We start from the raw sequence: 56103 nt of genomic DNA on the forward strand, positions 1-56103 counted from the left end.
TGAGCATCGGTGTGGCGCTGTGCGGTTCGGTCGCGGGAGCCGCGTTGGTGGCGGGTGCGGACTTCGCCGATGCCAGCCGTCCGCTGTGGTGGATCTGCGCGGGTCTCGGGGTGTTGATCATCGTGCTGGCTTTCTACTCGACGTCGGGCCGGGCGCTGCGCTCCGCGGACCGGCTCGCACCGCTGGTGGCCGCCGATGTCACGTAACCCGTTGGCGGACGATGTCTGGCGGACGATGGCCGCCTTCGTGATCGACAACCGCGACAGCTGGAAGCGCGCGGCCATCGAACAGGCGGGACTGCCCTTCAGCCGGATCCGGATACTGCGCCGGCTGGGCCGCCGGCCGATGACGGTCAAGGAGCTGGCGCAGGCGGCGACCATCGACGCACCCGCCGCCACCGTCGCGGTCAACGACCTGGAGTCGCGCGGACTCGTTGTGCGGCAGGTGGATCCGGCTAATCGGCGGTGCAAGGTCGTATCGCTCACCGACGCCGGACGCGCCCTCGTCGACACGATCGACACGGTCGACGACCCCGCCCCCGACGTGCTGGCGGCGCTGGAGGCCGACGACCTCGCCGCGCTGAAGCGGATCCTGACCGCCCTCTGCGCGAAATAGCATTCCTGGTCGCGATCGCGGCGGTTTCGCAGCCGTGGCTTCTCACTCGGCGCCCAGCACCGCCATCGCGGCGTTGTGCCCACCGATGCCCGACACCGCTCCACCGCGGCGAGACCCCGAGCCGCACAACAGAACCCGGTCGTGGGCGGTCGCCACGCCCCAGCGGCGCGCCGGCGTGTCGAGCGGTTCGTCGTCCTCGGCGAACGGCCACGACAACGCGCCGTGGAAGATGTTGCCGCCCGTCATGCCCAGCAAGTGCTCGAGATCGGCCGTCGTCTTCGTCTCGATGCACAGCCTGCCCGACGCGTCCTCCAACAGCACATCGTGAATCGGTTCGGCAAGAACAGAATTCAGCGAGCTCAAGGCCGCCGACGTCAACGCGTCGCGCATCCGGTCCGGGTCCCCGGTCGACACGAGTCCATGCGGGGTGTGCAGTCCGAACACCGTCAGCGTCTGAGCGCCGGAGGCACGCAGTTCGTCGGACAGGATCGACGGGTCGTTGAGCGAGTGGCAGTAGATCTCGCACGGCAACGGGTCGGGCACCACGCCGTGGTCCGCCCGCATGTAGGCCGTATCCAGTTGGCTGTACGTCTCGTTGATGTGGAACGTCCCGCCGAACGCCTGCTCGGCGGTGACGCTGTCGTCGCGCAGCCGCGGCAGGCGGCGCAGCATCAGGTTCACCTTCACCTGCGCGCCGGCGGTCGCCGTGGGTGCGGGTTCGCCCATCAGTTCGGCCAGCACGCTCGGCGTCACGTTGGCCAGCACGACGTCGCCGTGCACGGTGTGCTCGGCGCCGTCCTTACGGTAACGCACCGCCCCGTCCGGATTGACCGCGTAAACCTCTGCGTTGCAGACGATCTCGGCGCCATATCCGGTGGCGGCCGCGGCGAGTGCACCCGTCACCGCGCCCATGCCGCCGACCGGCACGTCCCAGTCGCCGGTCCCGCCGCCGAGCAGGTGATACAGGAAGCAGACGTTCTGCCGCAGCGACGGCTCCTCGAGTCGGGCGAACGTCCCGATCAACGCGTCGGTGGCCATCACGCCGCGCACCACGTCGTTGGTCACGGCGTCGGTGATGGCGTGGCCGATCGGTTCGTCGACCATCAGCCGCCAGGCCGCGTCGTCACCCGCTAGCGCGCGCGCCTGGGTTCTGGTGACCAGGGGCGCCAGCAGCGTCGGCCACAGCCGCTGGGTGACGACGCCGCAGCGGCGGTAGAACTCAGCGAAGCCGGCCTCGTCGTCGGCGGCGCCGATCGCACCGAACGTCGACGACGGGCCGATCAGCAGGCCGGTCCGGCCGTCGGTGGCCGGGTCGGGGGTGTAGGACGAGTAGCGCCTGCGCACCAGCCGGACGCGGGCGCCGAGGTCGTCGACGATGCGCCGCGGCAGCAGGCTGACCAGGTAGGAGTAGCGCGACAGCCGCGCGTCGACACCGTCGAACGCGTGCGCGGACACCGCCGCCCCGCCGACGTGGTCGAGGCGCTCCAACACCAGGACCCGGCGGCCCGCCTTGGCCAGATAGCCGGCTGCCACCAGGCCGTTGTGCCCGCCGCCGACGACGAGGGCGTCGTACGTGCTCAGTTCAGGTAGCCCTCGACCTCGTCGGGCGGTCGCACCTCCGCGTCCTGCGGATTGCCGCCGGTCTCGCGCAGCGCGCGGCGCTGCCGCAGCAGGTCCCAGCACTGGTCGAGTTGCACCTCGACGGCCCGCAGCCGCTGATGCTCCTCGGACTCGTCGATCTCGCGGTTCTGCAGCTTGCCGCGCAGTTCCTGCTCTTCGGCGACGAGCCGGTTGACTTGATCGAGGATGTCTTGGTCTTCAGCCACGAGTCCAGTCTGCCCGACTACCGTGAGTGCGGTGACTTCCTCTTCAGGACAAAAGCCCGAGATCGAATTTCCCGACGGCCCGCCGCCGAGCGGACTGACCATCACCGATCTGGTCGTCGGCGACGGCGCCGAGGCGGTACCCGGCGCCAACGTCGAAGTGCACTACGTCGGCGTGGAGTACGACACGGGCGAGGAGTTCGACAGCTCGTGGAACCGCGGCGAGTCGATCGAGTTTCCGCTGCGCGGGCTCATCCAGGGCTGGCAGGACGGCATCCCCGGCATGAAGGTCGGCGGCCGCCGACAGCTGGTCATCCCGCCCGAGCAGGCCTACGGCCCGGCCGGTGGTGGTCATCGCCTGTCCGGCAAGACTTTGATCTTTGTCATCGACCTGCTGGCCACCCGCTGACCCATCTCCGCCGAACGGTGATTACCGCGCGAAAAATCGCCAGAAAATCGAGCGGTAATCAACGTTCGGCGCAGAAGTTACTGATGGCCGGGCAGCCGCAGCAGCAGCCGCGCGCCGCCCAGCGGGCTGGCCTCCAATGACGCGGTCCCGCCGTGCAATTCGGCCTGCTGGGCGACGAGCGCCAGCCCGAGACCGGACCCCGAATGCGACGCCGTCGACCCGCGGGAGAAGCGTTCGAACACGATCGTGCGCTCCTCCTCGGGGATCCCGACTCCGTTGTCGTCGACGGCGATCTCCACGCCTTCGCGGGAGCTGACCGCCGACAACTGCACGCGCGTCGCGCCGCCGTGTTTGACCGCGTTGGCGATCGCGTTGTCGACCGCCAACCGCAAGCCCGCCGGCAGCCCGACGATGATGATCGTCGGCGCGGGCACCAGCGACACGTCCAGGTCGGGATACACCCGGATCGCGTCGTGCGCGGCGCGGTCGAGCAGTTCGGTGATGTCGACGGGCACGTGGTCGTCGGCCGTCGACAGTTCGCCCTGCGCCAGCCGCTCCAGTGCGCCCAGCGTCGCCTCGATCCGCGACTGCGTGCGGATGACGTCGCCGACGACCTCCTTGCGCTGCTCCTCGGGCAGGTCGAGCGTCGAGAGGACCTCGAGGTTGGTGCGCATCGCGGTCAGCGGCGTGCGCAGTTCGTGTGCCGACACCGACGCGAAGTCGCGTGCCGACGCCAGCGCCGCCTTGGTGCGGTCCTGCTCGTTCCACACGCGTTCGAGCAACCCCTTGACCGCCTCGGCGATCTCGACGGCCTCGGTCGCGCCGCGCACCTCGACGTCGGGATCGGCGTCGCCGGCTTCGATCTGCCGGGTCTGCTGCGCCAGCCGTTTGAGCGGTCGGACCGCCAGCGCGGCCAGCATCCAACCGAACACCGTCGCCGCGCCGACGGCGAACACGCAGATGATGATCACCCGGCGGTGCAGGTTGTTGGTGTCGGCGATGGTCGCGTCGTAGGTGGCGCCGACGGCCACCGACATCGGCCCCGGATAGTAGGGGATGTCGACCGTGCGGACGCGGTAGCGCACACCGTCGACGTAGGTGTCGGCATAGCCCGGATCCAGTTGCGGCAGAACGACATCGGAGTTCGACGTCACCTCGTCGCCGTGATACACGGTGACGACGGCGTCCTGGTTGTTCGGCGATTTGGGGATCTCGTCGAGGCCCCGCGGCAGCAGCGGGATCACGAAGCCGGCGGCTTCGTCGAGGCGACGGTCCAGGCGTTCCTTGCGGTCGTTGGTGATGCCGATCCACACCACGGTGCCGACGATGATGACGACGATCGCGGCGCCGATCGCGGTGGCCAGCGCCACGCGGGTGCGCAGCGACGGGGTCCGGCGGAAGATCCGCGACAGCAGGTTCATGTCCTCACTGCGTCCGCAGCACGAATCCCACTCCACGCACAGTGTGCAGAAGTCGCGGCGCGCCGCCGGCCTCCAGCTTGCGGCGCAGGTACCCGATGAACACGTCGACGACGTTGGTGTCTGCGGCGAAGTCGTAGCCCCACACCAACTCGAGCAGCTGAGCCCGCGACAGCACCGCGGTCTTGTGCTCGGCCAGCACCGCCAGCAGGTCGAACTCGCGCTTGGTCAGGTCGACGTCGACGCCGTTCACGCGCGCGCGACGGCCCGGGATGTCGACCTCGAGCGGGCCGACCTGGATGGTTTCCGACGAGAACGTCGCCGTCGACCCGCGCCTGCGCAGCAGCGCCTTGACCCGGGCCACCAGTTCGGCCAGAACGAAGGGTTTGACCAGGTAGTCGTCGGCGCCTGCCTCCAGGCCGGCTACGCGGTCGTCGACCGAACTGCGGGCCGAGAGCACACAGACCGGGACGTCGTTGTCCATCGCGCGCAGCGCGGTGACCACGCTGACGCCGTCGAGCACGGGCATGTTGATGTCCAGGACGATCGCGTCGGGCCGGGTCTCGGTCGCGCTGCGCAGCGCCTCGGCACCGTCGACGGCGGTGGACACGTCGAACCCGGACAGCCGCAGCCCACGCTCGAGCGAGGCCAGCACGTCGGGGTCGTCGTCGACGACGAGTACCCGGGGCGAACCACCAGAACTGTCCATGTAGGCAATATTGCCTGATGCGCTCCGGGAACTGCGGGAGGCCGCCGGTCAGGTCCGATCCTCGATCGGCCGCTGCAACCGCCTGACTTCGTCCGTCAACTGCCGCACATCGGCCCGCAGCTGCTCGACGTGAGCGGCCGTCGCCACCCGATTTCGTGAATCCGCCTCACCCACGCGCTCGACGATCCAGGAGGCGATGGTGCCGGTCAGTGTGCCGATCAGCGCGAGACCACCCGCCATGAGCAACACGGCGACGAGCTTGCCCTGCGTGGTCTCGGGAACCAGGTCGCCGTAACCGACGGTGGTGAAGGTGGTGATCGACCACCAGACCGCCTGCCCATAGTTCTTGATCTCGCCCGGCCCGGGGCGTTCGGCTTCGAGCACCGCCAGGGATGCGACGAAGATCAACAGCACTGCCGATGAGATCGCGTAGATGACCACGCGCCCCCTGATGGCGTTCCCGACGGCTTTCTGGAGCGCGCTGAGCAGGACCACCAACCGGAGCAGGCGCAGAGGCCGCAACAGCGGCAGCGCGACGATCGCGAGATCGACAAGGTGACGGACGAACCAGCGCGGCCGATCGGTGGCCAACGCCAGCCGGACGAGGTAATCGACGACGAACACCACCCAGGTGACCGCCGTGATCACCGCCACCGCGGTCTTGACCGCACCGTGCGGTTGAGCCAGGACATCGACGGCGTAGGCGAGCAGGAAAGCGAGTGCGACCGCCGCCAGCGGCCACTCGGCGTGCTTCTCCCAGCTGTGCAGCTTGTTCGGCAGTTGCATAGGAGAAGTCTCTATCAGCGTTGACCTCATCCATTGTTGAGGTCCTACGGTGAACGAATGAGTATCGAGACCGTCGCCCGCCAGACGCTGTACCGGCAGACGCGCGCACGCGGCGGGGACCTGCGCTCGCTTCTGGATCGGGCGCTGCTGCGTCGCATCTGGCGCTTCGCGGGCCGCCACCACGCGCGGTTACGCGGGTTCGTCGCGGTCAGCGTCGTCGGCGCGCTGCTGGCCGTCGCGACCCCCGTGCTGGCCGGCAAGGTGATCGACGCGATCACCGGCGGGTCGACCCGCACCGTCGTCCTGCTCGCCGCCGTCATCGCGGCCGTCGCGCTCGCCGAGACCGCCACCTCCCTGGCCACCCGCTGGCTGTCGTCCACGATCGGGGAAGGCCTGATCGTCGACCTGCGCACCGCGGTGTTCGACCACGTGCAGCGCATGCCGGTCGCGTTCTTCACCCGCACCCGCACCGGCGCCCTGGTCAGCCGGCTGGGCAACGACGTGATGGGCGCGCAGCGGGCGTTCTCCGACACGCTGTCCGGGGTGGTGGCCAACCTGGTCACGCTCACGCTGACTTTTGTGGTGATGCTGTCGATCTCATGGCAGATCACGCTGCTGTCGCTGGTGCTCGTGCCGCTGTTCATCGTGCCCGCCCGCCGCATCGGCGCGGCGATGGCCCGGCTCTCGCGCGAGGCCGCCGCCCACAACGCGACCATGAACACCCAGATGACCGAACGGTTTTCGGCGCCCGGCGCGACGTTGGTCAAGTTGTTCGGCAACCCCGCCACCGAGTCGCGCGAGTTCGCGGTCCGCGCAGGCCGGGTGCGCGACATCGGCGTCAAGACCGCGATGCTGCAGTCGGTGTTCATGAACTCGTTGACGCTGATGTCCGCGCTGGCGTTGGCCCTGGTGTACGGGCTCGGCGGGGTGCTCGCGATCGGCGGCCATCTGCAGGCCGGCGCGATCGTGTCGTTGGCTCTGCTGCTGACCCGGCTCTACGCGCCGCTGACCGCGCTGGCCAACGCGCACGTCGAAATCGCCTCGGCGCTGGTCTCTTTCGAGCGGGTCTTCGAGGTACTCGACCTCGAACCGCTCATCCAGGAGAAGCCGGACGCGGTCACCGTGCCTGCCGGTCCGGTGTCGGTCACCGTCGACGACGTGCGGTTCTCCTATCCGTCGGCGGACAAGGTGTCGCTGGCCTCACTCGAAGAGGTCGCCGAGCTCAGCGAGAGCGACGTGCGCGCCGGTGACGAAGTGCTGCACGGCATCTCGTTCACCGCGCAGCCGGGCCAGATGGTCGCGCTGGTCGGGTCGTCGGGTGCGGGCAAGTCGACCATCGCGTCGCTGATCGCCCGTCTGTACGACGTCGACTCCGGCGCGATCACCCTGAACGGCGTCGACGTGCGCGACGCGTCGTTCGCGTCGCTGAAGGAGACCGTCGGCGTCGTCACCCAGGACGGGCACCTGTTCCACGAGTCGATCCGCGACAACCTGCGGCTCGCGACCCCCGACGCCGGCGATGACGACCTGTGGCGTGCACTCGAGCGCGCCCGGCTGGCCGACGTGGTCGCCGACATGCCCGACGGCCTCGACACCATCGTCGGCGAACGCGGCTACCGGCTCTCCGGCGGTCAGCGCCAGCGGCTCACCATCGCCCGGCTGCTGCTCGGTCGCTCCCGGGTCGTCGTGCTCGACGAGGCCACCGCATCGCTGGACTCGGAGTCCGAGGCCGCCGTGCAGCAGGCGCTCGCCGAGGCGCTGGCCGGGCGCACGTCGATCGTCATCGCCCACCGGTTGTCGACGGTGCGGGCCGCCGACCAGATCCTGGTGGTCGAGGACGGTCGCATCGTCGAGCGCGGCACCCACTTCGAGCTGCTGGCCGCCCGCGGCCGCTACGCCGATCTGTACGAGACGCAGTTCGGCAGCCAGGAGGCCGCCGCCTGAGGGGCATGGCTCGCCGGTTGGCGATGGTGTCACACCCCGGGTGTACTGGTGATAGAGCAGCTAAGGAATTCGGGTACACCACCGCAGCGTTGTTCGGAGGTTGCGTGTGACCGAGGGTGGATGGAGGTGGCGATGAACCTGGATTCCTCACCGGCCATCGCCCGACCGCCGAGCCGCCCGCGGCCGAGTTCGGACTTGTGGCGGATGTTGCCGTACCTGCTGCCGTACCGCGCGCGGTGGATCGCGATGGTCACCGTTGCGATCGCGAGCCTCGGCGCCACCATCGCCATCCCGCTGATGACCAAGGCCGTCATCGACGGCCCGGTGCGCCATCAGGACCCGAAGGGCCTGTGGCTGCTGGGCAGTGTCGCGATGGGCGTCGGGATCTCCGAGGCGGTGCTGTGGTTCATCCGGCGGTGGCTGGCCGCGCGCGCGACGATGGGCGTCGAGGCCGACATCCGCAAGGACCTCTACGCGCGGCTGCAGATCCTGCCGATGTCGTTTCACGGGCGCTGGCAGTCCGGCCAGCTGCTGTCGCGAATCATGAACGACCTGGGCACGATTCGCCGGTTCATGTCGTTCGGCATGCTGTTCCTGCTTCTCAACGGTCTGCAGATCACGGTGGTGACCGCGATCCTGCTGGTGATGTACTGGCCGCTGGGCGTGGTCGTGGTGATCTCGATCGTGCCGATCACGTTGACGGTGTTGCACTTTCAGCAGTCCTACACGCGGCTGTCGCGGCTGGCGCAGGACCAGGCCGGCCACGTCGCCACCCACGTCGAGGAGTCGGCGCTGGGCCTGCGGGTGGTGAAGTCGTTCGGCCGCGAGGACTACGTCTACGACCGCTTCGACGAACAGCTCACCAACCTCTATGAGACACAGATCGACCGCGTGTCGGTGTCGGCGAAGTTCTGGACGCTGCTCGAGGTCATCCCGAACCTCACGCTGATCGTGGTGCTCGGGTTCGGCGCCTACGCCGCGGGCGAGGGCCACGTCACGATGGGCACGCTCGTCGCGTTCATCACGATGATGCTGTCGCTGGTCTGGCCGATCGCCTCGCTCGGCTTCCTGCTGTCGATGACCCAGGAATCGTTCACCGCCGCGAACCGGATCGCCGAGATCTTCGACGCCGAAAGGGAACTGGCCGACGGCCCGGTGGCCGAGGCGCCCCGCGGCGGGCGACTCGAACTCGTCGACGTCGGGTTCCGCTTCCCCGATTCCGAGGACTGGGTGCTGCGGCACGTGAACCTCACCGTCGAGCCGGGGGAGACGGTGGCGCTGGTCGGTGCGACGGGCTCGGGCAAGTCGGTGCTGACCGCGCTGCTGTCGCGGCTCTACGACGTCACCGAGGGCGCCATCCTCATCGACGGCCGCGACATCCGCGAGCTGTCGCTGTCGGCGCTGCGGCAGGCGGTCGCGACCGCCTTCGAGGACCCGACGCTGTTCTCCATGTCGGTGGCCGAGAACATCCGGCTCGGCAGGCCCGACGCCTCCGATGACGAGCTCGCCGAGGCCATCGACGTCGCCGCCGCGCAGTTCGTCCACGACCTGCCGTTCGGCCTGGACACCCGCATCGGCGAACAGGGCATGAGCCTGTCCGGCGGTCAGCGGCAACGCTTGTCGCTGGCGCGCGCGATCCTGGCAGCGCCCAAGATCCTGGTGCTCGACGACACGCTGTCCGCGCTCGACGTGCACACCGAGGCCGTCGTCGAGGAGGCGCTGCGCCGGGTGCTGCACGCCGTCACCGGCATCGTCGTCGCCCACCGCGCGTCGACGGTGCTGCTGGCCGACAAGGTCGCGCTGCTCGCGGGCGGCACCATCACCCACGTCGGCACCCACGCCGAGCTGCTGGCCGACGTGCCGCAGTACCGGTTCCTGCTGGCCGCCGACGACGAACTCGACGATGGCAGCGAACGCGCCTGCGACTGGGAGGACGACGACGAACGCAGCCGCCTCGAGCACCTCGTCGAGGAGAATGAGCCCCGCCGCTACGTCACCTCGGAGGCCGAGCGCCGATGACGACCACGGATTGGCGCGGCAAGTACGAGGAGCACTCCGACGATCTGCCGATCGACGAGAACCTGCCCCGGCGCCGCGAGGCCCGCGCACTGCTGGGCTCACTGCTGCGGCCGTACCGCCTCACGATCGGTCTGCTCGCGCTCGTGGTGGTGGTGGAGAACGCCGCGCGGCTGTCGGTGCCGATCCTGGTGCAGCGCGGCATCGACCGCGGCATCCCACCCATCGTCGACGGCGGGTCGGCGCGCACGCTGATGACGATCGTCGGCGTGCTGGCGGTCGTGGTCGTCGTGCAGGCCACCAGCCGGATGTTCTTCCTGCGGCGGTCGGGCCGGATCGGACAGAAGGTGCTTCTCGAGTTGCGCCGCAGGGTCTTTCGGCACTTCCAGCGCCTCGACATCGCATTCCATGAGCGCTACACGTCCGGGCGCGTGGTCAGCCGGTCCACCAACGACGTCGAGGCGATCCAGGACATGCTGGAGACCGGCTTCGACAGCCTGATCACCGCGGTGCTGACACTGTTCGGCACCGCGATCCTGCTGATCACGCTGGACTGGCGGCTCGGGCTGATGTGCCTGACCGCGTTCCCGGTGCTGGTCGCGCTGGTGTGGTGGTTTCGCAAGGAGTCGGCGCGCACCTATCGACGCGTGCGGGAGAGCGCCGCGCTGGTGATCGTGCAGTTCGTCGAGACGATGACGGGCATCAAGGCCGTGCAGGCCTACCGCCGCGAGCCGCGCAACCAGCAGATCTTCGAAGACATCGCCGATCGGTACAAGGACGACAACGAGCGCACGTTCCAGCTGCTCGCGATCTTCATGCCCGGGGTCAAACTCGTCGGCAACCTCACCACCGGCGTGGTGCTCCTCTACGGCGGCTACCGGGTGCTGGGCGGCGAGATGACGATCGGCACGCTCACCGCGTTCCTGCTGTACCTGCGGATGTTCTTCGAACCGATGCAGGAGATCTCGCAGTTCTTCAACACCTTCCAGTCCGCGGCCTCGGCGCTGGAGAAGCTGGCCGGTGTGCTGGCCGAGCGGCCGGGCATCGAGGACCCCCAGCGGCCCGTCGCGTTGCACGACGTGCGCGGCGAAATCGCCTTCCGCGACGTGCGTTTCGAATACGTCGCGGGCCGGCCGGTGCTGCCCGGCCTGACGCTGGAGGTGCCCGCGGGGCAGACCGTCGCACTGGTCGGCACCACCGGCGCCGGCAAGACCACGATCGCCAAGCTGATCGCCCGGTTCTACGACCCCACCGAAGGCGCCGTGACGTTGGACGGCGTCGACCTGCGCCGCCTGTCGCAGAGCGACCTGCGCCGCCACGTCGTGATGGTCACGCAGGAGAACTTCATGTTCGACGGCACCATCGCCGACAACATCCGCTTCGGCCGGCCGCAGGCCAGCGACGCCGAAGTCACCGCGGCCGCCGCGGCCGTCGGCGCCGACCGGTTCATCGCCGCGCTGCCCGACGGCTACGACACCGACGTCGCCAAGCGCGGCGGCCGATTGTCGGCCGGGCAGCGGCAACTCGTCGCGTTCGCGCGTGCCTTCCTCGCCGACCCCGCGGTGCTGATCCTGGACGAGGCGACGTCCTCGCTCGACATCCCCAGCGAGCGGATGGTGCAGCGAGCGCTGGAAACCGTACTGGCACAACGCACCGCGCTGGTGATCGCCCACCGGTTGTCGACGGTGCAGATCGCCGACCGCGTGCTGGTGCTCGAACACGGCCGCATCGTCGAGGACGGCGCCCCGCAGGACCTCATCGGCCGCGACGACGGCCGCTACGCCGCGCTGCACCGGGCGTGGGTGGAGTCGCTGGCCTAACCGTCGGCCAGCAGCGTCTCGAGCTTGGCGTTCATCGCAGGCAACTGCGAGGTGAGCATCGAGACGATCCGCTCCCGCGCCCGCGCGCTGACGTTGGCCGTCACGTGGTGCAGCGCGTTAAGTCGGGCAGCGTCGACCCACGCCAGCATGTCCGGGTCGGAGAACCACCGCATCTGATTGCGGTTGAACGCCAACGTCATCCGCAGCCAGTCGACGGGTTCGTGCGGATAGGGCACCGGCTCGCAGAACGAATTCCTGGTCTCGTCGTCCGGATACGCCGCCTCGACGTGGGCGATGACGGCCGCGCTGAACGCCGGCTGGCAGGTCCGCACGGTCTGCAACGCGATGCGGTCACCGTCGAACACCGGGACCGGTGGCTCGCTGCCCAAACCGTCCGCGCTGCAATCGATGTAGAGCACCGAGCCCTCCACGTCGCGGACGCCGCCGTCGAGGGTCATGCGGCCCGGTTCGACCGACGCGACGCGGCCCATCCGCACGACGTCGGTGATGCGGCGCAGCTCGGCGAGCTCGGCCGCCGACAGGATCGCGCAGCGGTACATCGTCGGTTCGACGGAGGTGTCGATGCGGTGCAGACATCCGCCGGCCTCCAACCGGTCGAACAGGTCGCGCAGCGACTCGGCCTCCTGCACCGCGGTCAACTGGTTGCCGAAGTCGCGCATCACCGCCTGCGCGAACTGCCTGCCCGGTTGGACCGCGCCGCGGTCGAGCACCCACGACTCCCGCGGCTTGACCCACGTCACCCGCTCCGGCGCAACCCCGTTGCGCAGCAGCCACAGACACGAGTCCATCGCGGTCTTGCCCGCTCCCACAACGACATAGCGGTCCCGCGGCTCGGCGAACCCCGGCACGTCGTTGGGCGCCACCACGTCCACACCGGCCGCGACCGCGTACGCCGGTGGCCGCATCGACGGCACGACGATCTCGGTGTGGCTGGTCACCACGCGGCGCGCGATCACCTCGATCGGATCCCCGTCGGCGCCGCGCACCCGGCCGTCGCCGAGGTATTCGCTGCCCGGCAGGTAGGTCACCCGGCCGGTCGGCAGCAGGTGCTCGCGCATCACTTCGTCGAAGTAGCCGCACACCTCGGCGCCGCTGGCCAGTTCGTAAAAGCCTGCGTTGAGCCCGGATTCGTCGATGCTGTCGCTGCCCAGGTGCAGCGAGTTGACCCCGTAGTACGCCGACGGCTGGTGCAGTCGCACGAACGGGTACGCCGTCGTCCAGTGCCCGCCGGGCCGGTCGTTGCGGTCGACCACCACGACGGTCGCGTCGGATTCGCTGACCAACGTGTCGGCGAAGGCCAGCCCCATCGCACCCGCCCCGACGACCAGATAGTCGGCTTCGATCGTCGCCGCCATTCAGCGCACACCATCGAAGAAGGCGGCGACGTCGGCGACGAACAACTCCGGCTGCTCGAACGCCGCGAAGTGCCCGCCGCGCGGCATAGTCGTCCAGTGGGTGAGGTGATAACTGCTCTCACACCACGAGCGCGGCGACCGCAGGATCTCCCTGGGGAATGACGCGACCCCGGTCGGCACCCGCACCGGCTTGCTGCCGCCGAACGAGGAGAAGCTCTCCCAGTACAACCGCGCCGACGACGCGCCCGACGCGGTCAGCCAGTACAGCATCACGTTGTCGAGCATCTCGTCGCGGTGCAGCACGCTCTCCGGATGCCCGTCGTTGTCGGTCCACGACCAGAACTTCTCGACGATCCACGCCAGCTGCCCGACGGGCGAGTCCACCAGCCCGTAACCCAGCGTCTGCGGCCGGGTGGACTGCTGCTTGGCGTACGCGTTGTCCCACTTGCGGTAGTACTCGAGGCGTTCGATCGCGGCCAGTTCCTCCTCGCTGAACTCGGTGTGCCCCTTCGGTGGGGCGCCCATCGGCATGTTGAGGTGGATCGCGACGCACGCGCCGCCGATGCGACCGAGCTGCGTGGTCACCGCGGAGCCCCAGTCGCCGCCCTGTGCCCCGTACCGCTCGTATCCCAGCCGGCGCATCAGCGCGTCCCAGGCCGTCGCGATGCGTTCGACACCCCAGCCGGTGCGGGTCGGTTTGCCGGAGAAGCCGTAGCCCGGCAGCGACGGGCACACCACGTCGAACCCGCGTTCGGTCAACGGCTCGATGACCTTGTGGAATTCCACCACCGACCCCGGCCAGCCGTGGGTGATCAGCAGCGGAAACGCGTCCGGCCGCGGGGACCGCTGGTGGATGAAGTGGATGTCGAGGCCGTCGAGCTCGGTGGTGAACTGGTCGAACCGGTTCAGCGCGGTTTCGCGTGCGCGCCAATCGTATTCGTCGGCCCAGTACCGGGCGAGGTCGCGGGTGTAGGCCAGCGGGATGCCCTGGCTCCAGTCGTCGACGCACTCGGCCTCCGGCCAGCGGGTGCGGTGCAGCCGGGTCCGCAGGTCCTCGAGGTCGGCGTCGGGCACGGCGATGCGGAACGGGGTGACGGAGGCCATGCCCGGATCCTGTCACGGGGATGAGTTCCGGCGCTGCGAGGAGTCCGTATCTGTGTGACATTCATGGGTGTGATCGGACGACGGGTGTGCGCCGCGCTGGCCGTGGGCTCAGCGGGCCTGCACGCCGCCATGCTCGGGCACGCCGGGAGCGCCGCCGCGACCGGTCTGCTGGCGGTGATGATCGCGGCCTGCCTGTACTGCGCCCGCGACCTGTGGCGCGACGGGCGCGCCCGCGCCTGGGTGATCGTCGCGCTGATGAACCTGGCGATGATCGCGCTGCACCTGCCGGGCCCCGCCCACCACCACGGCGCGGAGGTCACCGCGCAGCCGTCGACGCTGATGGCCGCCGCCACGCTGGTCGCGCTCGTCGAGGCGGCGGCCGCGGCGGCCGTGCTGTACGCGCGCAGCCGCGGTCAGTACGCACGCCTCACCGGTACACCAGACCGCTGAGCCGGCGCGCCACCGCGCGACGCACACCCGGAAGCCGGCCCGCCAGCCAGATCACGGCGTTGCGAAGAGGCCGCACCGCCGGCGGAAGGGTGGCCAGCCGCGTCAGCCGGTCGGTCATCGCCACGACGTCACGGGCGATCGGGCGGCGGGACGCGGCGTAGTCGTCGAGCACCGTCTCCGGTGCGCCGCCGAGCGCAGCGGCCAGCGCGTCGGCGACCGCAACGGCGTCCTGGATCCCCAGGTTCATGCCCTGCCCGCCTGCCGGGCTGTGCACGTGGGCGGCGTCGCCGGCCAGCAGCAGGCGACCGGCCCGGAAGCTGTCGGCAACGCGGTGGTGGATGCGGAACCGCGAGCCCCAGATCACCTCGGACACAACCAGTTTCGCGGTGCCAATCCGGGTGTCGAGGAGCTGCTGCACGAACTCGGCCGACGGCTCGGCGGGCGCCTCGGCGACGGGCGCGACGATGCGGTGCACGCCGTCGGGCAGCGGCGCCACGACCGTCAGCCCCTCCTTGGCCCAGTACAGGATCACCTCGTCGTGCGGTGCGGTGCCGGCCAGCCGGACGTCGGCGAGCACGAACGACTCGTCGTAGGTGTCGCCCTCGAACCCGATGCCGGCCTGCTCCCGCACGACGCTGTGCACGCCGTCCGCGCCGACGACGTAGCGGGCTCGAATCGCGTCGCCGTCGTCGAACACGGCGGTCACGCCGTCGGCGTCCTGGCTGATCGCGGTGGCGGTCTTCGGGCGCACAACCGAGCCGCCGAGTTCGGTCAGCCGGTCGATTAGCAGCCGCTCGGTCGTCGACTGCGGGACCATCAGCGAGTACGGATAACTGGTCGGCAGCGGGCTGAAATCGACCGGGATCAGCGTGCGGCCGCGGTCGCGGATCGTGAACCGCGGCGCCGCGATGCCTTCCTTCACCAGCCGGCGCGCCACGTCGAGGTCTTCGAGCACCTCGAGCGTGCGCGCGTTGACGACGGCGGCCCGCGATGTGTTCGCCCCCGCCGCCTGATGGTCGACGACGGTCGCGGCGATCCCGCGCGCGGCCAGCGCAACCGCGGCCGCCAACCCGGTCGGACCTGCGCCGATGATGAGGACGTCGGTGTCGTTCATCTCTGCTCCTTCTCAATGCCAACGCTTGTTGGCATCCACGATGCGCCTCTATGCGGCGTATGTCAACAGTTGTTGGCCTACACTTGTTGGCATGCGGAGATCTTCGGCGGAAACCAAGGCGGTCATCCTGGCGGCGGCGCGGGAGCGGTTCGCCACGAGCGGGTTCGAACGCGCCACGATCCGGGCCATCGCCGCCGACGCGAACATCGACCCGTCGATGGTGATGCGGTACTTCGGCAACAAGAACCAGTTGTTCGCCGCTGCCGCCGAGTTCGACCTGCAGATTCCCGACCTCACCGACGGTGATCGAGCAGACGTCGGCGGCCGCCTGATCGCCCACTTCATGAACCGCTGGGAGCGCGACGAGGCGCTGGTGGTGCTGCTGCGTTCGAGTGCGACGAATGACGATGCCGCGCAACGAATGCGGGAGATCTTCGTGGGCCAGTTGCTGCCGGTGATCGCGAAGCTCAACCCGGTGGCGCCGGAGCGGCGGGCGGCGTTGATCGCGACGCAGACCCTCGGGTTGGCGCTGTGCCGCTACGTGCTGGCGCTGCCTCCGCTGACGGCGATGACGCACGACGAGGTCGTCGCGTCGCTCGGCCCGACCCTGCAGCGCTATCTGGACGCCCCGTGACACTCGACCGCGCGGGCTCGCATGAACCGGTCGATCAGCGGGCATAGCTAGGCCATGAGTGAGGACGCCGGCCGCGCGCCGCAGGAGAACCCGCAGAAGGACCGGTCGCACTGGGTCACCGGTGACGAGCCGATGACCGGCCCGCAACGCAGCTACCTGAGCACGCTGGCTCAAGAGGCGGGCGAAGAGGTGCCCGAGAACCTGACCAAGGCGCAAGCCTCGGAGATGATCGACCGCTTACAGCACCAGACAGGACGGAACCAGTCATGATCTCGGCCGATGATGTGCGGGTCCTGATGGGATCCGAGGAGAAGAACGCGGTGCTCGTCGTCATCGAGGGTCGCGTCGAGGTGATCGGCGCGGGCCGGCTGGCCTCGCCCGACTACCGGGGCGCCCTCGAGGTGGTGTCCCGCGAGGACCTCGTCGGCCGGATCGGCGAGTCGCCGTCGGACCGCGAGATCGAGGAGCAGGCGGCACAGCTGGACACCGCGGTCACCGAACTCGGCGGTTAGCGGCTCACAGTCCGATGCGCCGGTAGCGGTCCAGCCGGGCGCGCAGCCGCTCGGCGTCGGGCACCGAACGCAGCGCGTGCAGCTCGTTGGCGATCACCGCAGACAGCCGGTTGGTGAACTGTTGCGGTTCGTCGGCGGCGTCCGGGTGCTCGGGCACGACCACGTCGACGATGCCGTCACGTAGCAGGTCCGCCGACCGAATACCCTGTGCCGCAGCCAGTTCCGGAGCATGGTCGAGGTCACGGTAGACGATCGCGCTGGCGCCCTCGGGCGGCAACGGGGCCAGCCAGCCGTGCAATGCCGCCAGCACCCGGTCGGCGGGCACCATCGCCAGCGCGGGACCTCCGCTGCCCTGGCCCAGCAGCACCGACACCGTCGGCGTGTCCAGCGTGACGAGCTCGGCCAGGCAGCGCGCGATCTCGCCGGCCAGCCCGCCCTGCTCGGCCTCGACGGTCAGCGCCGGCCCGGCCGTGTCGATCATCAACACCAGCGGCAGCCGCAATCCGGCGGCCAACGCCATGCCGCGTCGCGCCTCCAGCAGCGCCGCCGGTCCGACCATCCCGCCGACCACCCGCTGCTGGCCGACCACCACCGCGGGTTGCCCGCCGAACCGCGCCAGCGCCAGCAGCGTCGTGGCCGCCTCGCCTGATCCGGTGCCCGACAGCAGAAGCCGCTCCGTCGTGCCGTGTCGCAGCACATACCCGACGCCGGGGCGGTCCGGCCGGCGCGACGCCTCCACCGACTCCCACGCGGGCACGTCGGGCAGCGGGCCGAGTTCGGGCAGCGCGGGCGGCGGCTGCGGCGGATCGGCGACGACGGTCAGCGCGCGGTGCAGCGTCTTGCGCAGGGATTCGAGGGGCACGACGCCGTCGATCACGCCGTGCCGGTGCAGGTTCTCGGCGGTCTGCACGCCCTCGGGGAACGGCTCGCCGTACAGGTGCTCGTAGACCCGCGGCCCGAGGAACCCGACCAGCGCGCCGGGTTCGGCGGCGGTGACGTGACCGAGTGAGCCCCACGACGCGAACACCCCGCCGGTGGTCGGGTGGCGCAGGTACACCAGATACGGCAGGTGCTCGCGCTTGTGCAGTTCGACGGCCGCGGCGATCTTGACCATCTGCAGGAACGCGACCGTGCCCTCTTGCATGCGGGTGCCACCCGAACTCGGCGACGCCAGCAGCGGCAGCCGTTCGGCGGTCGCCCGGTGCACCGCCGCGGTGATCCGCTCGGCGGCGGCCACCCCGATCGAACCGGCGAGGAAGTCGAACTCGCACAGCACCAGCGCCACGCGCCTGCCGAACACGGTGCCCTCACCGGTCACCACCGACTCGTCGAGGCCGGTCTTGTCCGCCGCCGCCGCCAGCTCGCGCCGGTAGCGCTCACCTGCGCCGACATCGAGCGGCGGACCGTCCCAGCTGCGGAACGAGCCCGCGTCGAGCACGGCGTCGCGCACCTCGAGGGCACCGATCCGGCTCACCACAGCAGCCTATATAGGCTGGCGGAATGATTGGTGTGACCCGTGACGGCCACGTGCTGACCCTGGAGATGCAACGCGCCGAGCGACGCAACGCCCTCAACGTCGAACTGGTCGACGCGCTCCGCGAGGCGGTCGAGAAGGCCGCCGCCGAGGACGTCCGCGCCATCGTGCTGACCGGAGCCGGCCATGTCTTCTCCGCGGGCGCCGACCTGTCCGATCCGTCCGGGGTGGCCGAGCAGCTGCCCGACAAGGCCAAAGACCTCAACGTCGCGATCGACAAGGCACCTGTGCCGGTCATCGGCGCCATCAACGGCCCCGCGATCGGGGCAGGCGTCATCCTGTCGATGATCTGCGACCTGCGGGTCGTCGCGCCCGACGCCTACTTCCAGTTCCCGGTCGCCAAATACGGTCTGGCGCTGGACAACTGGAGCATCCGGCGGTTGACGTCGCTGGTCGGTGCCGGCCGCGCGCGGGGCATGCTGCTGGCCGCCGAGCGGCTCACCGCCGACGACGCGCTGCAGACCGGGATGGCCAACCGCATCGGCACCCTCGCAGACGCGCAGGCGTGGGCTGCCGAGATCGCCGGGTTCGCACCGCTGGCGCTGCAGCACGCCAAGCGGGTGCTCAACGACGACGGCGCCTACGAGGACCCGTGGCCCGAGCACCAGGAACTGTTCGACCGGGCGTGGGCCAGTCAGGACGTCATCGAGGCCCAGGTGGCGCGGATCGAGAAACGGCCGCCGAACTTCAAGGGCGCCTGATGATCCGCAGCGCGCTCCGGCTCGGCCTCGGCACGGCGTCGCTGCTGGCCGGAGGCTGGGTGCTGCGCGCGCTGCAGGGCACTCCCGCGTCGCTCGGCGCGTCGCCCACCGACATCGAGGCGGTCGCGCGGCGCTCGCCGAACTACCGCGACGGCGTGTTCAACAACCTCGAGCCCGCGTCGATGATGAGCATCGAGGCCGAACAGCAGCGCCTGCTCGTGCGCGAACTGCTCGGTTCGCGCGGCGTCACCCGGCCGGCCGGATCGATACCGGTCGTCACCCCGGCGGCGACCGACCCGACCGCGCGGGCGTCGGTCTGCTGGTTCGGGCACTCCTCGGCGCTGATCGAACTCGACGGCTACCGGGTGCTCGCCGACCCGGTGTGGAGCCGCCGGTGCTCCCCGTCGCAGGCCGTCGGCCCGGAACGCATGCACGAGGTGCCCGCGCCGCTGGAGGCGCTGGCCGCCGTCGACGCGGTGGTGGTCAGCCACGATCACTACGACCACCTCGACATGGAGACGATCGTCGGCCTGGCACGCACCCAGCGCGCGCCGTTCGTCGTGCCGCTGGGGATCGGCGCGCACCTGCGCAAGTGGGGGATACCGGAGAGCCGCATCGTCGAGCTCGACTGGCACGAGAGCCACACCATCGGTGAGCTGACGGTGGTCTGCACGCCGGCGCGGCACTTCTCGGGCCGGCTGCTGACCCGCAACACCACGCTGTGGGCGTCGTGGGTCATCCTCGGGCCGCGGCACCGGGCGTTCTTCGGCGGCGACACCGGTTACACGAAGAGCTTCGCCCAAATCGGTGCCGAGCACGGACCTTTCGACGTCACGCTGTTGCCGATCGGCGCCTATCATCCCGCCTGGCCGGACATCCACATGAACCCCGAGGAGGCGGTCCGCGCGCACCTCGACGTCGCCGAACCCGACCGCGGCCTGCTGGTGCCGATCCACTGGGCGACGTTCCGGCTGGCCCCGCATCCGTGGGCTGAACCGGTCGAGCGCCTGCTACGCGCGGCCGACGCCGAAAAAGTCCAGGTGATCGTGCCCAAGCCGGGGCAGCGCGTCGATCCGGACGCTCCGCCGGCATCCGACCCGTGGTGGCGGTTCTGAGCTACCGTTCACGTCATGAACGCACTGGCCCGGTGGGCCGCCGCAGGGCTGTTGCTGGTCGCGGGATGCGGCGCGCAGCCCGCTGAACCCGCCGGGTCGGCTGAGCCGCCGCCGAGCGCGCAGTCCGAGGTGCCGCCGCCGCTGGTGCCCGCGATGCCGCTGCCCGAGAACGCCGTCGACAACGCGGTCGCGCAGCTGGACGGCCTGGCCTCCGACCTGATGGAGAAGTCGGGCATCCCCGGCATGGCGGTGGCCGTCGTGCACGGCGGGAAGACGGTGTACGCCAAGGGATTCGGCGTCAAGGACGTGCGAGCCGAGGCGACGGTCGACGCGGACACGGTCTTCCAGCTGGCCTCGGTGTCCAAGTCGCTGGCCGCCACGGTCGTCGCCCACCAGGTCGGCCAGAAGGCGGTCGGCTGGGACACCCCGATCGTGTCCGAGCTGCCGTGGTTCGCGCTGTCGGACCCCGCGGTAACCCGGATGGTCACCGTCGGCGACATGATGTCGCACCGCTCCGGGCTGCCCGACCACGCCGGCGACACGCTCGAGGACCTCGGCTACGACCGCCGCCAGGTCCTCGAACGGCTGCGCCAGCTGCCGCTCGACCCGTTCCGGGTCTCGTACGCCTACACCAACTTCGGCTTCACCGCGGGCGCGGAGGCCGTCGCTGTCAACGCGGGCAAGCCGTGGGAGACCCTCGCCGACGACGTGCTGTTCGGCCCGCTGGGCATGGGTGTGACGAGTTACCGGTTCGCCGACTACGAGGCCAGGACCAACCGAGCCGTCGGCCATATCCACGTCGACGGCCGCTACGAGCCGTCCTATGTGCGCGACGCCGACGCGGAAGGCCCTGCGGGCGGGGCGAGTTCCTCGGTCAACGACATGACCCGGTGGCTGGCGATGGTGCTCGCCGACGGCAAGCACGACGGCCGGCAGCTCCTGGACCCGAAGGCGTTGCTGCCCGCGCTCAGCCCGCAGGTGACCTCGAGCCCGGCCAGCGAACCCGCGATGCGCTCAGGCTTCTACGGTTTCGGCTTCAACGTCGGGACGACGTCGGCCGCCCGGGTGGAGCTGAGCCACTCCGGTGCGTTCGAACTGGGTGCCGGAACCAACATCCTGATGCTGCCGTCGGCCGACGTCGGAATCGTCGCGCTCACCAACGCCACCCCGACCGGCGTGCCCGAGGCGCTGACCGCACAGTTCGCCGACCTCGTGCAGTTCAGCGAGGTGCGGGAGGACTGGTACGGGCTCTACAGCGCGGCCTTCGCCGAAATGGACAAGCCGGCAGGCGCATTGGTCGGCAAGCAGCCACCCGCCAACCCGGCGCCGGCGGGCCCACTGTCGTCGTATGTCGGCACCTACGCCAACGAGTACTGGGGACCGGCGCGAATCACCGAGCGTGACGGCAAACTGCACCTGGCGTTGGGCACCAAGCTCGACGTGCCGCTCGAACACTGGGACGGCGACACGTTCACCTTCCGCTTCGTCACCGAGAACGCGCCGCCCGGAACGGTTTCCGAGGCCCGCTTCGACGGCAACCGGCTCGTCCTGGAGTACTACGACACGTTCGAGAAGGGGACGTTCGTCAAGTGACCGCCATACCCGAGACCCACGCCGTCGGGTTGACCGACGCCGAAGTCGCGCAACGGATCGCCGAAGGCAAGACCAACGACGTGCCGACCCGCGCGGCGCGCAGCGTCTCCGAGATCATCCGATCCAACGTGTTCACCCGGATCAACGCGATCCTCGGGGTGTTGTTTGTCATCGTGCTGTCCACCGGTTCGGTGATCAACGGCGCGTTCGGCCTGCTGATCATCGCCAACAGCGCCATCGGCATCATCCAGGAGTTGCGGGCCAAGCAGACGCTCGACAAGCTGGCGATCGTCGGGCAGGCCAAACCGTTGGTGCGCAGGCAGTCCGGCACCACCGCGGTGCCGCCCAGCGAGGTCGTGCTCGACGACATCATCGAACTGGGCCCCGGTGACCAGATCGTCGTCGACGGCGAGATCGTCGAGGAGGCCAACCTCGAGGTCGACGAGTCGTTGCTGACGGGGGAGGCCGACCCGATCGCCAAAGACCCCGGCGATCAGGTGATGTCGGGCAGTTTCGTCGTCGCGGGCAGCGGCGCGTACCGGGCCACCAAGGTCGGCAGGGAGGCGTACGCGGCGAAGCTGGCCGAGGAGGCGAGCAAGTTCACGCTGGTCAACTCCGAACTGCGCAGCGGCATCAACAAGATCCTGCAGTTCATCACCTACCTGCTGATCCCCGCCGGCCTGCTGATCATCTACACGCAGTTGTTCACCACCGAATCCGGTTGGCGCCGTTCGGTACTGGCGATGGTCGGCGCGCTGGTGCCGATGGTGCCCGAAGGTCTGGTGCTGATGACGTCGATCGCGTTCGCGGTCGGCGTGATCCGGCTGGGCCGCAGGCAGTGCCTGGTCAACGAATTGCCCGCGATCGAGGGGCTGGCGCGGGTCGACGTGGTGTGCGCCGACAAGACCGGAACGCTGACCGAGAACGGGATGCGGGTGTCGGACCTCAAGCGCCTCGACGAGACCGACGTGGGAAACATCCTGGCGCAGTTGGCCGTCGACGACGGCCGCCCGAACGCCAGCATGCAGGCGATCGCGGAGGCCTACAAGATGCCGCCCGGCTGGACCGCGACCGCCGTCGCACCGTTCAAATCGGCGACCAAGTGGAGCGGCGCGTCCTACGGTGAGCACGGCAACTGGGTGATCGGCGCGCCCGACGTGCTGTGTGAGCCCGGTTCGCCGGTCGCCGATCAGGCCGAGCAGATCGGCGCCGACGGGCTGCGGGTGCTGCTGCTGGGCGCCAGCGACCTGCCGGTCGACCATCCCGACGCGCCGGGCCGCGTGACGCCGGCCGCGCTAGTGGTGCTGGAACAGCGGGTGCGTCCCGACGCGCGGGACACGCTCGACTACTTCGCGTCCCAGCAGGTGTCGATCAAGGTGATCTCGGGCGACAACGCGGTCTCGGTCGGCGCGGTGGCCGGATCGCTGGGGCTGCACGGTGAGTGCATGGACGCCCGGCAGCTGCCGCAGGCCACCGAGGAACTCGCCGAGGCCCTCGAGACGCACACCACCTTCGGCCGGGTGCGGCCCGACCAGAAACGGTCCATGGTCCACGCGCTGCAGTCGCACGGGCACACGGTCGCGATGACCGGTGACGGCGTCAACGACGTACTCGCGCTCAAGGACGCCGACATCGGGGTGGCGATGGGCTCGGGCAGCTCGGCCTCGCGCGCGGTGGCGCAGATAGTGTTGCTGGACAACAAATTCGCGACGCTGCCCTACGTCGTCGGTGAGGGCCGCCGGGTGATCGGCAACATCGAACGGGTCTCGAACCTGTTCTTGACCAAGACCGTGTACTCGGTGCTGCTCGCGATCTTCGTCGGACTGGCCGGGCTGGCCTCGAAGTTCTTCGGCACCGACCCGTTGCTGTTCCCGTTCCAGCCGATCCACGTCACGATCGCGGCGTGGTTCACGATCGGCATCCCGGCGTTCGTGCTGTCGCTGGCGCCGAACAACGAGCGCGCCCACTCCGGCTTCGTGCGCCGGGTGATGACGGCGGCGCTGCCCTCCGGACTGGTGGTCGGGCTGGCGACGTTCATCTCCTATCTCGTCGCCTACCAGGGCCGCGAAGCGTCGTCGGCCGAGCAGACGCAGGCGTCGACGGCGGCGCTGATCACGCTGCTGGTCGCTGCGGTCTGGGTGCTCGCGGTGGTGGCACGCCCGTACCAGTGGTGGCGGGTGGCGCTGGTCGCGGTGTCCGGGCTGGCCTACGTGGTCATCTTCTCGATACCGCTGGCGCGTGACCTGTTCATTCTCGACATTTCGAACGTCAAGACCACGACGATCGCCCTGCTGATCGGGGTGGCCGGCGCGGTCGCGGTCGAGGTGATCTGGTGGGTGCAGGGGGCGGCGCTGGGAGAGCCTCGACGGCTGTGGCGATCCGAGTAGGCTTCGACCCATGTCGTTTCTGGACAAGCTGAAGAACTGGGTGTCGAAGAATCCCGACAAAGCCGGCAGCGCGATCGACAAGGCGGGCGATTTCTTCGACCAGAAGACACAGGGCAAATACACGCAGCACGTCGACAAGGCACAGGACGCGGCGCGCAACTACGTCACCAAGAACAACCCGCAGGGCGCCCCGCAGCCGCAACAACCGGCACCGCCGCCGCCCCAGCAGCAGCCACCGACCGCGCCGCCCACCTCGTAGCAATGGCCAAACTCTCGGTCTCCGTCGACGTCCCCCTGCCGCCGGAGCAGGCATGGGCGTGCGCGTCCGACCTGGCGCGGTACAAGGAATGGCTGAGCATCCACCGCGTGTGGCGCAGCAAGCTGCCCGAGACGCTCGAGAAGGGCACGACCCTCGAATCCATCGTCGAGGTGAAGGGAATGCCGAACCGGATCAAGTGGACCATCGTCCACTACCGCCCGCCGGAGACGATGACGCTCAACGGCGACGGTAAAGGCGGCGTCAAGGTCAAGCTGATGGGCAAGGTCAAACCGTCGGGCGACGGGTCGACGGTGACCTTCGACGTGCACCTCGGCGGGCCGGCGTTGTTCGGTCCGATCGGCATGGTGGTCGCGGGGGCACTCAAGGGTGACATCCAGCAGTCGTTGAACCGGTTCAAGGCGATCTTCACGCCGGCCTGACCGCATGCGATTCGAACGCGCCGTCCCGATCCTGCGGGTGTTCGACGCCGCCAAGGCCGACGAGTTCTATCTCGGCTATCTCGGTTTCACCACCGACTGGGAGCACCGGTTCGAACCCGGCATGCCGCTGTATCGCCAGATCAGCCGCTCGGAGTTGATCATTCACCTCTCCGAGCACCACGGCGACGGGACGCCGGGCAGCGCCGTGTTCCTGCCGATGCACGGCATCGCGCAGTTCCACGCCGAACTCGCCGCCAAGGATTACGCCTTCGCCCGCCCCGGCCTCGAACGCGAACCCTGGGGCATAACCATCGACGTCGCCGATCCCTTCGGCAACCAACTGCGCTTCTGCGACAACGACGCTCAGAAGGGTGGTGGTTCGTAGGTGGCGGCCAGCCAGGCTTGGTGTTGGCGTTGTTGTTCGGTGATGATTTCGGTGCGTTTGCGGCGTTCGGTGGCGATGCGCTCGCGGCGGTCTTGTTCTCGGGTCTGTCGGCGTCGCGGCATCATCGCGATGCGGTCGGGGCTTTCGGGTGGTAGTGGTGTGGTTTCGACGGTGCCGGTGGGTTGTCGCAGCGCGGGGAACATGCTCGCGCCGTGTGCCTGTGAGCGGTAGGTGTGTCCGGTGGGTGCGGTGAGCACGATGGTGCCGTCGGGCAGTTGTTCGTCTGTGAAGCCGCCGGCGCCGGTGTTGAACGTTTTGGTGATGTGGTGGATTCGGCAGTAGTGCTTGGTGTTGGACGGGTGTGTCGGTCCGTAGGGCCAGGGCACCGTGTGGTCGATGTCGCAGCGCTGCACGGGTTTGTCGCATCCTGGCCAGCGACATGTCAGGTCGCGCCAGCGTAGGAATTCGGTCAGCGTGGCGTTGGGGCGATAGCCGGTTTGTGCGGCGGTGTCGGCGGTCGGTACGGTCACCGGTTTGGTCTGGGCCGCAGGGAGCAGGTTGCGCACGGACTGGGCCGGAAGAACGCCGAATCCGGGTAGGTAGCCGGGTTTGTCGCTGGTTCCTGCGATGGTGCCCTGTTCGGCGAGTACATGGATGACCGCGGCATTGGCGGCGGCGCGGTTGGCGCGTGCCGGGCAGTCGTCGAGCCCGCACTGGCAGGCCAATGTCGCCTCGCCGCGTGCCAGCGGGCCGCACGCGTCGGCGCGTCGCTGGGATTTGGTGCGCGGATCGTTGCTACAGACGGTGTCGGCCAACGCATCCAACCGTTGATCGAGGGCTGCTCCGTCTTCGGCGTGCAACCTGCCTGACACGAAGGCCGTTCCGGCGGTGTCGCCGGGGTCGATATCGATGTATCGGTGCTTGTCGGCGTCCGGTGGCACGCGCACGGCGGCCGGGTCGAATTCGGCGATGAACAGATCGATGCGGTCGCGCAGTTTGTTCTTCGACAGTTTCATCCACTTTTCGACCCGCCCGGCCATGGCTTCATCGAGTTCGACCATGACGTCGTCGGCGACGTTGTCGGTGCGCGCGACGATCATCGAGACCATCCGGTAGTCGATCAGGCCGCGACACAGCCGTTTGAACACCTGCGGGTGCCGGTCGCGCAGCGTGATCGCCGTCTCGACCTGCCATACCGCCCGCGAGTGGCTGATGTTGAGTACCGGCGATATCTCTGCGGCCACCGAGGAGATCGAATCAGCACAGTACATCTGACGTCCGACCATCTCCGGGAACCGCCGACCGGCCAACTCGGCAACCAGAAACCACCGCCGCCCCAACGCCGCAGACTCCTCACGAACCTCCTCACCCATGAAGGTGATCAGATCCGCGTCCGTGGCGCCGTAAGCGGGATCGTACATATGTTCGATACTACTCGGGTCCACCGACATTGAACGTGCACGACGAAAAGGATCTAAGCAAGGGCAGCAGACCCGCCCACGGCGCACCACTGCGGCCGGTCAGCACGGTCAGGATCTGCCGCCGCTCCGCCAACCCCTCCGGCAGCAACGGCAGTGCCCAATCGTGGACCTGGCCCTTGCGGAGAATGAACGTGAACTGAGATCCGGCCGTCGCCAGTGCCTTTTCCTGCAGCACCAGGCTCGCCGGTGTCGGCGACCCGCGCCGGACGAGTTCCTGACCCGCGGCCAACGCGAGACCCCCGCCTGCCGAATCTCCGTACACCGTCACCTGTTTCGCGCTGTGCTCGTCGATCACCGCGGACAGGAGGTCCGCGATACGCGGAACCTCAACACCGGCGGTGCTGTGCGGCGCCAATCCGTACATCGGCACGACCACCGTCGCGCCGGTGTCGCGGGCGATCGCGGCGTAGTCGAACCAAGTGGATCACGGTCGGTTGGATCACGTACGCGCCGCCGTGCAGCGCGACGACATGTCGACCCGACGGCGAGGGCGGCGTCAAGGTCCAGACCGGCATGCCGTCGAACTCGTCCCGTGCCACCTGCAGCCCCAACGTGGTGAAAAAGGGCGGGTGGTCCGTCGCGACGAACGAGGTCAGGGTCGCCGAAGTCAAGCCCGACGGCGCTGGTGAACGTGGTCACCACGCGCTTCGGGCTCGCCCAGCAGGTCCCGGTACACCGACGGCCGCACCGCCTGCGCATCGGGGAGGAAACCGAAGATCGCCCAGTCGTGGAGCCGCCCCCGGCTCAAGTTGAAGGTGAAATTGTCGTACCCGTTTTCGGTGACCAGCTGCTGCAGCCGCAAAGTGTCTGGGGTGAGCAGGTCCAGTGATCCGGAGTAGACCGCGATCGGTGGTAGCCCTTCTATCGACCCGTACAGCGGGCTGGCGTACCGGTGATCGACGCCGAGTACCCCGCCCCAGTCCTGGCCTGCCCGAACAAGATTCGGCACATCGAGGAGCGGGTCGCCAGGGTCGAGCTGGCGGCTCAGCGGATCGCTGACCGTCGCATCGAGCCACGGCGCGAACAACACCATGCGCTCCGGCACCGCCGACCCCCGATGTACCAGCTCCTGCACCGCGGCGAGCGCGATGCCGCCGCCTGCCGAGTCCCCGATGACGCTGACGTTGTCGGCGCCGTGCTCGGTGATGAGCTGTTCGAGGTAATCCGCCGTCTGAGGAACGACGACATCTGCCGTGCCACCGTCCGGGACAAGCGGGTAGAGCGGCACGAGCACCGTCGCACCGGTATCGCGCGCCATGTCGGTGTAGGTCCACCAGTGGAACAGGCTGGCTTCGGCGACATAGGCGCCGCCGTGCAGCGCGACGATGTACTTGCCCGACGGATCCTGCGGCCGCAGCGACCACACCGGTGTGCCCTCGAACTCGGTGCGCTCCACCCTCAGGCCGTGCCGGAAGAAAAACGGCGGCACCCCGTCGGTGAACAGCGGCACCTCCAGGCTGGTGAAGGTGAGCAGGCCGCCGAACGGTTTGAGCACGAGATCGACGACCCGCAGACCGGTGACCACGAGTTCGTGGACGAGACTCGGTGCGCCGGTGTACTGGCTTTCCCAATCGGCAGCGACGTCCGGCGCCGCGATCTCGCGCCGCGCGGCGGCCAGGAACGCCCATTCCGCCGGTGTATTGACCGGTATTTCGGGGGCGCCGCCCGCGGTCGAGAGCGGGCTGAGCGCCGCGGCGACAGATTCCGGTGGCGGAGGCAGGTCGACGGTGCCCTCCGCCGGCTCATCGGCCTCGACGACCTCGTCGGGCATGTCGACCTCTTCGGGAACGTCGAGCACGGGTCGCTCGTCGACCGGGTCCGGCTCGGTCACAACGACGGTGGCAGGGGCGGCGTCAGCCTCCGGCTCCACCGGTGTGCTCAACCGGGACTTCTTCGACTTCGGGCGCGACTCGGTGTCGTCGGTGTCGGTTTCGTCTTCGGCGGCGTCGATTTCGTCGTCGACTCTGTCGACCTCGTCTTTTTCGTTGTCGTCATTCTGCGCTGACGCAGGTGTCGAATCTTCAGACGCCTTCTCGGAGCTCTCTGACGCCGCGGACTCGCTACCGGAATCCGTCGGATCGGCAAGCGCCACACCGCAGCCGAGCCCAGTCCAGATCGCAACACCAAGCCCGACGGATGCGATCAGGCAGCTCGCCCGGTTGAGCATGCTCACTCCTTCGACGGTGATGACACTGTCACTGCAAACGCTCGCGCAGTGCGCGTTTGAGCACTTTGCCGTAACTGTTCTTCGGCAGCTCGTCGATGAACTCGTAGCGCTTCGGCCGCTTGAACCGGGCGATCCGCTCGAGCAGATGGGCGTCGAGTTCCTCGACGGTCACATCGCCGACGACGAACGCGACCACCACCTCGCCCCACTCCTCGTCGGGCGCACCGACGACGCCGGCCTCGATCACGCCGGGATGCTCGAGCAGTACCTCTTCGACCTCACGGGGATAGATGTTGCTGCCGCCGCTGATCACCACGTCCTTGGACCGGTCACGGAGCGTGAGGTAACCGCGGTCGTCGAACGACCCCATGTCGCCGGTGCGCAGCCACCCGTTCTGCAGCGTCGCGGCCGTCGCATCGGGGTTGTTCCAGTAGCCGGACATGACGACGTCTCCGTGGCAGACGATTTCGCCGATTTCACCGACCGCGGCGGGCGTCCCGTCGTCGCTCAGCACCGCGACGTCGACACCGGAGCGGGCGTAACCCACCGACCCCAGCACCGCATCGTCGGCGTCGACGTGGTCGTGCCTGCGCAGCCCGGTGATCGTCATCGGCGCCTCACCCTGGCCGTACAACTGCACGAACACCGGTCCGAACGCCGCCATCGCCTTCTTCAAGCTGTCGACGTACATCGGCCCGCCGCCGTAGACGATGGTCCGCAGATTGGCCGGGCACGAACGGCCGGTCTGCACCAGCCGCTGCACCATCGTCGGCGCGAGGAACGCGCTGCAGCCGGGATGGCTCTCGCACAGGTCGAGGAACTCGTCGGGCTCGAACGCCGCCGACTCCGGGATCACCTGCCGCGCACCGCGCAACACGTACGGCGGGACGTACAGACCCGATCCGTGCGACATCGGCGCACCGTGCACCAGGCTGCAGTTCTCGTCGGGCGCGTCGAAATCGGCCAGGTGCGACACCGTCATCGCCATCAGGTTGCGGTGCGACAGCATCGCCCCCTTGGACTTGCCGGTCGTTCCGCTGGTGTAGAACAACCACGCCAGCGTCTCGGCATCCGTCACCGGCGGCGCCAAAGCCTCACCGGCGAACCGGTTCTCGTATGCCGGGGTGCCGATCACCTCGAGCGGGGCGTCGAGCGTCGGCGCGATCTTCGGTGACGCGAACACCTGCGTCGCACCGGAGTCTTCGAGGATCTGCCCCATCTCGCGCGGATGCAGCTTGTAGTTGATCGGCACGTACACGCATTCGGCCGCCCACACCGCGAACATCAACTCGATGATCTCGGGCCGGTTCTCGCTGGCGACCGCGACGCGGGTGCCGGGTTGTCCGAGCGTGGCCGCCAGCCGCAGCGCCCGCTCCCGCAGCTGCGCCCACGTATGCACCTGCCGCGCACCGAGATACACCGCGCCGCGCTCGCCGAACCGGCTCGCGGCCTGGTCGAGCAGCGCGAACAGGTTCACTGCCGTGCCACCCACTCGGCGTTGAGCGCGAAGTCGGACAGGTACTTCGTCGAACTCCAGCCGCCGTCGACGACGATCGTCTGACCGTTGATGAAACTCGCGCCGTCCGAACACAGGAACGCCACGGTGCTCGCGATGTCGTTGACCTCACCCAGCCGCGGGTACGGCGTCATCTCCGTGTTGATCTTGCGGAACCGGTCGTCTTCCAACCGGGTGGCCACCATCGGGGTCAACGTCACTCCAGGAGCCACCGCGTTGCACCGGATGCCCTGCGGCCCGTACTGGCACGCGATGTGCTGCGTCAGCGAGGTCAAGCCGCCCTTGGCCGCCGAGTACGCACCGCCGCGCAGCCCGCCCACCACCGCGAACGTCGACGTCACGTTGACGATCCCCGAACCGGACTCCATGTGCCCGATGACATCGCGGGCCAACCGGAACGGCGCCCGCAGCATCAGCCCGAGGAAGTAGTCCAACGAGTCGTCGTCGGTCTCGTGTAACGGCTTCGGGCTCCCCACACCCGCGTTGTTGACCAGAAAGTCGATGCGGCCCCACCGGTCGAGCGCCGCCGCCACGATGCGCTGCGGCGCGTCGTCGGCGGTGAGGTCGACGGCGACGGTGGCCACCCGGTCAGGGTCACCGATCGCCGCCTCCAGGTCGGCGAGCCGGTTCGCGTCACGCCCGGTGCCCAGCACCGCCATCCCCATCTCGGCGAGCTTCGTCGCGCAGCCGAAGCCGATCCCGCTGCTGGCGCCCGTCACGATCGCTACCTGCATTCCAGCTCCGCTCGTATCCGATGTTTCAACACTTTCCCGGCGTCGTTCTTGGGCAACGACTCCCACACCGCCACCTGCTCGGGCGCCTTGAACCGCGCCAGGCCTTGCTCCTCGAGCAGGGCGCGCATGCCCGCGACATCGGGCGGCGGTTCGTCGGTTGCCACCACGACCGCGCAGGCCCGCTCCCCGGTGCGCTCGTCGGGCACACCGACGATCGCGATCTCGGCGATGCCCGGGTGGCCGATCAGGATGTCTTCGATCTCCTTGGGGGAGATGTTCTCGCCGTTGCGGATGATGATGTCTTTGGCGCGGCCGGTGACCACCAAGTAGCCGTCGTCGACCCACCGGCCGAGATCGCCCGTGCGGAAATAGCCGTCCTCGTCGAAGGCCTCGGTCTCGTCCGCCAGATGCAGATAACCCACCAGCATCTGCGGTCCGCGCGCGCAGATCTCCTCACCGGCGAGCTTGATCTCCGCGATGCCCGGCCTGCCGTCGGTGTCGGCGGCGTGGTCGGTGTCGCCGAGCGCGCCGACGGTGGTGACCGGCACCTCGGTCGAGCCGTACACCCGCGACACCGTCGCAGCCTCGAAATAGTCGGTGGCCCTGCGGATCAGCGACGGCGGGACCGACGCGCCGCCGCAGATGAAGACCTTCAGATCCGGCAGCTGGGTCCCTGCACGCTGCGCGGCGGCGAGCAGTCCGTCGAGGAACGGTGTGGCACCGGCCATGTGGGTGACGCGTTCACCGAGCATCAAGCCGACCGCGGCGTCGGGGTCCCAGCGTTGCATCAGCACCGCGGTACTGCCCAGCAGCAGCGGACACTCGAACGCGTAGATGGACCCGCCGATGTGCGCGATCGGCGACGGCACCAAGAACGTGTCGCCGGCATCGACGCGCCAGTGCTCGCCGATCTGACGGATCAATGCGTGGATCGAATTGTGCGTGTGCAGGACGCCTTTCGGGCGTCCGGTCGTGCCCGAGGTGTAAAGGATCATCCGGACGCTGTCGGCGTTGAGCACCGGCAGCACGGCCGTGCCCGCGCCGCCGAACAGCGACTCGTACGGGGTGTGCGCACCGGCCTCACCGCGGACGACGACGACCTCCGGCGGTGCGGTCATCGCCGCGGTGACCCGGTCGAGCATCGCGGCGTAGTCGAAACCGTTGAACGACGCCGGCACGAACACCGCCCGGCAGTCCGAATCGCCCAGGATGAAGCTCAACTCGTGGTCACGCAGCGACGGCAGGATCGGGTTCACCACCATGCCGGCCAGCGTCGCGCCGAGATAGATGACGGCGGCCTCATACCAGTTCGGCAGCATGAACGACACCACGCTGCCGGCGGGCATGCGCGCCATCAACGCCTGCGCCACCGCCACCGCCCGGTCGTGCAGTTCCCGGCAGCTCAGCCGAACATCACCGTCCACCAACGCCGTCCGGTCAGGGGTGGCCGCGGCGGCGTCGCGCAGCGAGTCGGCCAGGGTTTCGTGCACCCACAACCCGCGCCGATAGGCGTCGGCGCTGCGCTTCTCGTCGACCCGCACGGCCTAACCCTTCACCCGGCGCATGGTCATCGAGTGCCGGTACCGCGACGACGGGTGCGTGTTGACGGTCACCTGTGCGACCTCACCGTCGGACGTCGTGTAGCTGCGGCGCATCTCCAACGCAGCGGTGCCCGCGTCGACCTTGAGTACTCCGGCGAGTTCCGGTGTGACGGTGACGGCGGCCATCTCCTGGTGCACCTCGACGATGCTGACCCCGAACAGATCCTCGATCAGCGGGAAGATCGGCCCCGAATGTCGTTGCAACAGACGGCCGACCGCCGCGAACGCCCGGTTGATGTAGTACTCGGTGGTGCACACGGGGGTGTCGTCGCCTTCGGCGCGGCGGCACCCCTTGACCGCCAGCCACTGCGAGCCGGCCTCCAGGCCGGTGCGCGCCGCCGTCGCGTCGTCGACGGTCACCATCGCGTTCGACTCGATCGCCAGTTGCGCCCCCGCTGCGAACGCCAACAGGTCGTCGATCGACACGACGTCCTGGGCGTACGAATTGGTGGTGGGACGCGGCACCACCAGCGTGCCCGCGCGGGGCCGCGACGCGATCAAGTTGTCCTCGCGCAGCCTTCGCAGCGCCTCACGCACCGTGTAGCGGCTCACGGCGAACCGCTCACACAGCTGCTGTTCGGTGGGCAGCTGGGAGCCGACCGGATAGATCCCGTCGACGATCTCCTTGCGCAGCGTCCGCGCCACCTGCAGGTAGCGATGGTCGGTGGGGCTGACGGTCATGTGCGCCGCAGCGCGAGCACGCTGCCCTCGCCGTCAGCCGACACGTACAGCGTGCCGTCGCGTCCGACGGTGATCCCCGCGAACGGGCCCTGCGGGCCGGAGAACGGCGGCATGCCCTTGAGCGGTTTCGGTTCCACGCCCGCCGGCGGGCCCACCGGCAGCCCCGACGCGATCGTCGTGCGCGTGTTAGTCGTGAGATCGACCGCGACAACCTCTTTCGCGCCCGCATCGACGATGTAGAGCACGCCGTCGGCGACCGCGATGCCCTGCGGCCGCTGCAGGCCGTCCACCACCGTCTCGGTCCCGCCACCCACGGCCACCACCCGGCCCGCACCGGACTCGGCGACCAGCGCGCGACCGTCGGGCCCGAACGCGACACCGACCGGAGCCCGCAGGTCCGACGCCAACACCGCGGAACCGCCCGGCCGCAGCGCGTGCACCCGCCCGGTGCCGAGTTCGGCGAACACGATCTTTTCGTCGGCCCCGACCGCCACGCCGTACAGCTGATCGAAACCGTCCGCCAGGTAATCGGTTTCCCCGTCGGCCGGCCGGTACCGGCCGATCTGGCCGCCCGACGTTGCCACGACGAACGCCCCGCCGTCGACCGGCGCCAGCCCCCGCAGGAAGCCGGGATAGCCGGGGGAGAACAGCATGCCGACGGTGTGCAGCGCGCCGTCATCACCGACGGTGTAGAAGTAGGTGCCGTCGGCGACGTAGAGCCTGCCGTCGGCGCCGACCGCCAGATCCAGCGGCCAGTTCAGCCCACCGGCGAGCAGCGCACGCGTCTGGCCGACACCGAGGATCTCGGTGATCTCGCCGGTGAAGTTCGACACGAAGAGCCGGTCCCCGACGAACGTCAGGTTGTCCAGGCCCGGATTCAGCTGCGCCAGAAGCGTTTTCTCGCCGCTGCGCGGATCGATGCGCAACACCTGCCCACTGGCGACCTGCGTCGAGACCAAGTTGCCCTGCGGGTCGAACTTCACTGCGTCGGGCACGCCGAGATCCGCGGCCACCCGCTGCGGCTCACCGCCGTTGAGGTCGATGCGCCAGATCTCGTTGGCCGTCATCAGCGGGTAGTAGAGCAGGCCGTCCGGACCGACGTCCATGGCGTTGGGCGAGGGCAGGTTCTCCAACAGGATGCGCTCCGCACCGGTACCGCGGTCGAGTTCCATCAGCCGCCCGCCGTCGCGGCACTCGTTGACGAAGAGCCGGTCCTGGTGAACGGTGATGCCGTTCGCGCACGGCAGGTCGTCACGCAGCACGCGCGTGCGACCCGAGGCCTCACGAACGCTGACCCGCCCGTCCATCACCTCGGTCGCGAACAGGTTGCCGTCGCCGTCGAACGCGACGTCGTCCGGGGCGACGATGTCGCCGCCCTTGGCGCTGACCGTGTCGAGGTCACCGCTGCCGAGGTCGAGCGCGCTGATCTGGCTGCCGGTCACCTGTGCGACGTAGACCCGACCGTCCGGGCCCGTGCGCAGACCATTGGCGCCGAACAACCGGCTGGGCGCGGTCAACCGTTCGACGCGCCACCCGTCGGCGGTCGCCGGAGTCCACTCCGGATAGCGGGATTGCGTCATGACCTCGGACGTTAGCAAGGGCGCTTAGTCCAGACAATAGGCATCGCAGGAGACGCTTCGACCCTTGACGCACCGATTCCCGCTGGGGAATAGTGTTCTGCAACATGGAGAGCACCATTCGTTGTCCGGACAAATAGTGGGCGACCTTATGAACTTGGCCGGCCGGATCGTCGTGGTGTCGGGGGCCGGCGGCGGCGGAATCGGCACCACGATCACCCGGATGGCCGCCGAGGTCGGGGCCACGGTCGTCGCCGTGAGCCGGTCGCAGGACAACCTCGACGAACACGTCGCGCCGCTTGCCGAGCAAGGCCTGGCGGTGCACCCGGTCGCGGCCGACGCCTCCACCGACGACGGCATCGCCACCGTGATGGAGCACGTCCGGCGCGTCGACGGCGACCTCTACGGCCTGGTGAACATCGCCGGTGGCGCGGCGCCGTCGACCTGGATGCCCTCGACCCGCGTGACGCGCGACGACTGGCGGGCGCTGTTCACCGCCAACCTCGAGACCGCGTTCTTCATGAGCCAGGCGGTGGCCGCCGAGATCCGCGGCGCGGGGAAGCCCGGGTCGATCGTGTCGGTCTCCTCGATCAGCGGGATGAACACCGCGCCGTTCCACATTGCCTACGGGACAGCCAAGGCCGCGGTGGTCGCGATGACCCGCACCATGGCCGTCGAGTTGGCGCTCGACGGCATCCGCGTCAACGCGGTCGCCCCTGGCGTCACCGAGACCGCCGCGTCGCGCACCTACGTCGACGTCGATCCCGACCGGGACCGCCGCGCGATCGCCATGGGCCGACGCGGCAGGCCCGAGGAGCAGGCCGGGGCGATCCTGTTCCTGTTGTCGGACCTGTCGAGCTACATCACCGGCCAGACCCTGCTGGTCGACGGCGGGCTCAACCTCAAGTGGACACATGTCGGAGCCGACAACACGTCGCTGTTCCTCAAAGACGAAACCTTCCGCGCAGAGATCAGTCGGTTCTAAGGAGATCCAGATGACCGATATGCAGGACCGCGATGTACAAGTACCCGAGGAACTTTCGGAACCGCTGACAATCCCCGTCGAGGCCTACATCTCCGAGGAGTACGCGCGCGCCGAGCGCGACAGGTTGTGGCGCAAGGTGTGGCAGCAGGTCGGCCGCGTCGAGGAACTGCCCGAGATCGGCAGCTACCTGACCTACGACATCCTCGACGACTCGATCATCATCGTGCGCACCGGCGCCAACGAGTTTCGGGCGCACCACAACGTCTGCATGCACCGCGGAAGGCGCCTCGTCGACACCCCCGAGGGCGCGAAGAACGCCGTCGGCCGGGCACGCAAATCGTTCGTCTGCGGATTCCACGGCTGGACATACGGTCTCGACGGCGCCTGCACCCACATCCGCGAACAGGACGATTGGAAGGGTGCGCTGACCCCGCAGAACACCCACCTCGTTCCCGTCCAGGTCGACACCTGGGGCGGCTGGCTGTTCGTCAACATGGACCCCGACTGCGAACCGCTGGCCGACTACCTGTTCCCGGCCGCCAAGATCCTCGACCCGTTCGGGCTGGAGAACATGCGCTACAAGTGGCGCAAGTGGCTCTCCTTCGACTGCAACTGGAAGGTCGCGCTGGAGGCCTTCAACGAGACCTACCACGTGTTCACCACCCATCCGGAGTTCAACAAGTTCGGCGAATTCAAGGGCTGGGCCAAGGCGCAGGGCAAGCACAGCAACATCGGCTACGACGCGCCCAAGGACATGGAGGCCACCAAGTCCAAGATCCGGCTGGGCACCGGCGACGACCCCCGCGTCTCCACCGCCGAGATGCAGATGTACACCTGGGAACAGACCAACGCGACCACCACCGAGACGCTGGTGAACGCCGCCAAGCGGCTGGTCGATGAACTGCCCGAGAACACGCCGCCGGACAAGGTGCTCGAGCACTGGCTGTCCTCGGCGCGGCGCGACGACGAAGCCCGTGGCGTCATCTGGCCGACGATCCCCGCCGACATCCTCGGGCAGGCGGGCACGGCGTGGCAGATCTTCCCGAACTTCCAGATCGGCCAGGGGCTGACCACCGCGCTGTGCTACAGCGCGCGGCCGCACCCCAGCTATGACCCCAACAAGTGCATCTTCGAAGTGGCCACTCTCGAGCTGTATCCGAAAGATCAAGAGCCGCAGACGGAGTGGGAGTACACACCCAAGGACAGTCCGAACTGGCTCTCGGTGCTGCCACAGGACTTCTCGAACATGGCCGCGGTGCAGCAGGGCATGAAGTCGCTGGGATTCCCCGGCACCCGGCCCAACCCGTACCGCGAACGCAGCACCGTGAACCTGCACTACCAACTGTCCAAGTACATGGGCACCGGCGAACCGAAAGAGCTCTAGGCGATGACCATTTCCGACACATGCGGGCCGACGCAGACACCCGACGACATCGACATCGACGCGCTGCGCGAGAAGTACGCCCAGGAGCGCGCGAAGCGGCTGCGGCCCGACGGGTCCAAGCAGTACGTCGAACTGAGCGACGACTTCGCCGGCTACTACGAGGTGGACCCGTACACGCCGGTCGCGCCCCGCGACCCGATCAACGAGGACATCGACGTCGCGGTGCTCGGTGGCGGCTTCGGCGGACTGTTGTCGGCGGCGCATCTGAAGAAGGCCGGCGTCGAGGATGTGCGCATCATCGAACTCGGCGGTGACTTCGGCGGCGTCTGGTACTGGAACCGCTATCCGGGCATCCAGTGCGACAACGAGTCCTACTGTTACATCCCGCTTCTCGAGGAACTCGACTACATCCCGAGCAAGAAGTTCGCCGACGGCCCGGAGATCTACGAGCACTGCAGGCGCATCGGCAAGCACTTCGGCCTGTACGACTCGGCGATCTTCTCCACCCAGGTGCGCGACATGCGCTGGGACGAGGACATCAAGCGCTGGCGCATCGCCACCAACCGCGGCGACGACATCCGCGCCCGCTTCGTGGTGCTGGCGTCCGGACCGTTCCACCGGCCCAAGCTGCCCGGCATCCCGGGCATGAAGGACTTCAAGGGGCACAGCTTCCACTCGTCGCGGTGGGACTACGACTACACCGGCGGCGACTACACCGGCGGCATGGACAAACTGGCCGACAAGCGCGTCGCGATCATCGGCACCGGCGCCACCAGCATCCAGGTGGTGCCATTCTTGGCCCGGGATGCGCAGCACCTCTACGTGTTCCAGCGCACCCCGTCGACCGTCGACGTGCGCAACAACACCCCCACCGACCCCAACTGGGTCGAGTCGTTGCAGCCCGGTTGGCAGAAGGAACGGCAGCGCAACTTCCACTCGTGGACGTTCGAGGGGATGGCGCTGGGCCAGCCGGATCTGGTGTGCGACTTCTGGACCGAGCTCGGCCGCAACACCGCCGCGCGGGTGCTGTCGCTGGAGGACCCGGCCTCGATGACGCCCGAGCAGTTCATGGCGATCCGCGAGGAAGAGGACTACAAGATCATGGAGCGGCTGCGCCGCCGGATCGCCGACATCGTCGAGGACCCCGATACCGCCGAGGCGCTCAAGCCGTACTACCGGTTCCTGTGCAAGCGGCCGCTGTCCAACGACGACTACCTGCCGACGTTCAACCGGCCCAACGTGACGCTCGTCGACGTCTCCGACTCCAAGGGCGTCGAACGGATCACCGAAAAGGGCATCGTCGCCAACGGCCAGGAATACGAGGTCGACTGCATCATTTACGCCAGCGGCTTCGAGATCACCACCGAGATCAGCAGGCGGTACTCGATCGATGCGATCGACGGGCGCGACGGGACCTCGCTCTACGACTACTGGCGCGACGGGTACAAGACGCTGCACGGCATGACGAGCCGCGGCTTCCCGAACCAGTTCTTCACGGGATTCACCCAGGTCGGCATCTCGGCCAACATCGCCGCCAACTACGAACTGCAGGGTGAGCACATCGCCTACATCGTCGCCGAGGCGCTCAACCGCGGCGCGACGGTCGTCGAGCCGACGGCCGAGGCACAGGATGAGTGGTGCCGCACGATTCGCGAATCCGCGGTCGACAACTCGGCTTTCGACGCGTCCTGCACCCCCGGCTACTACAACAACGAAGGCGGCGGAGGCGGTGAGGGCATCCGGTCGCACCTCGGTGAACCGTACGGTCCCGGCTTCTACGCGTTCGGCGATCTGTTGAAAGAGTGGCGCGACAAGGGCGACCTGGACGGGCTGGAGTTGAGGTCGTGAGCTCCGCGCATGGGTGAGTTGCGATTCGACGGCCGGGTCGCGGTCGTCACCGGTGCCGGTCGGGGACTGGGCCGCGAGTACGCCCTGCTGCTGGCCCAGCGCGGCGCCACCGTGGTCGTCAACGACGCCGGCGGCAGCCTCGCCGGTTCCGGTTCCGACGCCGGTCCCGCCGACGCGGTGGTACGCGAAATCGTCTCCGCCGGTGGAAAAGCGGTGGCCAACACCGACTCGGTGGCAACCCCGGACGGTGGCCGCGCGATCGTCGACACTGCCCTCGACCGCTACGGGCGCATCGACATCCTGGTGCACAACGCCGGGATCGTGCGGCGCGCGCCGCTTCGGGACATGTCGTACGACGACTTCGAAGCGGTGCTCGACGTGCACCTGCGCGGTGCGTTCCACGTGGTCCGGCCGGCCTTCCCGCTGATGTGCGACGCCGGCTACGGGCGCATCGTGCTGACGTCGTCGATCGGCGGCCTGTACGGCAACCACGACGTCGCCAACTACGCAGTCGCCAAGGCCGGTGTGTTGGGCCTGTCCAATGTCGCGGCGATGGAGGGCGCCGCGCACGGCGTCGTGAGCAATGTGATCGTGCCGGCCGCGGTCACCCGGATGGCGGAGGGTCTCGACACGTCGGCGTATCCGCCGATGGGCGCCGACCTGGTGGCGCCGGCGGTCGGATGGTTGGCGCACGAATCCTGTTCGGTCACCGGCGAAGTGCTGATCGCGCTGGCGGGCCGGATCGCTCGCGCGGTCGTCGCGGAGACCCCGGGGGTGTACCGGCCGTCGTGGTCGGTCGAGCAGGTCGGCGAGGACATCGACGCGATCCGCGACACCACCGACCCCGTGGTGTTCCCGGTCATCCCCGACGGGCACGGTGACCACATCCGGTACAGCTTCGCGATGGCGGCCCAGCATGCGTAGCGGGCCGCTGTCCGGCGTGCGCGTCGTCGACCTCACCGCGATGGTGATGGGTCCCTACTGCACGCAGATCATGGCTGACATGGGCGCCGAGGTGATCAAAGTCGAACCGCCGCAGGGTGACAACACCCGGTTCATTTCCGTCGGCCCGGCGCCGGGGATGAGCGGGGTGTTCGTCAACGTCAACCGCGGCAAACGCAGCGTCGTGCTGGACCTGCAGACCGAGGAAGGCAAGGCGGCGCTGCGGGCGCTGATCGAACGCGCGGACGTGTTCATCCATTCGATGCGGGCCAAGGCGGTCGCCAAGTTGGGCTTCGGTTACGACGACGTCGCCGCGATCAACCCCGGCATCGTCTACACCAACTGCTACGGCTACGGCCGGCGGGGACCGGACCGCGACCGACCCGCCTACGACGACACCATCCAGGCCGAGTCCGGATTACCCGCCGTGCAAAAGCAATTGACCGGTGAAGCCGACTACGTCGGCACCATCATGGCCGACAAGGTCGCCGGCCTGACCGCCCTCTACGCCACCACGATGGCGCTGTTCCACCGTGAGCGCACCGGCGAGGGCCAGGAGGTTGAGGTCGCCATGTTCGAGACCATGGCGTCCTTCATGCTGGTCGAACATGCCAACGGCGCCATGTTCGACCCCCCACTGGGACCGGCCGTCTACCCGCGCACGGTCGCGCCGAACCGCCGGCCGTACGCGACCAGCGACGGTTATGTCGCCGCGCTCATCTACAACGACAAACACTGGAACGCGTTCATCGACGCGGTCCAGCCGGCGTGGAACGACAGCAGTTACGCCACCCTCGAACAGCGCGCCCACAACATCGACGTGGTGTACGGGCTGGTGGCCGAGACCATGAAGGAGCGGACCACCGCCGAATGGCTCGCGCTGTTCGCCAAGCTCGAGATCCCGGCCGCGCCGCTGAACACCCCCGACGCGCTGTTCGACAATGCGCACCTCAACGCGGTGGGGTTGTTCGAGACCGTCGACACCCAGCACGGACCGGTGCGCTTTCCCGGTGTGCCGACGTGGTTCTCGCGCACGCCCGGCCAGGTCGCGGGACCGGCGCCGGAACTGGGCGCCGACACCGATGACGTGCTGACCGAACTCGGCCTCACCACACGCGCGGCGGAGGCGGGGTAGCCATGGACTTCGAGATGGGCGGCAAGGCCGCCGAACTCCGCACCGAGTTGCGCGAGCTGGTCAAAGAGCATGTGCCCGAGCACTATCTGGGCGCGTTCACCGACGACCCGAACGATCTCGAGATCGCGCAGCGGTTCTGCCGCATGCTCGCCGAGCGGGAACTGCTGTGCCTGTCGTGGCCGCAGGAGTTCGGCGGCGGCGGTGCATCGGTGTGGGAGCAGACCGTGGTGCGCGAGGAGATGTGGGCACACCACGAACCGCGCGGCGCCCAGTACATGGGCGTCAACTGGGTCGGGCCGATCATCATGCGGCACGGCACCGACGAACAGCAGCGCACACACCTGCCGCCGATCGCGCGCGGCGAGGTGATCTGGTGTCAGGGCTTCTCCGAACCCGAGGCCGGCTCGGACCTGGCGTCACTGCGCACCAGCGCGCGTCGTGACGGCGACGGATGGCTGGTCAGCGGACAGAAGATCTGGACCTCCTACGCGACGATGGCCCAGTGGTGCTTCCTGCTGGCGCGGACGTCGAAAGTGGGAGAAGGTGCAACCCAGAAGAAACAACAGGGCCTGACGATCTTCCTTGTGCCGATGGACAATCCGGCGATCCAGGTCCGGCCGATCCGCTGCATGATGGGCCCGCACCACCTCAACGAGGTGTTCTTCGACGACCTGCGGGTCACCGAGGCCGACGTGCTCGGCACGGTCGACCACGGCTGGTCCATCGTCCAGGACGTGATGGCCTTCGAGCGGGTCGGGATCGCCCGCTACGCCCGCTGCGAACGCCTGCTGGCCGCGGCGCCCGCGGTGCTCGGCGACCGGTGGGACGACCTGCCCGGCGAACTGCGCGGACGCTGGATCCGGATGCTGACGCACTGCAGGCGAGCGCGGCTGATGGCCTATCGCGTGGTGTCGTTGCAGAGCAGCGGCCGCATCCAGCCCGGCGACGCCGCCGCGTACCGGATCGCGGTGACCAAACTCGACCAGGACAGCGCCGAGGTGCTGATGGACATCGCGGCCGAGGTGCCGCCGGACGCGGCGCGGGCGACGTGGTTCCTCGGCGAGGTCGAGGACCACTGGAAGTACTCGCAGGCCTCCACGGTCTCGTCGGGAAGCATTGAGATGCAACGGATCCTGCTCTCACGCGCGATGCTGGCGGTGGCGCGGTGATCCTCGAACTCTCCGACGACGCCGCCGAATACGGCCGCGAGGCGCTGCGCGCGTTCGAGGCGGCCGGCGGCGACCAGCTGGTCCAGCAGGCCGAAGCCAAACCCGCCGACCGCGAAACTCTGGTCGGTCCGGTCCTCGCCGGCCTCGGCGCCTGGGACCTCGACGCCCGCACCGACGCCGACGGCCTGGAGGCCGCCGCGGCGCTGTGCCGCAGCGCCGGCTACTGGGCGCTGCCGTATCCGGTCGCCGAACGGCTCGCCGCCCCGGCCGACCTCGACAGCGACGGCCTGCTCGTGGTTGCGCGCAACCGTCCGGCCGCCCCGGTCGGCGGACTCGAAAACCGCTGGACCGCAGTGACTCTCGACGGGGTCCGCAGCACGGCGACCGCGCACGGGCCGGCGGGACCCGGGTTCGTCACCGAGCTGGCGACCACCCACGTCGACGACGGCGGCGCGGCCGACATCGCGCTCGGCCTGACCCTGCCGTGCTGGACCCTGCTCGGCATGCTGGACCGGGCGATCGAGTTGACGGTGGCGCACGTGAGCCTGCGCAAACAGTTCGGGCAGGCGTTGTCCTCGTTCCAGGGCGTGCAGTTCCAGCTCACCGACGCCGAGGTGGAGCGCAGCGGACTGGACATCCTCGCCAAGTACACGCTGTGGAGCATCGCCACCGCACGGCCCGAAGCGCTGAACGACGCGCTGGCCCTTCGGTTGTCGGCGCTGGAAACGGCGGAGACGGTGTTCCGCGTGTGTCATCAGCTGCACGGTGCGGTCGGCTTCTGCGACGAGACCACGCTGTCGTGGCTGTCGCGGTACAGCCAGCCGCTGCGCAGGCTGCCGCTCGGCCTGTCCGCCACCCGCGACGCGCTGACCCGCACCGCAGGCAGCGCCGGTCTGACGGGGCTCTACGCATGAAGGTCGTGGTGATCGGCACCGGCTTCGGCAAGCACGCGGCCGCGCCCGTGTACGCGGGGCTCGGATGCGACGTCGAGGTCATCAGCCCGCGCGACGACGTCGCGGTCAAGACCGCGCTGGCCTCCGACGCCGACCTGATCTCGGTGCACTCACCGCCGTTCCTGCATGTCGAGCACGTGACCGGTGCGATCGAACACGGCCATGCGGTGCTGTGCGACAAGCCGTTCGGCCGCAACGCCGACGACGCAGCGCTGATGCGCGACCGCGCGCACGAGGCTGGTGTGTTGAATTTCCTGAACTTCGAGTTCCGGTTCAACGAAGCGTGGGCGCGGCTCAAGGAACTGGCCGACGACGGGTCGATCGGCACGCCGCGGCACCTGCACTGGGCGTTCTTCGGGAACGGGCTGAGGGGCCGGCCGTTCGGCTGGATCAACGACCGCGACCTCGGCGGCGGTTGGATCGGCGCCTACGGTTCGCATCTGATCGACTTCACCCGCTGGCTGTTCGACAGCGAGATCACCGACTGCGGCGGCGTCACCCGCATCGACGGATCGGCCGAGGGCGCGACCGCCGAGGACGGCTACTCGGCGTGGTTCACCACCGCCGACGGCGCCACCGCGATCCACGACACCGGTTTCGCGGCCGCGGTGCCGTCCCCGCCGGCCGTCACGCTGATCGGCAGCGAGGGCACCGCCGAGCTGGCCGCCGACACGACGCTCACCGTCCGGCGGCCCGGCGCGGACCCCGAAACCACCGAGTTCGCCCCGCCGCCGCGCCGCTCACCGCCACCCGCGCTGCAGACCTTCCTGAGCCGCGTCGCCGACGCCGTGCGCACCGGGACGCAGATCGCACCGTCCTTCGACGACGGCGTCGCGGTCGCCCGTGTCATGGACCGACTCCGAGCCAAGGCGGTGCGGCTGTGACCGCGGACCTGGCCCAGTTTCGCCAGCAGGTACGGGCGTGGTGCGCCGAGCACATCCCGGCCGACTGGCGCGAAAAGCAGACCGGGGTGAGCGACGACGAATTCGTCGCCTTCCAGAAGGAGTGGTTCACCGAACTGCACCGCGCCGGTTACGCCGTCCCGCACTGGCCCGCGGAGTGGGGCGGCGGAATGCCGGTCGCCGAGCAGGTGGTGCTGTACCAGGAGTTGGCCGCGCACGACGCGCCGCGCCTGGTCCTCGCGTTCGTCGGCATCCACCACGCGGCGTCGACGCTTCTGGTCGCCGGTAGCGAGGAGCAGCGGCGCCGTCACCTGCCGGCGATCCTCGACGGTGAGATCTGGGTGCAGGGCTTCTCCGAACCCGAGGCGGGCTCGGATCTGGCGAGCCTGCGCACTACCGCCCGCAGGGACGGCGACGCCTACATCGTCAACGGCCAGAAGCTGTGGGCCAGCGGCGGTATGCACGCCGACTGGTGCCTGCTGCTGGCCCGCACCGATCCGAACGCGCCCAAACGCAAGGGCATCTCCTACTTCCTGCTCGACATGAAAACGCCCGGAGTCGAGGTCCGGCCCATCCGCAACGCGATCGGCGACTCGCACTTCTGCGAGATCTTCCTCAACGACGTGGCGATCCCCGCGGCGAACCTGGTCGGCGCGGAGAACGCCGGCTGGCAGGTGGCCCAGGCCACGCTGGGCGCCGAGCGCGGAATGACCATGCTCGAACTCGCCGAACGCCTCGGCAACGCGGGCTTTCGCTGGCTGTTGCGCGACGCACCGATCGACGACCCGGTCGTCGCCGACCGGCTCGCCCAGTTCGAGATCGAGCTGACCGGACTGCGCGGGCTGTGCCGAAAGCTGGTCGAGGTCGCGGACAATCCAGAGACCGGCTCCGCCGGACCGGCGGACGCCTCGATCGTCAAGTTGTTCTACAGCGAACTGCTGCAACGGATGACGGACTTCGCCGCCGAGATCGGTGGGCTCGCCGCCCACACCGAGGTGGCCAAACCCATGTCGAGCGGCTGGGAGTCGGGTGCCTGGGTGCTCGACTTCATCGGCTCGTGGGAATGGACCATCCCCGGCGGGGCCAGCGAGATCCAGCGCACGATCATCGGTGAGCGCGGCCTCGGCCTGCCCCGGGAACCGAGCGCCGTGTGATGACCGACTTCTCCGAGTTTCACGACGAACTGCGCGCCGTCGCCGGTGGCCTGCTCGCCAAGGACCGCGCCGTGGACTGGCCGGCGCTGGTCGACGCCGGCTGGGTGGGGTTGGAGATCGACGAACAGTTCGGCGGAGCCGGTGCGTCGTTCGCCGAGACCGCGGTCATCTGCGAGGAAATCGGCCGCGCCGCCAGCGCGACCAGCTTCCTCGGCAGCGCCGTACTCGCTGTCGGCGCGCTGAATGCACTGCCGCGCAGCGACACCCGCGATGCATTGCTGACCGACGTCGCCGCCGGAACGACACGGCTGGCCGTCGCGCTGGAACCGCACGACTTCGTGCCCGACGCCGCAGGCGCCGACCGCATCCTGATCGTCACCGACCGGGGGGTGACGGTCACCGACCAGCAGGCCACGCCGCGGCCCGTCGTCGACCAGACCCGGGCACTGGCCGCGGTATCACCCGCCGATGGTGAGCTACTGCCCTTCGCCGACGACGGCGCCGCCGCGCGACTGCGGGACCGCGCCGCCGCGCGACTGCGGGACCGCGCGGCCGTGGCGGTGGCCTGCGACAGCCTCGGCGTCAGCGAGGCGATGCTGACTGCGACCGTCGACTACGCCAAGGTCCGCCACCAATTCGGCAGGGCCATCGGCTCGTTCCAGGCCGTCAAGCACGCCTGTGCCGACATGGCTGTCAGCATCGCGGTCTCGCGCCAACTCGTGGACGCCGCGGTGCGCGCCGTCGCCGAGGACGCGCCCGACGCCGGACACGCGGTGGCGATGGCCAAGTCGTACGCCTGCTCGGCGGCCGTCGAGGTTGCGGGCAAGGCCATGCAACTGCACGGCGGCATCGGCTACACGTGGGAAAGCGGCATCCACGTCTACCTCAAACGCGCCACCTTGAACCGGTCCTTGTTCGGTTCACCTGCGGCACACCGTAACCGACTCGCACAGCGCTACCACTAGAAGGAGAACTCAATGGGCGTCCCCGTATACAAACGCATCCTCGACCTGTTCGAGGCGGAGGGGGTCAACACGCTGTTCGGCATCCCTGACCCCAACTTCGTGCACATGTTCACCGAGGCCCACGCCCGCGGCTGGTCGGTCGTCGCACCGCACCATGAACTGAGCGCCGGCTTCATGGCCGAGGCGGCGTCGCGGATGACCGGCATGCCGGGGCTGTGCATCGGCACGCTCGGGCCGGGCATGGCCAACATCGCCGGTGCGATCCAGTGCGCGCTGGTGGAGAACTCGCCCATCATCGTCCTCGGCGGGCAGCGCGCCCGCATCACCGAACGCCGGGTCCGACGCGGCCGCATCCAATTCGTCCAGCAGGAAGAGCTTTTCGCGCGGTCGGTCAAGTACAGCAGCTCGATCGAGTACGCCGACCAGACCGACGAAATCATCCGCGAGGCGATCCGCCGGTCCATGTCGGGCACCCCCGGACCGTCCTACATCGAGTTCCCGAGCCACATCATCCTCGAAGAACTCGACGTGCCGGACCCGCTGCCGCCGCACCGGTACCGGCTCGTCAACCAGGGTGCCGGTGAGCGCGAGGTCGCCGAGGCGGTCCGGTTGATCCGCGAAGCGGAGAACCCGATCCTGCTGGTGGGCCACGGGGTTCACACGTCGCGCACGCAGGAGCAGGTCAGGGAGCTGGCCGAGCTGATGGCGTGTCCGGTGATCCAGACCTCCGGCGGCACGTCGTTCATCCCGGGCCTGCAGGACCGCACCTTCCCGTACCTGTTCTCGCCGGCCGCCAACGAGGCCGTCGAGCAGTCCGACCTGTGTGTGGCGCTGGGCACCGAGCTCGGCGAACCCATGCACTACGGCCGCACCCAGCACTGGGCAGGCAACGACGCCAACCGCAAATGGGTTCTGGTGGAACAGGATCCGACCGCGATCGGCGTGAACCGGCCGATCGACGTGCCGCTGGTCGGCGACCTGCGCGGCGTGGTGCCCCAACTGGTGGAGGCGCTGCGCGACAACCCGCGCAAGCCGTCGGCCAGCCTCGAGGCCCTGGTCAAGGCCGACGCGGCCGAGCTGACGCGGGTGGCTGAAGAAGCGCCCAGCGGTCGCGCCCCGATCCACCCGGCGCGCTACGTCGTGGAGGCCACGAAGGCGTTCGACGAGTGCACCGAGGACGGCATCCTGGTCCGCGACGGCGGCGCCACGGTGATCTTCCAGTGGACGTACTCGCAGACCAAACCGCGCGACGTGATCTGGAACCAGAACTTCGGCCATCTCGGCACCGGCCTGCCGTACGCCGTCGGCGCCTCGGTCGCCGAGGGGCGCAAGCGCCCGGTCATGCTGCTCACCAGCGATTCGGCGTTCCTGTTCCACATCGCCGAACTCGAGACCGCGGTGCGCGAGGGACTGCCGCTGGTCTGCGTTGTCGGCGTCGACCACCAGTGGGGCCTGGAAGTCGGTGTCTACAAACGCACATTCGAGCAGCCGTCGCCGCAGCCGGGTGTGCACTGGAGCAAGGACGTCCGGTTGGACAAGGTGGCCGAGGGCTTCGGCTGCCACGGCGAGTACGTCGAGAAGGACGACGAGATCGGCCCGGCCATCCAGCGGGCGTTCGCCAGCGGCAAGACCGCCGTCGTGCACGTCTGCATCGACCCCAAGGCCAACTCCGAGGAGATGCCGAAGTACGACCGATTCCGGACCTGGTATGCAGAAGGCACCCAGTAGGCCGACGATCTAGGGAAGAGTAAGCACCATGCGTGAATATCTGAAGCACTACATCGACGGCCAGTGGGTCGACCCGGTTCGGCCCAACGCCCTCGAGGTTGACAACCCGACCACCGAAGAGGTCTCGGGCAGGATCGCGCTCGGCTCCTCCGCCGACGTCGACGTGGCGGTCACCGCGGCGCGGCGGGCGTTCGCGACCTGGTCGCAGACCACGCCGGAGGAGCGGCTCGAGCTGCTCAACGCGATCATGGGCGAATACCAGCAGCGCGCCGGTGATCTGGCCGACGCGGTCACCGAGGAGATGGGCGCCCCGCCGTCGCTGGCATCGGGTCCGCAAGTAAACCTCGGCATCGGCCACCTGGCCACCGCGATCGACGCGCTGAAGAACTTCCAGTTCGAGGAACAGCACGGCAGCACGCTGGTGGTCAAGGAGCCAATCGGCGTGTGCGCGTTGATCACCCCGTGGAACTGGCCGATCAACCAGATCGCCTGCAAGGTGTTCCCCGCCCTGGCCACCGGCAACACGATGGTGCTCAAACCGTCGGAGGTGGCGCCCTACTCCGCGCAGATCTTCACCGAGATCCTCGACGCCGCAGGTGTTCCCGCCGGTGTCTACAACCTGGTCTACGGGGACGGCCCCGGCGTCGGGGTGCCGTTGTCGAGCCATCCCGACATCGACATGGTGTCGTTCACCGGGTCGACCCGCGCCGGTATCGAGGTCGCCCGCAACGCGGCTCCGACCGTGAAGCGGGTGACGCAGGAACTCGGCGGCAAGAGCCCGAACATCGTGCTCGACGACGACGACTTCGCCAAGAGCGTGGCCGCGGGCACCTCGGTGATGATGATGAACAGCGGGCAGAGCTGTAACGCGCCGTCGCGGATGCTGGTGCCGAACTCCCGGATGGACGAGGCCATCGCGGTGGCCAAGGAGACGGCGAGCGCGGTCAAGGTCGGCGACCCGGACGACAAGACCGCGATCGGCCCGGTGGCGTCCCGCGCGCAGTTCGAGAAGATCCAGGGCCTGATCCAGAAGGGCATCGACGAAGGCGCGACGCTCGTCGTCGGCGGCACCGGCAGGCCCGACGGCCTCGCCAAGGGCTACTTCGTCAAGCCCACGGTGTTCGCGAACGTCACCAACGACATGACGATCGCGCGCGAGGAGATCTTCGGTCCCGTGCTGTGCATCCTCGGCTACGACGATCTCGACCAGGCCGTCGAGATCGGCAACGACACCGAATACGGTCTGGCGGGCTATGTTTCGGGTGCCGACCTGGACAAGGCACGGTCGGTGGCCCGCCGCATCCGCGCCGGCTCCGTCGCGATCAATCACGGCTTCGACATGAATGCGCCGTTCGGCGGCTACAAGCGCAGCGGCAACGGCCGCGAGTGGGGCCAGTTCGGGTTCGACGAGTACCTCGAGGTCAAGGCCGCGCTCGGCTACGCGCCGGAGGCGGCCGGCTGAGCCTCATGGTTTGAGCAGCGGCCGCAGATCGTCGAGGCGGTCGAAGAGGTGCCACACGTACGACGACGACCCGTTCTCGCGATGCGCATGTAGGTCGGCGAGTTCGGGGTCGTTGCAGTAACTGTCGAACGCGTCCTTGGAATCCCACTCGACGAGGATCAGGACCCGGCGGGGCTCGATGTCACCGAGAATCGATTCCCGGAACTGGCCGAGAGCCACGACGCGGCCGCCGTGCTTGGCGACCTCACCCGGCGAGCGCTTCGAGTAGGCGAGGTACTCGTCGCGGTCGGCGATGTCGAACAGGTTGAGCGCGTAGACCGTCACGCGCGTGACGGTACCCGCATGGCCGGTGCGCACCCCCCTCGGCGGTGCGCACCGGCTTGCGGTCATCTCCGATCAGGCGGACGGGGCTCCGGTGCCGCCCGCTCCGCCGGCCCCGCCGGTGCCGCCGTTGGCGCCGTCGTTGTCGCCGCCGTTGCTGCCGGGGTTGCCTTCGCCGGGGTCGTCCCCGCTGCTGCCCGGTCCGCCGAGCCCGCCGGTGCCGCCCTTGCCGCCGTCGCCGCCGACGCTGCCGCCACCGAGCGTGTCGCCACCTTCGCCGCCGATGCCGCCCGAACCGCCGTTGCCGCCCTTGCCGTTCTCGCCTTCGCCGCCCTGACCGCCGGTGCCGCCTGCGCCGCCGGTGCCGCCGGAAGATTCCGCGCCTTCACCGCCCTCGCCGCCGTCACCGCCGGCACCTCCTGCGCCGCCCACACCGCCGTCGACGCCGCCCGTGCCACCCTTGCCGCCGGTACCGCCCTTGCCACCGGTGTCGCCGTCGCCCTCGGGGTCGCCGCCGCCGGTGCCACCCTCGCCGCCGGCACCGCCTGCGCCGCCAGTGGTCGTGCCGGTGCCGCCGTTACCGCCGGTGCCACCCTGGCCGCCCTCGAATCCGGTCGGGCTTTCGCCGCCCTTGCCGCCGGCACCACCGGTCCCGCCGACCACGCCGTTGCCGCCGTTGCCGCCGGTCGCGCCGGTGCCGCCCGCGGCTCCGTCACCGGTCACGCCGGTGCCGCCGACGCCACCGTCACCACCGTTTCCGGTCGATCCGTCGCTGCCGAGGAACAGCCCGCCCTTACCGCCGACGCCGGCGTCGCCGCCGTCACCGCCGTTGCCGGGTGGGTTCTCGCCAAGGGGATCGGTGTAGCCGGCGCCTCCTGTGCCGCCTTGGCCGCCGACGCCGCCCGCGCCGAAGAACAGCCCGCCTGATCCGCCTTCGCCGCCGTTGCCGCCCTTGCCCCCTGTTTCGCCTTCCGCATCGCCGGCGACACCGGTGCCGCCTTGACCGCCCGCGCCGCCGGTGCCGAAGAACAGGCCGCCGTCACCACCGCGACCGCCGGTCTGGCCCGGCAGCCCCTGTCCACCGGCCCCGCCGACGCCGAAGAACAGGCCGCCGTTACCGCCGCGGCCACCGTTGGCGCCCGCGCCGCCGGTACCGAACAGGATGCCCGCGTGACCGCCGTTGCAGGCGTTGCCTTCGCAGTCGGCCGCGGCATCGACGCCGTTTCCTACCAGCCAACCGCCCGTACCGAACGGCCGGAACGGATCGAAACCGCCCGCCGTCAACGCGTTCGGCGTCTCGAACAGGCTCGCCCCGATCCCGCCTTCGGCTCCGTCACCCAGCCACCACAGCTCCGACTCGCTGTTGGCCAGTTGGATCTCGATGTTGTCCACCCTGGGTTTGGTGGGCGCGGGGGTTCCCGGCGGTGAGGCCAGCAGCGCGCCGACGCCGACGAGCGCGGCGCCGCCGACTCCGGCTGTCAAGAACTGGTGGACCGACATCCGCTCCGAACGCTTGATCCTGCGATTCCTTGGCATTGCGATTTCCCCTGTCGACATGCGTCACAGCCCCCGACGGGCCGCAGCTGGATATGATCCCGATCACAGCCGGCATCACCAAGCTAGAGGTTTGCTGGCGATGTGGTCAAGAGCTTTGCTAAATAACGCCGAAGCCAATTACGACTTAGTGTTAACCACTGGACAATGGCGATGTGAGGGACATCGTGAAAATGGCTATCCACTTCGCGAACCCCGGCTGAGATGTCGGCAATCTGTTCGCCAGGCGCGCTCGCTTAAACTGCGCGCATGGCTGCCGAGAAGTACGACTACGGGATCGACTTCAGCCGCATCGACGCGATCGACATGCACGCCCACGTGGAGATCGACAGCCACGGCCACAAGGCCTACGTCGACGAACTCGTCGAGGCGACGGAGAAGTACTTCAAGATGCCGCCCGGCGCGATCGCCGGCGTCGACGCGATCGCCGACCTGTACCGGCAACACAACACGGCCGCGGTGGTCTTCACTGTCGACGCGCGCACGGCGATGCGGCACGTCCCCAACTCGATCGAGGACCTGGTCGCGGGCGCGGCGCGCAACAACGACGTGCTGATCCCGTTCGGCAGCGTCGACCCGTGGCACGAGCGCCGCGCGGTGCACCGGGTGCACGAACTCGTGCGCGACTACGGGGTGAAGGGCTTCAAGTTCCATCCGAGCATGCAGGCCTTCGCACCCAACGACCGTCGCTTCTATCCGATCTACGAGGCCATCACCGAGGCGGGCGTGCCCGCGCTGTTCCACACCGGGCAGACCGGAATGGGGTCGGGTCTGCCGGGCGGGCATCGCATCAAGCTGCGCTACTCCGACCCGATGCTGCTCGACGACGTCGCTGCCGACTTCCCCGAGCTGACGATCGTGATGGCGCACCCGGCTGTGCCATGGGTGGATCCACAGATCGCGATCGCCACCCACAAGGCCAACGTCTACATCGACCTGTCGGGGTGGAGCCCGAAGTACTTCCCGCCGCAGTTGGTCCACGCGATGAGCCGTCAACTGCGGACCAAGGTGTTGTTCGGCACCGACTTCCCCTACATCCGGATCGACCGCTGGCGCCGCGACTTCGAGACACTCGGTGTCGACCCGGCCGTGGTGCCGCTGGTCTACAAGGAGAACGCGCTGCGGGTGCTCGGCATCACGCGATGACTTTTTCCGGCGGTGGTGGTCTGCACCGGTGACTGACCACACCCGGAGAAGGAGCTCCCCATGTCCGTCCGCACCATCACCCCCGTCGGCGCGCCGATCTGGATCGACCTGGCGTCCTCGGATGTCGAACGCTCACAAGCCTTTTACGGCGAGGTGTTCGGCTGGACGTTCGAGTCCTCTGGTCCCGAGTACGGCGGGTACATCACCGCGAGCAAAGACGGCAGGCCCGTCGCCGGCCTGATGGCCAACGACCCTCAGTGGAACAGCCCCGACGGCTGGACCACCTATTTCCACACCACCGACGTCAAGGCGACGCTGGACAGGGCCCTCGCCGCGGGCGCGGTCACCCGCGGGTCCGTCGAACCGATGGAGGTCAAGGACAAGGGCGTGATGGGCCTGATGGCCGATCCGACCGGGGCCTTCTTCGGCCTGTGGCAGCCGACCGGGCACCGCGGGTTCGAACTCGTCAACGAGCACGGCGCACCGGTGTACTTCCAGTTGAGCACCCGCGGCTACACCGCGGCGCAGGACTTCTACTGCACGGTGTTCGGCTGGCAGCTCGAGACGGTGTCCGACACCGACGAATTCCGCTACAGCACAGCACTGTTCGGTGGCGAGGCGCTACTCGGGCTGATGGACGGCACCCGCGATCTGCCCGAGGGGGTGCCGTCGAACTGGTTCTTCTTCCTCGGCGCCGACGACGTGGACAAGAGCGTGCAGCAGATCCTCGATCACGGCGGCAGCGTGATCCGCGACGCCGAGGACACCCCCTATGGGCGGCTGGCCGCGGTCGCCGACCCGACGGGGGCCGCGTTCAACCTGTCCTCGCTGCAGTGACCGTCAGGCCGTCATGAGGTAGTCGGCCCGCCCGACGTACACGACGCCGGTCGGGTTCGGGGTGTTCGCCGCGTTGACGACCGCTGCTGCGAAGGTCGCGTCGCTCAGGTCGCCGGAGACCACGGTGAAGTGGACGTCGGCGTGGTGGAACTCCGAACGCATTGTGTACAGGGCGGTTTCGTTGGCCCGCATGCTGGCCGCGATCGCCGTGTAGCCCTTAGGGACGGCCTTGTTCGGGAAGAAGTGCGCCTGGTGGCTGGTGACGAAGATGATGCGACCGCCGGCCGGCATCAGCGGCAGTGCCCGCAGCGCGATGCGTCGCTGCGCGTCGCGGTCGACGCGCATGGCGGGGCTGAGCTCACCGGAGGTCAGGATCAGGGTGTCGAGTCGCCCGAACCGGGCGCCGATGGTGTCGACCATCGCGGCGGACTCGACCGCGGTGCCGGCCCGCACGACGTGGGTGTCGGCATCGGCGAGCAGGTGGGCGACGTCGGCGCCGATGCCCGTCGATCCGCCGGTGACCAGGGCGATCCGTGCAGGTTCGTGATGCATGTCGGCTTCCTTTCGTCGCTGCTGTGCGCCGGGTGCCCACCACCGTACAACAGTTTTTAAGAAAAATAAGACATAGATAAGGTCACAATAAGGTGTGCACGGGTGGGCCATCATGGACGGTGTGGAGTCGACCCGGATAGATCGATGGCTGTGGTCGGTCCGGTTGGCGAAGACCCGCCCGGACGCCGCCGAGGCGTGTCGCGGCGGACATGTGCGGGTCAACGGCCGGCCGGCAAAACCCGCGACGATGGTGTCGCCCGGTGACGAGGTGCGCGCCCGCATCGGGCAGAACACGCGCATCGTCGAAGTGCTGCGGGTGATCCACAAGCGGGTCGGCGCGGCCGACGCGGCGACCTGCTTCCTCGACCGGACACCGCGGCCGACGGTGACGGAGATCGTCCCGGTCGCTGCGCGAGACCGCGGAGCCGGCCGCCCGACCAAACGCGACCGCCGGATGCTCGAGAGGCTGCGGGCGGGCCGGATCCGCTGATCGCTGCAAGGATCGGGTCATGCCCTCTACCTACGTGAAGGCGTGCATCAACGGCGCGCGCACCCCGGACCAGCATCCCGGACTCCCGGTGACACCCGGGCAGTTGGCCGCCGCGGCGGTCAGCGCCCACGAGGCGGGGGCGCAAGCCGTGCACATGCATCCCAAGACCCCGGACGGCGTCGACTCGCTGCAACCCGACGTGGTGGGCGTCGCGGTCGAGGCGGTGCGCCACGCGTTGCCGGGCCTTCCGCTGGGCGTGACCACCGGTTACTGGGCGCTGCCCGACGAGCAGGAGCGCTATCGCACGGTCGAGGGCTGGCGGGTGCTGCCGGACTTCGCGTCGGTGAACTGGCACGAACCGGGCTCGGGGGACCTGGCGAAGCTGCTCCTGGACCGCGGGCTCGGCGTGGAGGTCGGCATCTTCCACGCCGAGGCCGCCGACTCCTGGGCGGCCTCCGAGGTGGCCCCGCACTGCATGCGGGTGATGATCGAACTCGCACGCGACGGCGATCCCGACATCGCCGACGACCTGCTGGCCCGCATCCGCGCCGCCGGGTCACCGGCGCCGGTCCTGCTGCACGGCCTCGACGAAAGCTGTTGGCCGCTACTGCAACACGCCGGTCTGCGCGGGTTGCAGACCCGCATCGGGATGGAGGACACGCTGCGACTGCCCGACGGGTCGACGGCGCCGGACAACGCCGCACTGGTGTCGGCCGCGCTGCACCTGCTCAGTCGGTAGGTGCGGCCAACGCGAAATCGGCGAAATCGAATCCGGGCACCACGACACAGCTGACCAGGGTGGGCGCGTCGTCGCGGGGACGGGCGCGCTGCCAGTGCCCGGGCGGCACGACGAACTGCGGCTGCTGCCCGTCCAGGATGTCGGTTCCGAGCAAATGCTCTGTCGCGCCGTCCTGTTCGGCCCCCACCTCGAGGACCAGGGGACTGCCGGAGTGGTGCAGCCACAACTCCGCGCTGCGGACGGTGTGCCACGCCGACTGCTGCCCCGGCATGAGCAGGAACAGGATGGCGGTCCCGGCGCTGCGGGGCCCGGTGTAGTCCGGCGGCAGCGCGGACTGCGGCACGGTCAGGTCGCTGCGCCAGGTTTCCCGGTACCAGCCGCCCTCCGGGTGAGGGGACAGATCCAGGCGGCGCGCCCAGTCGGGAAGTTCGGTCATCCCGGTACCGCCTTTCGGTGTTGGACACTCCACAGTAGAGACCGGATCGGCGCGTCACACCCGATAGGCTCGGGGGCATGTCGCGCCTGCGCCCCGGATGGCTGGTCGCGCTGTGCGGGGCGATCATCTCCGTGAGCGCGTGGCTGCCGTGGTTGACCGAGGGGTCCGGTCGCGTGACGGCGATCGGCGGGATCGTGGGGGACCTGCCCGCGCCTGCGCCCGGATTCGGGGTGGGACAACTGATCGTGCTGCTGGCCTCGGTGCTGATCGTCGCCGGGGCGATGTCGGCGCAGGGCCTGTCGGCGCGGCTGGCTTCATCTGCGGCGCTGGCTGTTTCGGTCCTGCTGCTCGTGCTGGCGGTGTGGTACTACCGGCTCTACGTCTATGCGCCGGTGTCCGCCGGGTACGGGTGGTATCTCGGTGTGGCGGTGGCGGGTGTCGCGGTGCTGTTGTCGGTGTGGACGATGGTGGCGGCCTGGGCAACGGCCCAACGCGCGCCG

Annotated in this window: 55 protein-coding genes (2 of these 55 cut by a window edge); 34 read left to right on the top strand and 21 right to left on the bottom strand. The window is 69.0% G+C overall.

Annotated features, from left to right (window positions below; genetic code table 11):
- On the top strand, window positions 1-206 hold the final stretch of the coding sequence (locus BLW81_RS11670) for an MFS transporter (RefSeq protein ID WP_083407314.1). It extends 1228 nt beyond the left edge of the window; only the last 206 of its 1434 coding nucleotides appear in the window; its start codon lies beyond the left edge, outside the window; the stop codon is at window positions 204-206.
- Complete coding sequence (locus BLW81_RS11675) at window positions 196-615, top strand: MarR family winged helix-turn-helix transcriptional regulator (RefSeq protein ID WP_083407315.1); 420 nt, start codon at window positions 196-198, stop codon at window positions 613-615. Before BLW81_RS11670 ends, BLW81_RS11675 begins: the two co-directional genes overlap by 11 nt.
- Before the next feature lie 42 nt (window positions 616-657).
- Here BLW81_RS11675 and BLW81_RS11680 read toward each other — a convergent pair whose 3' ends face one another.
- Window positions 658-2196 (bottom strand): phytoene desaturase family protein, encoded by a 1539-nt coding sequence (locus tag BLW81_RS11680; RefSeq protein WP_083410474.1) that lies wholly within the window; start codon window positions 2194-2196, stop codon window positions 658-660.
- On the bottom strand, window positions 2193-2441 hold the full coding sequence (locus BLW81_RS11685; protein ID WP_083407316.1) for a DUF2630 family protein: 249 nt from the start codon (window positions 2439-2441) through the stop codon (window positions 2193-2195). Before BLW81_RS11685 ends, BLW81_RS11680 begins: the two co-directional genes overlap by 4 nt.
- 22 nt (window positions 2442-2463) lie before the next feature.
- Here BLW81_RS11685 and BLW81_RS11690 point away from each other — a divergent pair, with 22 nt between their 5' ends.
- Window positions 2464-2847 carry an FKBP-type peptidyl-prolyl cis-trans isomerase gene (locus BLW81_RS11690; protein ID WP_173839607.1) on the top strand — a complete coding sequence of 128 codons (384 nt, stop codon included), beginning with the start codon at window positions 2464-2466 and terminating at the stop codon, window positions 2845-2847.
- Between the two features lie 77 nt (window positions 2848-2924).
- On the opposite strand, the gene BLW81_RS11695 is transcribed toward BLW81_RS11690, so the two are convergent.
- From BLW81_RS11695 to BLW81_RS11705, 3 genes are read right to left on the bottom strand one after another with little or no spacing between them, the layout of a single operon-like run.
- The gene (locus tag BLW81_RS11695) at window positions 2925-4268 is read right to left on the bottom strand and encodes a sensor histidine kinase (RefSeq protein WP_083407318.1); all 1344 of its coding nucleotides are present in this window, start codon (window positions 4266-4268) and stop codon (window positions 2925-2927) included.
- Between the two features lie 4 nt (window positions 4269-4272).
- Window positions 4273-4974: a two-component system response regulator PrrA gene (gene prrA, locus BLW81_RS11700; protein ID WP_083407319.1), complete on the bottom strand. Its 702-nt coding sequence runs from the start codon at window positions 4972-4974 to the stop codon at window positions 4273-4275.
- 48 nt (window positions 4975-5022) lie between these two features.
- Complete coding sequence (locus tag BLW81_RS11705) at window positions 5023-5760, bottom strand: potassium channel family protein (RefSeq protein ID WP_083407320.1); 738 nt, start codon at window positions 5758-5760, stop codon at window positions 5023-5025.
- 57 nt (window positions 5761-5817) lie between these two features.
- On the opposite strand from BLW81_RS11705, the gene BLW81_RS11710 reads away from it, so the two are divergent.
- From BLW81_RS11710 to BLW81_RS11720, 3 genes are all read left to right on the top strand, one after another.
- Window positions 5818-7704: an ABC transporter ATP-binding protein gene (locus tag BLW81_RS11710; RefSeq protein WP_083407321.1), complete on the top strand. Its 1887-nt coding sequence runs from the start codon at window positions 5818-5820 to the stop codon at window positions 7702-7704.
- A 132-nt stretch (window positions 7705-7836) separates the two neighbouring features.
- Window positions 7837-9723, top strand: coding sequence for an ABC transporter ATP-binding protein (locus BLW81_RS11715; protein WP_407662327.1), 1887 nt, complete (start codon window positions 7837-7839; stop codon window positions 9721-9723).
- Window positions 9720-11540: an ABC transporter ATP-binding protein gene (locus BLW81_RS11720; protein ID WP_083407323.1), complete on the top strand. Its 1821-nt coding sequence runs from the start codon at window positions 9720-9722 to the stop codon at window positions 11538-11540. Before BLW81_RS11715 ends, BLW81_RS11720 begins: the two co-directional genes overlap by 4 nt.
- Here the strand turns inward: BLW81_RS11720 and BLW81_RS11725 are convergent.
- Together BLW81_RS11725 and BLW81_RS11730 are read right to left on the bottom strand one after the other, a co-directional pair.
- Entirely contained in the window at window positions 11537-12916 is a 1380-nt protein-coding gene (locus BLW81_RS11725) for an NAD(P)-binding protein (protein ID WP_083407324.1), read from the bottom strand. The two genes, BLW81_RS11720 and BLW81_RS11725, sit on opposite strands and share 4 nt — an antisense overlap.
- Window positions 12917-14020, bottom strand: a complete 1104-nt coding sequence (locus BLW81_RS11730) for an epoxide hydrolase family protein (protein WP_083407325.1) — start codon at window positions 14018-14020, stop codon at window positions 12917-12919.
- Between the two features lie 63 nt (window positions 14021-14083).
- Between BLW81_RS11730 and BLW81_RS11735 the strand changes: the two genes are divergently transcribed.
- Window positions 14084-14470: a hypothetical protein gene (locus tag BLW81_RS11735; RefSeq protein WP_083407326.1), complete on the top strand. Its 387-nt coding sequence runs from the start codon at window positions 14084-14086 to the stop codon at window positions 14468-14470.
- Here the strand turns inward: BLW81_RS11735 and BLW81_RS11740 are convergent.
- Window positions 14448-15584 (bottom strand): FAD-dependent oxidoreductase, encoded by a 1137-nt coding sequence (locus tag BLW81_RS11740; protein WP_083407327.1) that lies wholly within the window; start codon window positions 15582-15584, stop codon window positions 14448-14450. The genes BLW81_RS11735 and BLW81_RS11740 overlap by 23 nt on opposite strands.
- Before the next feature lie 91 nt (window positions 15585-15675).
- On the opposite strand from BLW81_RS11740, the gene BLW81_RS11745 reads away from it, so the two are divergent.
- Genes BLW81_RS11745 through BLW81_RS11755 form a run of 3 tightly spaced genes read left to right on the top strand, consistent with a single transcriptional unit; the run spans window position 15676 to window position 16730 of the window.
- The gene (locus tag BLW81_RS11745; RefSeq protein WP_083407328.1) at window positions 15676-16218 is read left to right on the top strand and encodes a TetR/AcrR family transcriptional regulator; all 543 of its coding nucleotides are present in this window, start codon (window positions 15676-15678) and stop codon (window positions 16216-16218) included.
- Window positions 16219-16272: 54 nt separating this feature from the next.
- Window positions 16273-16488: a DUF3072 domain-containing protein gene (locus tag BLW81_RS11750; RefSeq protein ID WP_083407329.1), complete on the top strand. Its 216-nt coding sequence runs from the start codon at window positions 16273-16275 to the stop codon at window positions 16486-16488.
- On the top strand, window positions 16485-16730 hold the full coding sequence (locus BLW81_RS11755; protein ID WP_083407330.1) for a hypothetical protein: 246 nt from the start codon (window positions 16485-16487) through the stop codon (window positions 16728-16730). The genes BLW81_RS11750 and BLW81_RS11755 overlap by 4 nt, the downstream gene beginning before the upstream one ends.
- Before the next feature lie 4 nt (window positions 16731-16734).
- Here the strand turns inward: BLW81_RS11755 and BLW81_RS11760 are convergent, their stop codons facing one another.
- Window positions 16735-18204: a carboxyl transferase domain-containing protein gene (locus BLW81_RS11760; protein ID WP_083410475.1), complete on the bottom strand. Its 1470-nt coding sequence runs from the start codon at window positions 18202-18204 to the stop codon at window positions 16735-16737.
- A gap of 26 nt (window positions 18205-18230) precedes the next feature.
- Here BLW81_RS11760 and BLW81_RS11765 point away from each other — a divergent pair, with 26 nt between their 5' ends.
- From BLW81_RS11765 to BLW81_RS11795, 7 genes are read left to right on the top strand one after another with little or no spacing between them, the layout of a single operon-like run.
- Entirely contained in the window at window positions 18231-18965 is a 735-nt protein-coding gene (locus tag BLW81_RS11765) for an enoyl-CoA hydratase (RefSeq protein ID WP_083407331.1), read from the top strand.
- Entirely contained in the window at window positions 18965-20080 is a 1116-nt protein-coding gene (locus BLW81_RS11770) for an MBL fold metallo-hydrolase (protein WP_083407332.1), read from the top strand. Before BLW81_RS11765 ends, BLW81_RS11770 begins: the two co-directional genes overlap by 1 nt.
- A gap of 15 nt (window positions 20081-20095) precedes the next feature.
- Window positions 20096-21673 carry a serine hydrolase gene (locus BLW81_RS11775; RefSeq protein ID WP_083407333.1) on the top strand — a complete coding sequence of 526 codons (1578 nt, stop codon included), beginning with the start codon at window positions 20096-20098 and terminating at the stop codon, window positions 21671-21673.
- Entirely contained in the window at window positions 21670-24060 is a 2391-nt protein-coding gene (locus tag BLW81_RS11780; protein ID WP_083407334.1) for a cation-translocating P-type ATPase, read from the top strand. The genes BLW81_RS11775 and BLW81_RS11780 overlap by 4 nt, the downstream gene beginning before the upstream one ends.
- A 10-nt stretch (window positions 24061-24070) precedes the next feature.
- Window positions 24071-24319, top strand: coding sequence for an antitoxin (locus tag BLW81_RS11785; RefSeq protein ID WP_083407335.1), 249 nt, complete (start codon window positions 24071-24073; stop codon window positions 24317-24319).
- 2 nt (window positions 24320-24321) lie between these two features.
- On the top strand, window positions 24322-24759 hold the full coding sequence (locus BLW81_RS11790) for a type II toxin-antitoxin system Rv0910 family toxin (RefSeq protein WP_083407336.1): 438 nt from the start codon (window positions 24322-24324) through the stop codon (window positions 24757-24759).
- Window positions 24760-24763: 4 nt separating this feature from the next.
- On the top strand, window positions 24764-25144 hold the full coding sequence (locus BLW81_RS11795) for a glyoxalase superfamily protein (protein WP_083407337.1): 381 nt from the start codon (window positions 24764-24766) through the stop codon (window positions 25142-25144).
- On the opposite strand, the gene BLW81_RS11800 is transcribed toward BLW81_RS11795, so the two are convergent.
- The 8 genes from BLW81_RS11800 to BLW81_RS11835 form a co-directional block, all read right to left on the bottom strand.
- On the bottom strand, window positions 25123-26595 hold the full coding sequence (locus BLW81_RS11800) for an HNH endonuclease signature motif containing protein (RefSeq protein WP_235632239.1): 1473 nt from the start codon (window positions 26593-26595) through the stop codon (window positions 25123-25125). The two genes, BLW81_RS11795 and BLW81_RS11800, sit on opposite strands and share 22 nt — an antisense overlap.
- A complete protein-coding gene (locus tag BLW81_RS11805) occupies window positions 26576-27025 on the bottom strand; it encodes an alpha/beta hydrolase fold domain-containing protein (RefSeq protein WP_407662339.1) in 450 nt (149 codons plus the stop codon). The genes BLW81_RS11800 and BLW81_RS11805 overlap by 20 nt, the downstream gene beginning before the upstream one ends.
- Window positions 27026-27232: 207 nt before the next feature.
- Window positions 27233-28792: an alpha/beta hydrolase gene (locus BLW81_RS11810; protein WP_083410476.1), complete on the bottom strand. Its 1560-nt coding sequence runs from the start codon at window positions 28790-28792 to the stop codon at window positions 27233-27235.
- Between the two features lie 28 nt (window positions 28793-28820).
- Window positions 28821-30269 (bottom strand): acyl-CoA synthetase, encoded by a 1449-nt coding sequence (locus tag BLW81_RS11815; RefSeq protein ID WP_083410477.1) that lies wholly within the window; start codon window positions 30267-30269, stop codon window positions 28821-28823.
- Window positions 30266-31042, bottom strand: coding sequence for an SDR family NAD(P)-dependent oxidoreductase (locus BLW81_RS11820; protein ID WP_083407340.1), 777 nt, complete (start codon window positions 31040-31042; stop codon window positions 30266-30268). Before BLW81_RS11820 ends, BLW81_RS11815 begins: the two co-directional genes overlap by 4 nt.
- Window positions 31033-32583, bottom strand: a complete 1551-nt coding sequence (locus BLW81_RS11825) for an AMP-binding protein (RefSeq protein WP_083407341.1) — start codon at window positions 32581-32583, stop codon at window positions 31033-31035. Before BLW81_RS11825 ends, BLW81_RS11820 begins: the two co-directional genes overlap by 10 nt.
- Window positions 32584-32586: 3 nt before the next feature.
- Complete coding sequence (locus BLW81_RS11830; protein ID WP_083407342.1) at window positions 32587-33324, bottom strand: GntR family transcriptional regulator; 738 nt, start codon at window positions 33322-33324, stop codon at window positions 32587-32589.
- Entirely contained in the window at window positions 33321-34904 is a 1584-nt protein-coding gene (locus tag BLW81_RS11835; protein ID WP_083407343.1) for a Vgb family protein, read from the bottom strand. The genes BLW81_RS11830 and BLW81_RS11835 overlap by 4 nt, the downstream gene beginning before the upstream one ends.
- Window positions 34905-35052: 148 nt before the next feature.
- Between BLW81_RS11835 and BLW81_RS11840 the strand changes: the two genes are divergently transcribed.
- From BLW81_RS11840 to BLW81_RS11895, 12 genes are read left to right on the top strand one after another with little or no spacing between them, the layout of a single operon-like run.
- On the top strand, window positions 35053-35886 hold the full coding sequence (locus BLW81_RS11840) for an SDR family NAD(P)-dependent oxidoreductase (protein WP_407662340.1): 834 nt from the start codon (window positions 35053-35055) through the stop codon (window positions 35884-35886).
- A gap of 10 nt (window positions 35887-35896) precedes the next feature.
- The gene (locus BLW81_RS11845) at window positions 35897-37270 is read left to right on the top strand and encodes an aromatic ring-hydroxylating oxygenase subunit alpha (RefSeq protein ID WP_083407345.1); all 1374 of its coding nucleotides are present in this window, start codon (window positions 35897-35899) and stop codon (window positions 37268-37270) included.
- 3 nt (window positions 37271-37273) lie between these two features.
- Entirely contained in the window at window positions 37274-39118 is a 1845-nt protein-coding gene (locus tag BLW81_RS11850; protein WP_083407346.1) for a flavin-containing monooxygenase, read from the top strand.
- 9 nt (window positions 39119-39127) lie between these two features.
- Window positions 39128-40042: an SDR family NAD(P)-dependent oxidoreductase gene (locus BLW81_RS11855; protein ID WP_083407347.1), complete on the top strand. Its 915-nt coding sequence runs from the start codon at window positions 39128-39130 to the stop codon at window positions 40040-40042.
- A complete protein-coding gene (locus BLW81_RS11860; RefSeq protein ID WP_083407348.1) occupies window positions 40035-41195 on the top strand; it encodes a CaiB/BaiF CoA transferase family protein in 1161 nt (386 codons plus the stop codon). The genes BLW81_RS11855 and BLW81_RS11860 overlap by 8 nt, the downstream gene beginning before the upstream one ends.
- A gap of 2 nt (window positions 41196-41197) precedes the next feature.
- The gene (locus tag BLW81_RS11865; RefSeq protein WP_083407349.1) at window positions 41198-42364 is read left to right on the top strand and encodes an acyl-CoA dehydrogenase family protein; all 1167 of its coding nucleotides are present in this window, start codon (window positions 41198-41200) and stop codon (window positions 42362-42364) included.
- On the top strand, window positions 42361-43278 hold the full coding sequence (locus BLW81_RS11870) for an acyl-CoA dehydrogenase family protein (protein WP_083407350.1): 918 nt from the start codon (window positions 42361-42363) through the stop codon (window positions 43276-43278). The genes BLW81_RS11865 and BLW81_RS11870 overlap by 4 nt, the downstream gene beginning before the upstream one ends.
- Entirely contained in the window at window positions 43275-44201 is a 927-nt protein-coding gene (locus tag BLW81_RS11875; protein ID WP_083407351.1) for a Gfo/Idh/MocA family protein, read from the top strand. Before BLW81_RS11870 ends, BLW81_RS11875 begins: the two co-directional genes overlap by 4 nt.
- Window positions 44198-45373, top strand: a complete 1176-nt coding sequence (locus tag BLW81_RS11880) for an acyl-CoA dehydrogenase family protein (protein WP_083407352.1) — start codon at window positions 44198-44200, stop codon at window positions 45371-45373. Before BLW81_RS11875 ends, BLW81_RS11880 begins: the two co-directional genes overlap by 4 nt.
- The gene (locus BLW81_RS11885; RefSeq protein ID WP_083407353.1) at window positions 45373-46338 is read left to right on the top strand and encodes an acyl-CoA dehydrogenase family protein; all 966 of its coding nucleotides are present in this window, start codon (window positions 45373-45375) and stop codon (window positions 46336-46338) included. Before BLW81_RS11880 ends, BLW81_RS11885 begins: the two co-directional genes overlap by 1 nt.
- Before the next feature lie 12 nt (window positions 46339-46350).
- Window positions 46351-48066 (top strand): thiamine pyrophosphate-binding protein, encoded by a 1716-nt coding sequence (locus BLW81_RS11890; RefSeq protein WP_083407354.1) that lies wholly within the window; start codon window positions 46351-46353, stop codon window positions 48064-48066.
- Window positions 48067-48094: 28 nt separating this feature from the next.
- The gene (locus tag BLW81_RS11895) at window positions 48095-49528 is read left to right on the top strand and encodes an aldehyde dehydrogenase family protein (protein WP_083407355.1); all 1434 of its coding nucleotides are present in this window, start codon (window positions 48095-48097) and stop codon (window positions 49526-49528) included.
- Window positions 49529-49531: 3 nt separating this feature from the next.
- On the opposite strand, the gene BLW81_RS11900 is transcribed toward BLW81_RS11895, so the two are convergent.
- Both BLW81_RS11900 and BLW81_RS30150 read right to left on the bottom strand, forming a co-directional pair.
- Window positions 49532-49852 carry a DUF1330 domain-containing protein gene (locus tag BLW81_RS11900; protein WP_173839608.1) on the bottom strand — a complete coding sequence of 107 codons (321 nt, stop codon included), beginning with the start codon at window positions 49850-49852 and terminating at the stop codon, window positions 49532-49534.
- Between the two features lie 72 nt (window positions 49853-49924).
- The gene (locus tag BLW81_RS30150) at window positions 49925-51385 is read right to left on the bottom strand and encodes a hypothetical protein (RefSeq protein WP_157897667.1); all 1461 of its coding nucleotides are present in this window, start codon (window positions 51383-51385) and stop codon (window positions 49925-49927) included.
- 267 nt (window positions 51386-51652) lie between these two features.
- Here BLW81_RS30150 and BLW81_RS11910 point away from each other — a divergent pair, with 267 nt between their 5' ends.
- Window positions 51653-52549, top strand: a complete 897-nt coding sequence (locus tag BLW81_RS11910; RefSeq protein WP_083407357.1) for an amidohydrolase family protein — start codon at window positions 51653-51655, stop codon at window positions 52547-52549.
- Between the two features lie 60 nt (window positions 52550-52609).
- Window positions 52610-53386 carry a VOC family protein gene (locus BLW81_RS11915; RefSeq protein WP_083407358.1) on the top strand — a complete coding sequence of 259 codons (777 nt, stop codon included), beginning with the start codon at window positions 52610-52612 and terminating at the stop codon, window positions 53384-53386.
- Between the two features lie 3 nt (window positions 53387-53389).
- Here the strand turns inward: BLW81_RS11915 and BLW81_RS11920 are convergent, their stop codons facing one another.
- Window positions 53390-53938: a Rossmann-fold NAD(P)-binding domain-containing protein gene (locus BLW81_RS11920; RefSeq protein WP_083407359.1), complete on the bottom strand. Its 549-nt coding sequence runs from the start codon at window positions 53936-53938 to the stop codon at window positions 53390-53392.
- A gap of 112 nt (window positions 53939-54050) precedes the next feature.
- Here BLW81_RS11920 and BLW81_RS11925 point away from each other — a divergent pair, with 112 nt between their 5' ends.
- The gene (locus BLW81_RS11925) at window positions 54051-54428 is read left to right on the top strand and encodes an Hsp15 family ribosome-associated heat shock protein (RefSeq protein ID WP_157897929.1); all 378 of its coding nucleotides are present in this window, start codon (window positions 54051-54053) and stop codon (window positions 54426-54428) included.
- Window positions 54429-54447: 19 nt separating this feature from the next.
- Complete coding sequence (locus BLW81_RS11930) at window positions 54448-55167, top strand: 3-keto-5-aminohexanoate cleavage protein (protein WP_083407360.1); 720 nt, start codon at window positions 54448-54450, stop codon at window positions 55165-55167.
- Here BLW81_RS11930 and BLW81_RS11935 read toward each other — a convergent pair.
- Window positions 55157-55603: a cupin domain-containing protein gene (locus BLW81_RS11935; protein ID WP_083407361.1), complete on the bottom strand. Its 447-nt coding sequence runs from the start codon at window positions 55601-55603 to the stop codon at window positions 55157-55159. The two genes, BLW81_RS11930 and BLW81_RS11935, sit on opposite strands and share 11 nt — an antisense overlap.
- Before the next feature lie 77 nt (window positions 55604-55680).
- On the opposite strand from BLW81_RS11935, the gene BLW81_RS11940 reads away from it, so the two are divergent.
- Window positions 55681-56103, top strand: the 5' portion of a protein-coding gene (locus BLW81_RS11940; RefSeq protein ID WP_083407362.1) for a hypothetical protein. 15 nt of this gene lie beyond the right edge of the window; only the first 423 of its 438 coding nucleotides appear in the window; the start codon lies at window positions 55681-55683; the stop codon falls past the right edge of the window.

The organism is Mycolicibacterium rutilum (assembly GCF_900108565.1).
GTDB lineage: Bacteria > Actinomycetota > Actinomycetes > Mycobacteriales > Mycobacteriaceae > Mycobacterium > Mycobacterium rutilum.

Bases quoted from the DNA above. Each gene is read 5' to 3' on its own strand.
- BLW81_RS11675 (WP_083407315.1), top strand. From the start codon at position 196: ATGTCACGTAACCCGTTGGCGGACGATGTCTGGCGGACGATGGCCGCC.
- BLW81_RS11695 (WP_083407318.1), bottom strand. From the start codon at position 4,268: ATGAACCTGCTGTCGCGGATCTTCCGCCGGACCCCGTCGCTGCGCACC.
- prrA (WP_083407319.1), bottom strand. From the start codon at position 4,974: ATGGACAGTTCTGGTGGTTCGCCCCGGGTACTCGTCGTCGACGACGAC.
- BLW81_RS11705 (WP_083407320.1), bottom strand. From the start codon at position 5,760: ATGCAACTGCCGAACAAGCTGCACAGCTGGGAGAAGCACGCCGAGTGG.
- BLW81_RS11710 (WP_083407321.1), top strand. From the start codon at position 5,818: ATGAGTATCGAGACCGTCGCCCGCCAGACGCTGTACCGGCAGACGCGC.
- BLW81_RS11715 (WP_407662327.1), top strand. From the start codon at position 7,837: ATGAACCTGGATTCCTCACCGGCCATCGCCCGACCGCCGAGCCGCCCG.
- BLW81_RS11720 (WP_083407323.1), top strand. From the start codon at position 9,720: ATGACGACCACGGATTGGCGCGGCAAGTACGAGGAGCACTCCGACGAT.
- BLW81_RS11725 (WP_083407324.1), bottom strand. From the start codon at position 12,916: ATGGCGGCGACGATCGAAGCCGACTATCTGGTCGTCGGGGCGGGTGCG.
- BLW81_RS11730 (WP_083407325.1), bottom strand. From the start codon at position 14,020: ATGGCCTCCGTCACCCCGTTCCGCATCGCCGTGCCCGACGCCGACCTC.
- BLW81_RS11735 (WP_083407326.1), top strand. From the start codon at position 14,084: ATGGGTGTGATCGGACGACGGGTGTGCGCCGCGCTGGCCGTGGGCTCA.
- BLW81_RS11740 (WP_083407327.1), bottom strand. From the start codon at position 15,584: ATGAACGACACCGACGTCCTCATCATCGGCGCAGGTCCGACCGGGTTG.
- BLW81_RS11745 (WP_083407328.1), top strand. From the start codon at position 15,676: ATGCGGAGATCTTCGGCGGAAACCAAGGCGGTCATCCTGGCGGCGGCG.
- BLW81_RS11750 (WP_083407329.1), top strand. From the start codon at position 16,273: ATGAGTGAGGACGCCGGCCGCGCGCCGCAGGAGAACCCGCAGAAGGAC.
- BLW81_RS11755 (WP_083407330.1), top strand. From the start codon at position 16,485: ATGATCTCGGCCGATGATGTGCGGGTCCTGATGGGATCCGAGGAGAAG.
- BLW81_RS11765 (WP_083407331.1), top strand. From the start codon at position 18,231: ATGATTGGTGTGACCCGTGACGGCCACGTGCTGACCCTGGAGATGCAA.
- BLW81_RS11770 (WP_083407332.1), top strand. From the start codon at position 18,965: ATGATCCGCAGCGCGCTCCGGCTCGGCCTCGGCACGGCGTCGCTGCTG.
- BLW81_RS11775 (WP_083407333.1), top strand. From the start codon at position 20,096: ATGAACGCACTGGCCCGGTGGGCCGCCGCAGGGCTGTTGCTGGTCGCG.
- BLW81_RS11785 (WP_083407335.1), top strand. From the start codon at position 24,071: ATGTCGTTTCTGGACAAGCTGAAGAACTGGGTGTCGAAGAATCCCGAC.
- BLW81_RS11790 (WP_083407336.1), top strand. From the start codon at position 24,322: ATGGCCAAACTCTCGGTCTCCGTCGACGTCCCCCTGCCGCCGGAGCAG.
- BLW81_RS11795 (WP_083407337.1), top strand. From the start codon at position 24,764: ATGCGATTCGAACGCGCCGTCCCGATCCTGCGGGTGTTCGACGCCGCC.
- BLW81_RS11800 (WP_235632239.1), bottom strand. From the start codon at position 26,595: ATGTCGGTGGACCCGAGTAGTATCGAACATATGTACGATCCCGCTTAC.
- BLW81_RS11810 (WP_083410476.1), bottom strand. From the start codon at position 28,792: ATGCTCAACCGGGCGAGCTGCCTGATCGCATCCGTCGGGCTTGGTGTT.
- BLW81_RS11820 (WP_083407340.1), bottom strand. From the start codon at position 31,042: ATGCAGGTAGCGATCGTGACGGGCGCCAGCAGCGGGATCGGCTTCGGC.
- BLW81_RS11830 (WP_083407342.1), bottom strand. From the start codon at position 33,324: ATGACCGTCAGCCCCACCGACCATCGCTACCTGCAGGTGGCGCGGACG.
- BLW81_RS11835 (WP_083407343.1), bottom strand. From the start codon at position 34,904: ATGACGCAATCCCGCTATCCGGAGTGGACTCCGGCGACCGCCGACGGG.
- BLW81_RS11840 (WP_407662340.1), top strand. From the start codon at position 35,053: ATGAACTTGGCCGGCCGGATCGTCGTGGTGTCGGGGGCCGGCGGCGGC.
- BLW81_RS11845 (WP_083407345.1), top strand. From the start codon at position 35,897: ATGACCGATATGCAGGACCGCGATGTACAAGTACCCGAGGAACTTTCG.
- BLW81_RS11850 (WP_083407346.1), top strand. From the start codon at position 37,274: ATGACCATTTCCGACACATGCGGGCCGACGCAGACACCCGACGACATC.
- BLW81_RS11855 (WP_083407347.1), top strand. From the start codon at position 39,128: ATGGGTGAGTTGCGATTCGACGGCCGGGTCGCGGTCGTCACCGGTGCC.
- BLW81_RS11860 (WP_083407348.1), top strand. From the start codon at position 40,035: ATGCGTAGCGGGCCGCTGTCCGGCGTGCGCGTCGTCGACCTCACCGCG.
- BLW81_RS11865 (WP_083407349.1), top strand. From the start codon at position 41,198: ATGGACTTCGAGATGGGCGGCAAGGCCGCCGAACTCCGCACCGAGTTG.
- BLW81_RS11875 (WP_083407351.1), top strand. From the start codon at position 43,275: ATGAAGGTCGTGGTGATCGGCACCGGCTTCGGCAAGCACGCGGCCGCG.
- BLW81_RS11885 (WP_083407353.1), top strand. From the start codon at position 45,373: ATGACCGACTTCTCCGAGTTTCACGACGAACTGCGCGCCGTCGCCGGT.
- BLW81_RS11890 (WP_083407354.1), top strand. From the start codon at position 46,351: ATGGGCGTCCCCGTATACAAACGCATCCTCGACCTGTTCGAGGCGGAG.
- BLW81_RS11895 (WP_083407355.1), top strand. From the start codon at position 48,095: ATGCGTGAATATCTGAAGCACTACATCGACGGCCAGTGGGTCGACCCG.
- BLW81_RS30150 (WP_157897667.1), bottom strand. From the start codon at position 51,385: ATGCCAAGGAATCGCAGGATCAAGCGTTCGGAGCGGATGTCGGTCCAC.
- BLW81_RS11910 (WP_083407357.1), top strand. From the start codon at position 51,653: ATGGCTGCCGAGAAGTACGACTACGGGATCGACTTCAGCCGCATCGAC.
- BLW81_RS11915 (WP_083407358.1), top strand. From the start codon at position 52,610: ATGTCCGTCCGCACCATCACCCCCGTCGGCGCGCCGATCTGGATCGAC.
- BLW81_RS11920 (WP_083407359.1), bottom strand. From the start codon at position 53,938: ATGCATCACGAACCTGCACGGATCGCCCTGGTCACCGGCGGATCGACG.
- BLW81_RS11925 (WP_157897929.1), top strand. From the start codon at position 54,051: ATGGACGGTGTGGAGTCGACCCGGATAGATCGATGGCTGTGGTCGGTC.
- BLW81_RS11930 (WP_083407360.1), top strand. From the start codon at position 54,448: ATGCCCTCTACCTACGTGAAGGCGTGCATCAACGGCGCGCGCACCCCG.
- BLW81_RS11935 (WP_083407361.1), bottom strand. From the start codon at position 55,603: ATGACCGAACTTCCCGACTGGGCGCGCCGCCTGGATCTGTCCCCTCAC.